Source organism: Inquilinus sp. CA228 (assembly GCF_052078665.1).
Lineage (GTDB): Bacteria > Pseudomonadota > Alphaproteobacteria > DSM-16000 > Inquilinaceae > Inquilinus.
Genome location: NZ_JBQJIK010000019.1, coordinates 1 through 54,213, shown reverse-complemented (window position 1 = coordinate 54,213; position 54,213 = coordinate 1). Strand labels below are relative to the sequence as shown.

The 54,213-nt window shown below is 69.2% G+C and carries 55 protein-coding genes, 1 tRNA gene and 1 pseudogene (1 of these 57 only partly in view); 15 read left to right on the top strand and 42 right to left on the bottom strand.

Features of this window, described 5'->3' with window-relative positions; genetic code table 11:
• Positions 1-31 carry the beginning of a LysR family transcriptional regulator gene (locus ACTOWL_RS11560; RefSeq protein WP_441321374.1) on the bottom strand. 812 nt of this gene lie to the left of the window's left edge, so 31 of the gene's 843 nt are visible here — the first part of the coding sequence; its start codon is at positions 29-31; its stop codon lies off the left edge, out of view.
• Positions 32-148: 117 nt separating this feature from the next.
• Here ACTOWL_RS11560 and ACTOWL_RS11555 point away from each other — a divergent pair, with 117 nt between their 5' ends.
• Both ACTOWL_RS11555 and ACTOWL_RS11550 read left to right on the top strand, forming a co-directional pair.
• Positions 149-529 carry a tautomerase family protein gene (locus ACTOWL_RS11555; RefSeq protein WP_441321373.1) on the top strand — a complete coding sequence of 127 codons (381 nt, stop codon included), beginning with the start codon at positions 149-151 and terminating at the stop codon, positions 527-529.
• A 66-nt stretch (positions 530-595) separates the two neighbouring features.
• Positions 596-2,083 carry an FAD-binding oxidoreductase gene (locus ACTOWL_RS11550; RefSeq protein ID WP_441321372.1) on the top strand — a complete coding sequence of 496 codons (1,488 nt, stop codon included), beginning with the start codon at positions 596-598 and terminating at the stop codon, positions 2,081-2,083.
• Positions 2,084-2,087: 4 nt separating this feature from the next.
• Here ACTOWL_RS11550 and gltB read toward each other — a convergent pair whose 3' ends face one another.
• Both gltB and ACTOWL_RS11540 read right to left on the bottom strand, forming a co-directional pair.
• Positions 2,088-6,659 (bottom strand): glutamate synthase large subunit, encoded by a 4,572-nt coding sequence (gene gltB / locus ACTOWL_RS11545; RefSeq protein ID WP_441321371.1) that lies wholly within the window; start codon positions 6,657-6,659, stop codon positions 2,088-2,090.
• Positions 6,660-6,682: 23 nt separating this feature from the next.
• Positions 6,683-8,125 (bottom strand): NAD(P)-dependent oxidoreductase, encoded by a 1,443-nt coding sequence (locus tag ACTOWL_RS11540; RefSeq protein WP_441321370.1) that lies wholly within the window; start codon positions 8,123-8,125, stop codon positions 6,683-6,685.
• Positions 8,126-8,469: 344 nt separating this feature from the next.
• On the opposite strand from ACTOWL_RS11540, the gene ACTOWL_RS11535 reads away from it, so the two are divergent.
• The 3 genes from ACTOWL_RS11535 to ACTOWL_RS11525 all read left to right on the top strand — a co-directional run bounded on the left by ACTOWL_RS11535 (position 8,470) and on the right by ACTOWL_RS11525 (position 11,480).
• Positions 8,470-8,778 (top strand): antibiotic biosynthesis monooxygenase family protein, encoded by a 309-nt coding sequence (locus ACTOWL_RS11535; protein ID WP_441321369.1) that lies wholly within the window; start codon positions 8,470-8,472, stop codon positions 8,776-8,778.
• A gap of 94 nt (positions 8,779-8,872) precedes the next feature.
• On the top strand, positions 8,873-10,405 hold the full coding sequence (locus tag ACTOWL_RS11530; protein WP_441321368.1) for a glycosyltransferase family 39 protein: 1,533 nt from the start codon (positions 8,873-8,875) through the stop codon (positions 10,403-10,405).
• Positions 10,406-10,472: 67 nt separating this feature from the next.
• A complete protein-coding gene (locus ACTOWL_RS11525; RefSeq protein WP_441321367.1) occupies positions 10,473-11,480 on the top strand; it encodes an alpha/beta hydrolase in 1,008 nt (335 codons plus the stop codon).
• Between the two features lie 4 nt (positions 11,481-11,484).
• Here ACTOWL_RS11525 and ACTOWL_RS11520 read toward each other — a convergent pair whose 3' ends face one another.
• Positions 11,485-12,447, bottom strand: a complete 963-nt coding sequence (locus ACTOWL_RS11520) for a complex I NDUFA9 subunit family protein (protein ID WP_441321366.1) — start codon at positions 12,445-12,447, stop codon at positions 11,485-11,487.
• 192 nt (positions 12,448-12,639) lie between these two features.
• On the opposite strand from ACTOWL_RS11520, the gene ACTOWL_RS11515 reads away from it, so the two are divergent.
• The 3 genes from ACTOWL_RS11515 to ACTOWL_RS11505 all read left to right on the top strand — a co-directional run bounded on the left by ACTOWL_RS11515 (position 12,640) and on the right by ACTOWL_RS11505 (position 13,420).
• Positions 12,640-12,715, top strand: a tRNA-Ala gene (locus ACTOWL_RS11515).
• 112 nt (positions 12,716-12,827) lie between these two features.
• Positions 12,828-13,124 (top strand): type II toxin-antitoxin system RelE/ParE family toxin, encoded by a 297-nt coding sequence (locus ACTOWL_RS11510; protein WP_441321365.1) that lies wholly within the window; start codon positions 12,828-12,830, stop codon positions 13,122-13,124.
• Entirely contained in the window at positions 13,121-13,420 is a 300-nt protein-coding gene (locus tag ACTOWL_RS11505; RefSeq protein ID WP_441321364.1) for an addiction module antidote protein, read from the top strand. The genes ACTOWL_RS11510 and ACTOWL_RS11505 overlap by 4 nt, the downstream gene beginning before the upstream one ends.
• A gap of 65 nt (positions 13,421-13,485) precedes the next feature.
• Here the strand turns inward: ACTOWL_RS11505 and ACTOWL_RS11500 are convergent, their stop codons facing one another.
• The 27 genes from ACTOWL_RS11500 to ACTOWL_RS11370 all read right to left on the bottom strand — a co-directional run bounded on the left by ACTOWL_RS11500 (position 13,486) and on the right by ACTOWL_RS11370 (position 34,823).
• Positions 13,486-13,650 (bottom strand): DUF1328 domain-containing protein, encoded by a 165-nt coding sequence (locus tag ACTOWL_RS11500; protein WP_218823471.1) that lies wholly within the window; start codon positions 13,648-13,650, stop codon positions 13,486-13,488.
• Positions 13,651-13,787: 137 nt separating this feature from the next.
• Positions 13,788-14,222, bottom strand: a complete 435-nt coding sequence (locus ACTOWL_RS11495; protein WP_441321363.1) for a CBS domain-containing protein — start codon at positions 14,220-14,222, stop codon at positions 13,788-13,790.
• 83 nt (positions 14,223-14,305) lie between these two features.
• A complete protein-coding gene (locus ACTOWL_RS11490; RefSeq protein ID WP_441321362.1) occupies positions 14,306-14,782 on the bottom strand; it encodes a GNAT family N-acetyltransferase in 477 nt (158 codons plus the stop codon).
• A gap of 54 nt (positions 14,783-14,836) precedes the next feature.
• On the bottom strand, positions 14,837-15,532 hold the full coding sequence (locus ACTOWL_RS11485) for an ABC transporter permease (RefSeq protein WP_441321361.1): 696 nt from the start codon (positions 15,530-15,532) through the stop codon (positions 14,837-14,839).
• Between the two features lie 2 nt (positions 15,533-15,534).
• Entirely contained in the window at positions 15,535-16,272 is a 738-nt protein-coding gene (locus ACTOWL_RS11480; protein WP_441321360.1) for an ABC transporter permease, read from the bottom strand.
• 55 nt (positions 16,273-16,327) lie between these two features.
• Complete coding sequence (locus ACTOWL_RS11475; protein ID WP_441321359.1) at positions 16,328-17,125, bottom strand: transporter substrate-binding domain-containing protein; 798 nt, start codon at positions 17,123-17,125, stop codon at positions 16,328-16,330.
• Between the two features lie 95 nt (positions 17,126-17,220).
• Positions 17,221-18,015: a transporter substrate-binding domain-containing protein gene (locus tag ACTOWL_RS11470; protein WP_441321358.1), complete on the bottom strand. Its 795-nt coding sequence runs from the start codon at positions 18,013-18,015 to the stop codon at positions 17,221-17,223.
• A gap of 103 nt (positions 18,016-18,118) precedes the next feature.
• Positions 18,119-18,856, bottom strand: a complete 738-nt coding sequence (locus tag ACTOWL_RS11465; protein WP_441321424.1) for an ABC transporter ATP-binding protein — start codon at positions 18,854-18,856, stop codon at positions 18,119-18,121.
• Positions 18,857-19,070: 214 nt separating this feature from the next.
• A complete protein-coding gene (gene ccmI / locus ACTOWL_RS11460) occupies positions 19,071-20,453 on the bottom strand; it encodes a c-type cytochrome biogenesis protein CcmI (RefSeq protein WP_441321357.1) in 1,383 nt (460 codons plus the stop codon).
• A complete protein-coding gene (locus ACTOWL_RS11455) occupies positions 20,450-20,917 on the bottom strand; it encodes a cytochrome c-type biogenesis protein (protein WP_441321356.1) in 468 nt (155 codons plus the stop codon). The genes ccmI and ACTOWL_RS11455 overlap by 4 nt, the downstream gene beginning before the upstream one ends.
• On the bottom strand, positions 20,914-21,450 hold the full coding sequence (locus ACTOWL_RS11450) for a DsbE family thiol:disulfide interchange protein (protein WP_441321355.1): 537 nt from the start codon (positions 21,448-21,450) through the stop codon (positions 20,914-20,916). Before ACTOWL_RS11450 ends, ACTOWL_RS11455 begins: the two co-directional genes overlap by 4 nt.
• 13 nt (positions 21,451-21,463) lie before the next feature.
• Positions 21,464-23,431, bottom strand: a complete 1,968-nt coding sequence (locus ACTOWL_RS11445; RefSeq protein WP_441321354.1) for a heme lyase CcmF/NrfE family subunit — start codon at positions 23,429-23,431, stop codon at positions 21,464-21,466.
• Positions 23,428-23,913, bottom strand: a complete 486-nt coding sequence (ccmE, locus tag ACTOWL_RS11440) for a cytochrome c maturation protein CcmE (protein ID WP_441321353.1) — start codon at positions 23,911-23,913, stop codon at positions 23,428-23,430. Before ccmE ends, ACTOWL_RS11445 begins: the two co-directional genes overlap by 4 nt.
• Positions 23,910-24,080: a heme exporter protein CcmD gene (ccmD, locus tag ACTOWL_RS11435; RefSeq protein WP_441321352.1), complete on the bottom strand. Its 171-nt coding sequence runs from the start codon at positions 24,078-24,080 to the stop codon at positions 23,910-23,912. Before ccmD ends, ccmE begins: the two co-directional genes overlap by 4 nt.
• Positions 24,077-24,853, bottom strand: a complete 777-nt coding sequence (locus ACTOWL_RS11430) for a heme ABC transporter permease (protein WP_441321351.1) — start codon at positions 24,851-24,853, stop codon at positions 24,077-24,079. The genes ccmD and ACTOWL_RS11430 overlap by 4 nt, the downstream gene beginning before the upstream one ends.
• A gap of 61 nt (positions 24,854-24,914) precedes the next feature.
• Entirely contained in the window at positions 24,915-25,319 is a 405-nt protein-coding gene (locus ACTOWL_RS11425) for an SET domain-containing protein (RefSeq protein WP_441321350.1), read from the bottom strand.
• A 122-nt stretch (positions 25,320-25,441) separates the two neighbouring features.
• Entirely contained in the window at positions 25,442-25,738 is a 297-nt protein-coding gene (locus tag ACTOWL_RS11420) for a type II toxin-antitoxin system RelE/ParE family toxin (RefSeq protein ID WP_441321349.1), read from the bottom strand.
• Entirely contained in the window at positions 25,725-26,024 is a 300-nt protein-coding gene (locus ACTOWL_RS11415) for a type II toxin-antitoxin system RelB/DinJ family antitoxin (protein ID WP_441321348.1), read from the bottom strand. Before ACTOWL_RS11415 ends, ACTOWL_RS11420 begins: the two co-directional genes overlap by 14 nt.
• A gap of 68 nt (positions 26,025-26,092) precedes the next feature.
• Entirely contained in the window at positions 26,093-26,758 is a 666-nt protein-coding gene (gene ccmB / locus ACTOWL_RS11410; RefSeq protein ID WP_441321347.1) for a heme exporter protein CcmB, read from the bottom strand.
• The gene (ccmA, locus tag ACTOWL_RS11405; protein WP_441321346.1) at positions 26,755-27,390 is read right to left on the bottom strand and encodes a heme ABC exporter ATP-binding protein CcmA; all 636 of its coding nucleotides are present in this window, start codon (positions 27,388-27,390) and stop codon (positions 26,755-26,757) included. The genes ccmB and ccmA overlap by 4 nt, the downstream gene beginning before the upstream one ends.
• A 112-nt stretch (positions 27,391-27,502) precedes the next feature.
• A complete protein-coding gene (locus ACTOWL_RS11400; RefSeq protein ID WP_441321345.1) occupies positions 27,503-28,885 on the bottom strand; it encodes a Ca2+-dependent phosphoinositide-specific phospholipase C in 1,383 nt (460 codons plus the stop codon).
• 201 nt (positions 28,886-29,086) lie between these two features.
• Entirely contained in the window at positions 29,087-30,559 is a 1,473-nt protein-coding gene (locus ACTOWL_RS11395) for a Ca2+-dependent phosphoinositide-specific phospholipase C (RefSeq protein WP_441321344.1), read from the bottom strand.
• 177 nt (positions 30,560-30,736) lie between these two features.
• On the bottom strand, positions 30,737-32,143 hold the full coding sequence (gene creD, locus ACTOWL_RS11390) for a cell envelope integrity protein CreD (protein WP_441321343.1): 1,407 nt from the start codon (positions 32,141-32,143) through the stop codon (positions 30,737-30,739).
• Positions 32,144-32,250: 107 nt separating this feature from the next.
• A complete protein-coding gene (locus tag ACTOWL_RS11385) occupies positions 32,251-32,661 on the bottom strand; it encodes a VOC family protein (protein ID WP_441321342.1) in 411 nt (136 codons plus the stop codon).
• Positions 32,658-33,164: a helix-turn-helix transcriptional regulator gene (locus ACTOWL_RS11380; RefSeq protein WP_441321341.1), complete on the bottom strand. Its 507-nt coding sequence runs from the start codon at positions 33,162-33,164 to the stop codon at positions 32,658-32,660. Before ACTOWL_RS11380 ends, ACTOWL_RS11385 begins: the two co-directional genes overlap by 4 nt.
• A gap of 54 nt (positions 33,165-33,218) precedes the next feature.
• Positions 33,219-33,641: a VOC family protein gene (locus ACTOWL_RS11375; RefSeq protein WP_441321340.1), complete on the bottom strand. Its 423-nt coding sequence runs from the start codon at positions 33,639-33,641 to the stop codon at positions 33,219-33,221.
• A 96-nt stretch (positions 33,642-33,737) separates the two neighbouring features.
• A complete protein-coding gene (locus ACTOWL_RS11370; RefSeq protein ID WP_441321339.1) occupies positions 33,738-34,823 on the bottom strand; it encodes an esterase-like activity of phytase family protein in 1,086 nt (361 codons plus the stop codon).
• Positions 34,824-34,917: 94 nt separating this feature from the next.
• Here ACTOWL_RS11370 and ACTOWL_RS11365 point away from each other — a divergent pair, with 94 nt between their 5' ends.
• The 3 genes from ACTOWL_RS11365 to ACTOWL_RS11355 all read left to right on the top strand — a co-directional run bounded on the left by ACTOWL_RS11365 (position 34,918) and on the right by ACTOWL_RS11355 (position 39,135).
• The gene (locus tag ACTOWL_RS11365) at positions 34,918-35,763 is read left to right on the top strand and encodes an alpha/beta fold hydrolase (RefSeq protein ID WP_441321338.1); all 846 of its coding nucleotides are present in this window, start codon (positions 34,918-34,920) and stop codon (positions 35,761-35,763) included.
• Positions 35,764-35,852: 89 nt separating this feature from the next.
• Positions 35,853-38,540: an aconitate hydratase AcnA gene (gene acnA / locus ACTOWL_RS11360; RefSeq protein ID WP_441321337.1), complete on the top strand. Its 2,688-nt coding sequence runs from the start codon at positions 35,853-35,855 to the stop codon at positions 38,538-38,540.
• A 247-nt stretch (positions 38,541-38,787) separates the two neighbouring features.
• The gene (locus ACTOWL_RS11355; protein ID WP_441321336.1) at positions 38,788-39,135 is read left to right on the top strand and encodes a MucR family transcriptional regulator; all 348 of its coding nucleotides are present in this window, start codon (positions 38,788-38,790) and stop codon (positions 39,133-39,135) included.
• Positions 39,136-39,220: 85 nt separating this feature from the next.
• Here the strand turns inward: ACTOWL_RS11355 and ACTOWL_RS11350 are convergent, their stop codons facing one another.
• Positions 39,221-39,427, bottom strand: coding sequence for a cold-shock protein (locus ACTOWL_RS11350; protein WP_138887178.1), 207 nt, complete (start codon positions 39,425-39,427; stop codon positions 39,221-39,223).
• Between the two features lie 286 nt (positions 39,428-39,713).
• Here ACTOWL_RS11350 and ACTOWL_RS11345 point away from each other — a divergent pair, with 286 nt between their 5' ends.
• Together ACTOWL_RS11345 and ACTOWL_RS11340 are read left to right on the top strand one after the other, a co-directional pair.
• Entirely contained in the window at positions 39,714-40,526 is an 813-nt protein-coding gene (locus tag ACTOWL_RS11345) for a molybdate ABC transporter substrate-binding protein (RefSeq protein WP_441321335.1), read from the top strand.
• Between the two features lie 339 nt (positions 40,527-40,865).
• Entirely contained in the window at positions 40,866-41,900 is a 1,035-nt protein-coding gene (locus ACTOWL_RS11340) for a calcium-binding protein (protein ID WP_441321334.1), read from the top strand.
• 72 nt (positions 41,901-41,972) lie between these two features.
• Here the strand turns inward: ACTOWL_RS11340 and yghU are convergent, their stop codons facing one another.
• The 9 genes from yghU to ACTOWL_RS11295 form a co-directional block, all read right to left on the bottom strand.
• Positions 41,973-42,848 (bottom strand): glutathione-dependent disulfide-bond oxidoreductase, encoded by an 876-nt coding sequence (yghU, locus tag ACTOWL_RS11335; RefSeq protein WP_441321333.1) that lies wholly within the window; start codon positions 42,846-42,848, stop codon positions 41,973-41,975.
• A 105-nt stretch (positions 42,849-42,953) separates the two neighbouring features.
• Entirely contained in the window at positions 42,954-43,511 is a 558-nt protein-coding gene (locus tag ACTOWL_RS11330; protein WP_441321332.1) for a hypothetical protein, read from the bottom strand.
• Complete coding sequence (locus tag ACTOWL_RS11325; protein WP_441321331.1) at positions 43,508-43,777, bottom strand: hypothetical protein; 270 nt, start codon at positions 43,775-43,777, stop codon at positions 43,508-43,510. The genes ACTOWL_RS11330 and ACTOWL_RS11325 overlap by 4 nt, the downstream gene beginning before the upstream one ends.
• Positions 43,774-43,989: a hypothetical protein gene (locus ACTOWL_RS11320; protein WP_441321330.1), complete on the bottom strand. Its 216-nt coding sequence runs from the start codon at positions 43,987-43,989 to the stop codon at positions 43,774-43,776. The genes ACTOWL_RS11325 and ACTOWL_RS11320 overlap by 4 nt, the downstream gene beginning before the upstream one ends.
• Before the next feature lie 25 nt (positions 43,990-44,014).
• Complete coding sequence (gene rlmN / locus ACTOWL_RS11315) at positions 44,015-45,166, bottom strand: 23S rRNA (adenine(2503)-C(2))-methyltransferase RlmN (protein WP_441321329.1); 1,152 nt, start codon at positions 45,164-45,166, stop codon at positions 44,015-44,017.
• Positions 45,167-45,258: 92 nt separating this feature from the next.
• A complete protein-coding gene (locus ACTOWL_RS11310) occupies positions 45,259-45,741 on the bottom strand; it encodes an invasion associated locus B family protein (protein WP_441321328.1) in 483 nt (160 codons plus the stop codon).
• A gap of 288 nt (positions 45,742-46,029) precedes the next feature.
• Complete coding sequence (locus ACTOWL_RS11305; protein WP_441321327.1) at positions 46,030-46,776, bottom strand: hypothetical protein; 747 nt, start codon at positions 46,774-46,776, stop codon at positions 46,030-46,032.
• Between the two features lie 135 nt (positions 46,777-46,911).
• Entirely contained in the window at positions 46,912-49,020 is a 2,109-nt protein-coding gene (locus ACTOWL_RS11300) for a calcium-binding protein (protein WP_441321326.1), read from the bottom strand.
• 521 nt (positions 49,021-49,541) lie between these two features.
• Positions 49,542-51,458, bottom strand: a complete 1,917-nt coding sequence (locus tag ACTOWL_RS11295; RefSeq protein WP_441321325.1) for a beta strand repeat-containing protein — start codon at positions 51,456-51,458, stop codon at positions 49,542-49,544.
• Between the two features lie 567 nt (positions 51,459-52,025).
• On the opposite strand from ACTOWL_RS11295, the gene ACTOWL_RS11290 reads away from it, so the two are divergent.
• The gene (locus ACTOWL_RS11290; protein ID WP_441321324.1) at positions 52,026-53,081 is read left to right on the top strand and encodes a LacI family DNA-binding transcriptional regulator; all 1,056 of its coding nucleotides are present in this window, start codon (positions 52,026-52,028) and stop codon (positions 53,079-53,081) included.
• Between the two features lie 46 nt (positions 53,082-53,127).
• Here ACTOWL_RS11290 and ACTOWL_RS11285 read toward each other — a convergent pair whose 3' ends face one another.
• Positions 53,128-53,610, bottom strand: coding sequence for an MmcB family DNA repair protein (locus ACTOWL_RS11285; RefSeq protein ID WP_441321323.1), 483 nt, complete (start codon positions 53,608-53,610; stop codon positions 53,128-53,130).
• A gap of 284 nt (positions 53,611-53,894) precedes the next feature.
• On the opposite strand from ACTOWL_RS11285, the pseudogene ACTOWL_RS11280 reads away from it, so the two are divergent.
• Positions 53,895-54,213 (top strand): annotated as a pseudogene (locus ACTOWL_RS11280) (hypothetical protein); the annotation flags it as partial.

Sequence of the window (54,213 nt, the reverse complement as noted above, 5' to 3'; positions counted from 1 at the left end):
TGTGGACGGCATCGAGATCGAGGGAGCGCATCGCTTCATCATTTCAGATCATCATCACTGATAGTGATATCGAGTTCATTCCGAAATGATCAAGCGGGAGCTATATCTGAGGCACCGCGGCCTCGCCGCCCGACCTTGGAGACATCCCATGCCCCTCGTCCGCATCTCGCTGCGCAAGGGCAAGCCGGCCGGCCACATCCAGGCCATCCGCGACGCCGCCTACCTGTCCCTGCACGAGACCTTCAATGTGCCGGAGAACGACCGCTTCATCCTGGTGCACGAGCATGACGACACCGGCTTCGACTTCGACCCGACCTATCCCGACATAGCTCGCACCAGCGACGTCGTGTTCATCCAGGCCACGGTCAGCAACACCCGGACTGTCGAGCAGAAGCAGGCGCTGTACCGCCGCCTCGCCGACCGGCTGGCCGAGAGCCCCGGCCTGCGCCGCGAGGATGTGTTCATCAACCTGGTCGAGGTGGCGAAGGAGAACTGGTCGTTCGGCAACGGTATCGCGCAATACGTCTGAGCTTCGCCATAATCCCACGCCCTTCCCGGTCATACTATCGCCGGCAGGGGACGGTGCGGGGGAAGCATGGCCAGGAGGGGATCGACGCGCCGGCGCGTGCTGGCGACCGGTGCCGTGGTGCTGGGCTCGGCGGCGCTGGGCGGTGTGGGCGGGGCCTGGCTGCAACGGCTGTCCGACGCGGCCGGGCTGCCGCCTCCCGCCCCGCCAAGGACGCTGCTGGACGATGCCAGCGGCCTGAACCCGACGCCGGTGCGCGGCGTCGCCTTCGCCGAGGCAAATCCTGACGCGGCGGCCAAGCGGCTGGCGCCGCTGCTGCAGCGGATCGCCGCCGGCGAGGAGCCGGGCCTGGCCGTGTCCGGCGCGCGCCATTCGATGGGCGGGCAGAGCCTGATGCGCGACGGCTGGGTGCTGGACGCGCTGCCGCTGAACGGCCTGACGATCGACGCTGAGGCCCGCACGATGCGGGTGGGCGGCGGGGCGCTGTGGCGCGACATCGTGCCGGCGCTGAACGCCGCCGGCTTCTCCCCCGCCGTGATGCAGTCGAACAACGACTTCAGCATCGGCGGCACGCTGAGCGTCAACGCCCATGGCTGGCACGCCAACAGCCCGCCGGCGGCGAGCACGGTGCGGCGGCTGCGGTTGCTGACCGCCGACGGCGCAGTGGTCGACTGCGGTCCGGGGGACGAGCTGTTCGGCCTGGCGCTGGGCGGCTACGGGCTGTTCGGGGTGATCCTGGAGGCCGAGATCGCGGTGCTGCCGAACGCGATGTATGTGCCGGAGTTCGCCGCCATGCCCACCCGGGACTACGCGGCGGCTTTCGCCGAGCGTGTGGTTGCGCCGGTCGAGATGGCCTATGGCCGGCTGTCGGTCGATCCGGGCAGCCTGTTCGAGGAGGCGGTGCTGGGCTGGTACGTGCCGGTGCCGGAGACCCGCGGCGCGGTGCTGCCCCTGCCCGACCTGACCCATGGCGGGATGCAGCGGCTGGTGTTCCGCAACGCCGCCGGCAGCGACACCGGCAAGGCGCTGCGCTGGTGGCTGGAGCGCGAGGCCGGGCCGTGGCTGGCGGAGCGGACCAGCCGCAACAGCCTGCTCAATGAGCCGGCGGCGGTGTTCGCCAACCGCGAGGCCGGGTCGACCGACATCCTGCACGAGTATTTCGCGCCGCGGGCCCGGCTGTGGGATTTCGCCCAGGCGGCCCGCGCGGTGATCCGGCGCGACGAGGGCAACCTGCTGAACGTCACGGTGCGCGACGTCCGCCGCGACGACCGCAGCGCCCTGGCCTATGCCCGCGAGGACGTGTTCGGCCTGGTCATGCTGTTCGTGCAGGAGAGATCCGCCGCCGGGGAGGAGCGGATGCAGCGCATGACCCGCGGCCTGATCGACGCCGCGATCGATACCGGCGGCACCTACTACCTGCCCTACCGGCTGCACGCGACCGGAGAGCAACTGCGCCGCGCCTACCCCGCCTGGGACGAGGTGATCGCGGCGCAGCGCCGGCACGACCCGAACGGCGTGTTCCGCAACGGGCTGTACCAGCGCTACGCCGTGGCCTGATCCCTTACTCCGCCGGGATCCGCAGCGCCTCGTCCTCGCCGTGGATCGGGTGCTGCAGCCGGGACACCATCTCCTTCGGCACCACCTGCCAGAACTTCGACCGCTCGATCGGCCAGTCGTGCAGGATCGAGGCGGCCCAGGCGCTCTGGGTCTCGCGCACATGCTCGGCGATCAGGGTGCGGAGCAGATCGTCGTAGTGCCGGGTCTCGACCCGCTGCCACAGCACGCTCTCCGGATTGGCCCGGCGGGCGAAGCTGCCGTCGGCGTCGTAGACGAAGGCCATGCCCCCGGTCATGCCGGCGGCGAAGTTGTCGCCGACCGGACCCAGGATCACGGCGGTGCCGCCGGTCATGTATTCGCAGCCATTCGAGCCGCAGCCCTCGACCACCACCGTGGCGCCGGAGTTGCGCACCGCGAAGCGCTCGCCCGCCTGGCCGGCGGCGAACAGCTTACCCGCGGTGGCGCCGTACAGCACCGTGTTGCCGATGATGGTGTTCTCGTTGGTCTTCAAGGTCGAGGCCGCGAAGGGCCGGACCACGATGGTGCCGCCGGACAGGCCCTTGCCGACATAGTCGTTGGCGTCGCCGAACACCTCGAGCTTCAGCCCCTGCACCGCCCAGGCGCCGAGCGACTGGCCGGCATTGCCGCGCAGCCGCACCGTCACATGGCCCGGCTGCAGCCCGGTCATGCCGAACTTGCGGGTGATCATCGAGGACATCCGCGTGCCCACCGCGCGGTGGGTGTTGCGGATCGAGTAGGTCAGCTGGGTCTTCTCGCCGAGCTCGAACAGCGGCCGGGCGTCGGCGATCATCTGCGCGTCCAGCGTGTCCGGCACCGGGTTGCGGCCCTCGAGCGTGCAGTACATCGCATGCTCGCCCGGATCGGCCTTGGCCAGCAGCGGGTTGAGGTCGAGGTCGTCGAGATGGGCGGCGCCGCGGCTGACCTCGCGCAGCAGCTCGGTGCGGCCGACGATCTCGTTGATCGAGCGGTAGCCGAGCTGGGCCAGGATCTCGCGCACCTCCTCGGCGATGAAGCTGAACAGGTTCACCACCTTCTCGGGCGTGCCGGAGAACCTTGCCCTGAGCTCCGGGTCCTGGGTGCAGACGCCGACCGGGCAGGTGTTGGAGTGGCACTGCCGGACCATGATGCAGCCCATGGCGATCAGGCTGGCGGTGCCGATGCCGAACTCCTCGGCGCCGAGGATCGCGGCGATCACCACGTCGCGCCCGGTCTTGATGCCGCCGTCGGTGCGCAGCCGGATGCGGTGGCGCAGCCGGTTCAGGGTCAGCACCTGATGCACCTCGGACAGGCCCATCTCCCAGGGCACGCCGGCGAATTTCAGCGAGGTCTGGGGCGAGGCGCCGGTGCCGCCGACATGGCCCGAGATCAGGATGATGTCGGCATTGGCCTTGGCCACGCCGGCGGCGATGGTGCCGATGCCGGTGCGGCTGACCAGCTTGACCGTGACCTTGGCGTCTGGGTTGATCTGTTTCAGGTCGTAGATCAGCTGCGCCAGATCCTCGATCGAGTAGATGTCGTGGTGCGGCGGCGGGCTGATCAACATCACGCCGGGGGTGGCGTGGCGCAGCTTGGCGATCTCGACCGTCACCTTGAAGCCGGGCAGCTGGCCGCCCTCGCCGGGCTTGGCGCCCTGGGCGACCTTGATCTCCAGCTCGCGCGCCTGGTTCAGGTATTCCGCGGTGACGCCGAAGCGGCCCGAGGCGACCTGCTTGATCGCGGAGTTCCAGTTGTCGCCGTTCTTGTCCGGCCGGAACCGGGCCGGGTCCTCGCCGCCCTCGCCCGAATCCGACTTGGCGCCGATCCGGTTCATGGCGACGTTCAGCGTGCCATGCGCCTCCGGCCCCAGCGCGCCGAGCGACATGCCGGGGGTGACGAAGCGCTTGCGGATCTCGGTGATGCTCTCGACCTCGTCGATCGACACCGACTGGCGCACCGGCACGAAGTCCAGCAGGTCGCGCAGCGCCACCGGCGACTGGCGCCGGATGAGGTCGGAGTATTTGCGGTACAGGGAATAGCTGTCGGTCGCCACCGCCTGCTGCAGCATGTGGATCATCTGGCCTTCCCAGGCGTGCCGCTCCTGCCCCTGGCGGTAGCGGTAGAAGCCGCCGATCGGCAGGGTGACCACGCTGCGGTTCCACGCCGCCTCGTGCATCTCGATCGCCTTCATCTGCAGCCCGGCCATGCCGATGCCGGAGATGCGGCTGGGCATGCCCGGGAAGTATTCGGCGACGAGCGAGCGCGACAGGCCGACCGCCTCGAAGTTGCAGCCGCCGCGGTAGGACGAGATCACCGAGATGCCCATCTTCGACATGATCTTGAGCAGCCCGTCGTCCACCGCCTGGCGGTAGCGCTTCATGCAGGCGTCGAGCGACAGGTCGCCGAACAGGCCGCGGCGCTGCCGGTCGGCGATCGCCTCCTGCGCCAGATAGGCGTTCACCGTGGTGGCGCCGACGCCGATCAGCACCGCGAAATGGTGCACGTCGACGCATTCCATCGAGCGCACGTTCAGCGAGGTGAAGGTGCGCAGCGACTGGCGGATCAGATGGGTGTGGACGGCGCCGGTGGCCAGGATCATCTGGATCGCCACCCGGTCCTGGCCGGCATGCTGGTCGGTCAGGACGATGTGGGTGGCGCCGCCGCGCACCGCGTCCTCGGCCTCGCGGCAGACCCGGCGCAGCGCGTCGCGCAGGGCGTGCTCGCCGCCGTTGTTGTCGAAGGTGCAGTCGATCTCCGCCGCGGTCGCGCCCATATAGGCGCGCATCGCCTCGTATTCGGCGTTGGTCAGCACCGGGCTGTCGAGCTGCAGCAGGTCGCACTGGCTGGCATCCTCGTCGAGGATGTTGCCGAGATTGCCCAGCCGGGTGCGCAGGCTCATCACCCGCCGCTCGCGCAGGCTGTCGATCGGCGGATTGGTGACCTGGCTGAAGTTCTGGCGGAAGAAGTGGTGCAGCGGCCGGTTCAGGTCGGACAGGATGGCGATCGGCGCGTCGTCGCCCATCGACCCCACCGCCTCCTTCGCCTCCTCCACCATCGGGTGCAGGATCAGCTCCAGGTCTTCCATGGTGATGTTCATGGCGACCTGGCGCCGGCGCAGCTCCTCGCGGCTCATCGCCGCCTCGGTGCCCTCGCCGCCGGCGCGGATCAGCCCGTCGATCACCTTGATCCGCTTGGTCCAGTCCTGGAACGGCTGGCGCGCGGCCAGCACCTCCTTGATCTCGCGGTCGTGGTAGAGGCGCCCCTCCTGCAGATCGACCGCCAGCATCTGGCCGGGCCCGAGCCGCCCCTTCTCGGCGATCCGGTTCTCGTCGAGCCGGACCATCCCGGCTTCGGATCCGGCGATCAGCAGCCCGTCATGGGTCAGGGTGTAGCGCATCGGCCGCAGGCCGTTGCGGTCCATGCCGCCCATCACCCAGCGACCGTCATACATGGCCAGCGCGGCCGGCCCGTCCCAGGCCTCCATCACCGCGTTGCAGTAGCTGACGAAGGCGCGGTGCGTCGGCGGGATGTCGGCGTCGGCCGGCGTCGCCTCCGGCACCAGCATGGCCTTGACCAGCGGCGCGTCGCGGCCGGCGCGGACCATCACCTCAAACACCGCGTCGAGCGCCGCGGAGTCCGAGCTGCCACCCTGGATCACCGGCTTGATGTCCTCGATCGCGTCGCCGAACACCGGGCTGGCCATGCGCGTCTCATGCGCGCGCATCCAGTTGGAGTTGCCCTTCAGCGTGTTGATCTCGCCGTTGTGGGCGAGCATGCGGAAGGGCTGGGCCAGGCGCCAGGTCGGGAAGGTGTTGGTCGAATAGCGCTGGTGATAGATCGCGAAGTTGGAGACGAAACGCTCGTCCAGCAGGTCCGGGTAGAAGTCGGTCAGCTGCGCCGCCAGGAACATGCCCTTGTAGATGATCGAGCGGCAGGACAGCGAGCACAGGTAGAAATCGGCGATGCCGGCGGCCTGCGCCGCCTTCTCGATCCGCCGCCGGATGATGTAGAGGTCGCGCTCGAACTGTTCCTCCGGCACCCCTTTGGGGTTGCCGATCATGATCTGCTCGATCTCCGGCCGGGCGGCGTTCGCCTTGTCGCCGATGATCGCCACGTTGATCGGCACCTGGCGCCAGCCGTAGATGTAGTAGCCGAAGTTGAGGATCTCGCCCTCGACCAGGCAGCGGCACTTCTCCTGCGCCTCCAGGTCGGTGCGCGGCAGGAAGGCCTGGCCGACCGCGATCACGCCCGCCATCGGGCGGTGGCCGACGCGCTCGACATGCTCGTGGAAGAACTGCTGCGGGATCTGGACATGGATGCCGGCGCCGTCGCCGGTCTTGCCGTCGGCGTCGACCGCGCCGCGGTGCCACACCGCCTTCAGCGCGTCGATGCCGGCCTGCACCACCTCGCGCCGCGGCTTGCCGTCGAGGGTGGCGATGAAGCCAACGCCGCAGGCATCGTGCTCCTCCGCCGGGTCGTAGGCATGGGCCGCGGTCAGCCGGGCGACATTGGCCTGGTATTCCTCGACGAAGCGCTGGCCGGCATTCTTCTCGCCAAGGCTCTTCTCAAACTGGCTCATGAGCTGGCTCCTTCCGGCTGGCGTCATTCCGCCGCGACCGCCAGTGCGGCGGCCTTGGCGACGAGGAAGCTGTCGATCGCGGCGGCGGCGTCGCGGCCGTCGCGGATGGCCCAGACGACGAGGCTGGCGCCGCGGACGATGTCGCCGGCGGCGAAGATGCCGTCGACCGCGGTCATCATGGTCTTGTGGTCGACCCGGACCGTGCCCCATTTGGTCACCGGCAGGCCCGGCGCGTCGAACAGGGTCGGCAGGTCCTCGGGATCGAAGCCCAGCGCCTTGACCACCAGGTCGGCCTCGATGGTGTGGGCCGAGCCCTCGATCACCACCGGGCTCTGCCGGCCGGTGGCATCGGCGACGCCGAGATGGATCGAATGGGCGCGCACGCCGCTGACAGCATCGTCGCCCAGGAACGCCTCCGGCGCCGCCTGCCAGACGAACTCGACGCCCTCCTCCTCGGCATTGTGCACCTCGCGCTGGCTGCCCGGCATGTTGGCTCGGTTGCGGCGGTACAGGCACTTCACCGAGACGGCGCCCTGGCGCACGGCGGTGCGGACGCAGTCCATCGCCGTGTCGCCGCCGCCGATCACCACCACCCGCTTGCCGGCGGCGTTAAGCGTGCCGTCGGCAAACTCGGGCACGTCGTCGCCGAGGCCGGTGCGGTTCGAGGCGGTGAGATAGTCGAGCGCGGCGACGATGCCCTTGAGGCCGGAGCCGGGAGCCTGGAAGTCGCGCGCCTTGTACACGCCGGTGGCGATCAGCACCGCGTCGTGGCGCGACCGCAGCTCCTGCAGCGTGGCGTCGCGGCCGACCTCGAAGTTCAGATGCAGGGTGATGCCGGCATCGGCCAGCCATTGCGCCCGGCGGGCGACGATCTCCTTCTCCAGCTTGAAGCTGGGGATGCCGTAGATCAGCAGGCCGCCGACCCGGTCGTAGCGGTCGTAGAGATGGATCTGGTAGCCGAGCCGGCGCAGCTGCTCGGCCGCGGCGATGCCGCCCGGGCCGGCGCCGATGATGCCGACCGACTGGCCGCGCTCGCGCAGCGGCGTGGGCGGCTTGACCCAGCCCTCGGCCCAGGCGGTGTCGGTGATGTACTTCTCGATCGAGCCGATGGTGACGGCGCCGTGGCCCGACTGCTCGATCACGCAGTTGCCCTCGCACAGCCGGTCCTGCGGGCAGATGCGGCCGCAGATCTCGGGCATGGAGTTGGTGGCCGAGGAGATCTCGTAGGCCTCCTCCAGCCGCCCCTCGGCGGTCAGCTTCAGCCAGTCCGGGATGTTGTTCTGCAGCGGGCAATGCACCTGGCAGAAGGGCACGCCGCATTGCGAGCAGCGCGACGACTGCTCCTCGGCCTTCTGCCGGACATAGGGGCCGTAGACCTCGAGCCAGTCCTGCCGGCGGATCTCGGCCGTCCGTTTCGCCGGCATCTCGCCTGCGGTCTTCACGAACTGCAGCATCTTCGTCGCCATGGGCGGCTCCTCGTCACGCGGAGTCGAACAAGCCCCCCCGCAGCGGCGGGGCTTCGCGGACATTTACGGATTTCGGCAGGCCCTGGCGAGCAGTTTTTCGCGATTAGGTCACATTTGTTGACTAATTTCGCGTTGTTAAGAGCGGTTCGCAGCTAGACAGGCGTTTCGGCACGATTATTTCAAGAAAATTATACCCGATTCGGAACTATCGGATAATCGTGTCGCCAGGGGCAGTCGCTATACGCCTCTTGTTCCACCCTCCTGGTTGCCAGCACTCAAAACCAGCCTTGACCTCAAGCCGGCTTGAACCTTTAGCAGGGTGGCTCCTTCATGCGGAGCCAACCATGACCAAACCCTATGTCTCGATCAGCGTGATCACGCCGAAGCCCGGCCAGTTCGAGGAGTTCATGGAGCTGCAGCTGGCCCAGCACCACCGGGTGCGCGGCCAGGTCCCCGGGCTGCGCGGCGGCCGGCTGTTCCGGTCGCTCGATGGCCGCAGCGTCGTGCTGGTGACCGCCTTCGAGACCGTCGAGGACGCCCAGCGCTTCCGCGAAAACCCGCTCCTCACCGAGCACATGGCGCGGATCCAGCCGCTGCTGGAGAGCGCCGTGCAGGGGGGCTACGAGACGGCCTATGAGGTGGGCACGGTCTGACCCCACCGGCCGGCGGCATACGAAGACGTAATTGGACGTCAGCTCCGGCCGGGCCTAACGGCACGGGCCGGTTCTCATTGCCGCCGCCCGCCCCATGTCGATCGCGCTCAGCACCCCGCTCCGCCGCTCCCGCAGCGACACCCTCCTGCTGCTGCTGGCGGCGCATGTCGTGCTGTGGACCGCCTTCTGCCTCCTTTACCTGGCGCCGTCCGATCTGCCGAACGACATGACCGAGGCCTTCTCCTGGGCGCAGGAGATGCCGCTGGGCACCTACAAGCACCCGCCCTTCTACGCCTGGGTGGTGCATGCCTGGTTCAGCCTGCTCCCGACCGCCGACTGGGCCTTCTACCTGCTGTCCTCGGTCAATGCCGCGATCGGCCTGGCCGCGGTCTGGACCATCGCCGGTCGATACCTGTGCGGCCCGGCCCGGCTGGCGGCGGTGCTGCTGCTGGAGACCCTGCCCTTCGCCACCATCCAGTCGCTGAACTTCAACGCCAATTCGGTGCTGCTGTCGCTGTGGCCGCTGGTGATGCAGCTGTTCCTGCGCGTCTTCGACCGGCGCGACCTGGCCAGCGCGGCGGCGCTGGGGCTGGTGGCCGCGGCGGCGATGCTGTCGAAATACTACAGCGGCATCATCCTGGTCTGCTGCCTGGCCGCGGCGCTGGCCCATCCTGACCGCCGCCGCTTCTTCGCCAGCCCCGCCCCCTACGTCGCGATCGCCGTGTTCGCCGCGGCGATGGCGCCGCATGTGCTGTGGCACCTCCACGCCGCCATCGGCCCGCTGCAGTACATGGCCAGCAAGAGCCACTCCGACGCGCTCCGGATCCTCGCCAAGGCCGGGCTGTTCGTCGCCGGCTGCTTCGCCGTGCACGCGCTGCTCGGCGCCGCCCTGGCCTGGCTGTGGCGGCGCGGCCGGACGGCGGCGCCGGAGGACCGGCCCGCGGTGCCCTCCACGGGCGACCGCCGGGCACTGGCGATCTTCGCCCTCGGCCCGTTACTGCTCACGGTCGCGATCGCCCTGGCCTTCAAGGTGAAGATCGTCACCCAGTTCGCCATCCCGATCTTCAGCCTGTCGCCGCTGGCCGCGATCGTCTGCCTGCGGCTGGCGGTCGACCGGGCGGCGCTGCGCCGGCTGGCGCTGCTGGCCGGAATCGGCGGCCTGCTGCTGCTGTCGGCGGCGCCGTTCGCCGGCGCCTGGACCCAGCGGCACGACATCGAGCATGCGGCCGAGCCGCGGCGAATCGTAGCCGAGCGGGTGACGGCGCTGTGGCGCCAGCAGGTCGGCACGAAGCTGGCGATCGTCGCCGGCAGCGAGAGCTACGCCCTGGGCGCCACCTTCTACAGCCCGGACCACCCGACCGACTTTACCGCCTTCGCCCCGGCCTATGCCCCCTGGATCGACGCCGACCGGCTGCGCCGCGGCGGCCTGGCCGTGATCTGCCTGACGGATGACGACTGGTGCCTGGGCGAGGCGGCGAAGTACCAGGGGCTCGACACCTGGCGCACCGAGTTCGGCCTTGCCAAGCGGATGCGCGGCGTGACCGGCCGGCCCTTCGACTTCGTCGTCGTCTTCGTCAAGCCGGGGCAGACGCTGCCGCTGGAGCCGATCCGGCTGCGCCCATTCTGAGCGCCGGAGGGCTGCGTCCCACCGAGACTCGGTCTAGGGTGGGACCACAACCCTAGGGAGCGAACGCATGCGCAAGAACCAGGCCGCCCCGCGCGGGCGGGTCGACAGCTTCACCATCGACAGCCAGGCGCTGCGGGGCAACCTGCTGGGCGACCCGCATGAGCGGCGCGTCGACCTCTACATCCCCCACGGACATGACGGGCGCGGCCTGCCGCTGCTGGTCGACCTGGTCGGCTTCACCGCCGGCGGGCCGGCCCACACCAACTGGAAGAATTTCGGCGAGAACGTGCCGGAGCGGGCCGACCGGCTGATCGCCGAGGGCAAGCTGCCGCCGGTGGCGATCGCCTTCCCGGACTGCTTCACCCGCCTCGGCGGCAACCAGTACATCAACTCCGCCGCCATGGGCCGGTGGGAGGATTTCCTGATCGACGAGATGCTGCCGGCGGTGGAGGCCCGGCTCGGCTGCGGCGGACCCGGCCGGCGCGGCGTGTTCGGCAAGAGCTCCGGCGGCTACGGCTCGATCATCCACGCCATGCGCCGGGCCGACACCTGGAGCGCGGCCGCGTGCCATTCCGGCGACATGGCCTTCGAGCTGGCCTATCTGCTGGAGATGCCGAACGTGCTGCGGGCGCTGGCCAAGCACGAGGGCTCGATCGAGCGCTTCATCACCTCGCTGGAGGAGGCGAAGAAGATCCAGGATGCCGACCTCCACATCCTGATGTGGCTGGCGATGGCCGCGACCTACGACCCGGACCCGTCGCAGTTCCTCGGCATCCGGCTGCCGGTCAACCCCGACACCTGCGAGCTGATCGAGGAGCGCTGGGCCAACTGGCTGGAATGGGACCCGGCGCTGCTCGCCGACCGGCACGCCGATGCGCTGAAGTCGCTGAAGGCGCTGTACATCGATTGCGGCGACATCGACCAGTTCAACCTGGTCTACGGCGCCCGCCGGCTGCACCGGTCGCTGGAGCGGCTGGGCGTAAAGCACCGCTACGAGGAGTTCGCGGACAACCACTCCTCGGTCGACTACCGGATGGACGAGAGCCTGCCCTTCCTGGCCCGGGCGCTGGGGTGATCGGTCAGGCGACCAAGCTGTTGCCGAAGCGGCCGCCGGGGCGGTAGCGGTCGAGATAGCTCGGCAGGATCAGCTCGGCCGGGGTCGGCTGGATGCCGAGATCGGCCAGCGTCCTGGCGCCGGCGCCGACGACGTTGTCGATCTTGAGCTGCACCACCTGGTCCGGAGTCAGCAGCGGCTTCGGCAGCAGGCTGAACAGCCGCGCCTCGAACGCCGCCACGCCCCAGGACAGCGAGACCAGGCGCTTCTTGCGGCCGGTCTGCTGCAGGGTCAGTTGCATCAGCTCGCGGAAGCTGTAGACCCGCGGGCCGCCGAGCTCATAGGTCTGGCCGGCGGTGCCGTCCTGCTCCAGGCAGGCGACCACCGCGGCGGCGACGTCCTGGACATAGACCGGCTGGAACTTCGTGGTGCCGCCGCCGAACAGCGGCAGGAACGGCGCGGTGCGGGCCAGGTTGGCGAACAGGTTGAAGAAGCCGTCCTCGGGCCCGAAGACGACGCTCGGCCGCAGGATCGAGGCACCCGGGAAGGCCGCGCGCACCGCCGCCTCGCCGGCCGCCTTGGTGCGGGCGTAGGAGGACGGGCTGTCGGCCGAGGCGCCGATCGCCGAGATCTGCACGAAACGGCTGGCGCCGGCCGCCGCCGCGGCACGGGCGACGCGGCCCGCGGCCTCGCCATGGATGGAGTCGAAGCGCTGCTTGCCGCGCTCGAACAGGATGCCGACCAGGTTGACCACGGCATCGGTGCCGGCCACGGCGGCGGCGACCGAGCCGTCGTCGCGGATGTCGGCGAAGACCGGCACGACCTGGCCGACCGCGCCTGCCGTCTTCAGCGGCAGGGCCCGGTCCGGATGGCGCGCGGCGACGATGATGCGCCAGCCGCGCTGGGCCAGCATCTGCGCCACGTAGCGGCCGACGAATCCGGTGCCGCCGAAAAGGGTGACCGTCTTTTGGCCGATGAAGTCCGTCATGGTCCCGCCTGCAAACCCGAGCCGGCCGCCACGGCTGCGGCCCGGCCCCCTTATATCCGAGCCGCCGGAGGTTTCAAACGACCGCCGCCGAAAAACGACCGGCGCCCGGATCAGGCGCTTGACAAGCCATGGTGCGGGCACGATATTCCGCGCCGTTCGCCGGGATGCCCAACCGCCCGGGTTCGAATTCGTGGGGCTGTAGCTCAGTTGGGAGAGCGTCTCGTTCGCAATGAGAAGGTCAGCGGTTCGATCCCGCTCAGCTCCACCATCTCTCTCCGGCGATAACATCACTCGACAGACCAGCGGCGGTTTTCGCCGCGACAGGGCTTGTCGTGCGCTGTGCGTCTTGTCGGACCGTAGCCCATAAGCTACAATACGCCATGCGCTCGATCGTCGAGACCGTTGAATTCTCCCGCTGGATCGACGCCCTCGAAGATCGCCGCGCTGTCGCTCGCATCGCCGTCCGGATCGATCGCTTGGCCGCCGGGCATGCCGGCGACGCCAAACCCGTCGGCGACGGCGTCAGCGAACTGCGGATCGACTATGGCCCAGGCTACCGGGTCTATTTCACCCAGCGGGGTAATGTGACGGTGATCCTGCTGTGCGGCGGCGACAAGAGCACACAGGCGAAGGACATCGCGCGGGCCAAGGCCCTGGCCAAGGAGCAACCGGAATGACCGCGACCCGCCCCTATGATTCCGCCCGCTATCTCGACACCCCGGAGGCCCAGGCGGAGTATCTGACTGCCGCCTTCGAGACCGGGGATCCTGGCTTCATCGCCGAGGCGATCGGCACCGTCGCTCGTGCCCGGGGCATGACCCAGATCGCCAAGGACGCCGGCCTTTCTCGCGAAAGCCTCTATCGCGCGCTCAGCAGCGGCGGAAATCCCGAGCTCGGCACCGTCATGCGGGTGCTGCAGGCAATGGGCCTGCGCCTGTCGGCAACGCCGGCGGACAAGACCGAAGCGGCCTGATGATCACGACAACGGCCGGACACCCGTCAGGGCGCCCGGCCGTCGATGCGTTGGCTCAGGAAGCGCTAGCCGCGCCTGACCAGGCCGGCCACGAGCATGATCACGAAGATCACGATCGCGACCCAGAACAGCAGCTTGGCGCCGGCCATCGCCGTGCCGGCGACGCCGCCGAAGCCGAGCAGGGCCGCGACCAGCGCGACGATCAGGAAGACCACGGCCCAGTGGAGCAGACTGCCGAACATGTCGGGCACCTCGTTCTTGTGAGCCGGCCGGCCGGTGGCGCCGGCACGGACGATCATTCCCAAGAACAGGGCCTGCCGCACGGCAGTTCCCGCTTCGCTGCGCCGGCCCCCGCCCCGGGGCCGCGTCAGCTGGTGGTGATGTATTCGCGCAGGCTCTCGGCCTCGCTCTCGATCTCGTCGAGCCGCGCCTTCACCACGTCGCCGATGCTGATCATGCCGCAGATCAGCCCCTGACCGTCCACCACCGGCAGGTGGCGGAAGCGGCGCTGGGTCATCATCCCCATCAGCTCGGACACCGTATCGTCGAGGCCGCAGGTGATGACGGTGCGGACCATGATGGTCGAGACCGGCTCGTCCAGCAGCGCCGGCCCCCGATCGGCCAGGCGGTGGACGACGTCGCGCTCGGACAGGATGCCGTCGATGTGGCGGCCGTCGCCGCTGACCAGGACGGCGCCGATGCGCTTGTCGCGCAGCAGCGTCACCACCTCGGCCAGCCGGAGGTCCGGCGCGACATGGATGACGGTATTCCCCTTCACATTCAGAATGCGGGCAACGTTCATGGCGATTCCCCGATTGTTCTGGTTTTAGGGGAAAGCATAACACGCCTGCGCCGGACCGCGACTCGGCAGTTTCCCGGCTTGTCCTAAAGGCCGGGCCGGTCCTTCGCCATCGCCAGCAGCGGGCCGCAGTCGTCGTCCAGCGGATGGAACCCCGCCCCTTCCAGGCAGCGGACGGCGCGGTGGTTCAAGCGGGCTGGCCGGGCCAGGATGCGCAAGGCCCGCCCGCCCTTCAGCAGCCGGTCGGTGTAGGCGCCGAGGAAAGCGGTGCCGAGGCCCTTGCCGACATAGCTGGGCTCGCCGATGAACAGGTCGATGCCGAAGCTGCCGGGCTCGGCGTCGCCGCCGGGCGCCGCCACGGCCGCGTCATAGGCCTGCAGATAGCCGATCTGCCGGCCCTGCCAGGCGACCAGCATCGGCTCGGCCCAATCCGACGCCATCAGCCGGCGGATCTCGCGGATCCCGGTGTCCGGATCGCCCCACCAGGCGCGGACATGCGGCATGGCGAGCCACAGGCGCAGGCGCGGCAGGTCGGCGGGGCGGAGCGGCGTGAAGGTGAACATCCGCGCCAGTCTAGCCGGGTTTCCCGGCCGCCCGACAGTGCCGGAGCGAGGCCGTCAGCTGCGCCGGCGCAGATGCGGGGTCAGCTTCCACTCCACCCCCCGGATGCCCTGCGCCACCACGAAGTTCATGGCGAGGTAGAGGATGCCGGCGGCCGTGAACACCTCGAACGGCGCGAAGGTGCGCGAGTTGATCTGCTTGGCGATGCCGGTGATCTCCATGATGGTGATGATCGAGGCCAGGGAGCTGGCCTTCACCATCAGGATGATCTCGTTGCCATAGGCCGGCAGCGCCTGGCGCACGGCGATCGGCACGGTGATCCGCCGGAACACCAGCGCCCGCGACATGCCACAGGCGCGCGCCGCCTCGATCTGGCCGAAGGGCACCGCCTGCAGGCCGCCGCGGATGATCTCGCTGGTGTAGGCCGCGGTGTTCATGGCGAAGGCGATCACGGCGCAGGGGAAGGCCTCGCGCAGCGGCCAGTTCCAGACGCCGAGCGCCTCCCACAGCGGGCGGAACTGGCCGAGGCCGAAATAGATCAGGAAGATCTGCACCAGCAGCGGCGTGCCGCGGAACACGAAGACGTAGCCGCGGGAGATGCGCGACAGGACGCCGCTGCCGGACGCCCGCATCAGCGCCAGCACCATCGCCATGACGACGCCGAGGGCGAGCGCCGGCACGATCAGCTGGATCGTCACCAGGGCGCCACCGAGCAGCCGGCCGAAGGTGTCGAGGATCAGGTCGAGATCCATGGTCAGCCCGCCCGCCGCACGCCGCGGTCGTAATGCGCCTCGGCCTTGCGGAACAGCTTGGTCGAGAAGGTGGTGATGACCAGGAACAGCACCGCCGCGGTGATGAAGAACGGGAACGGCTCGCGCGTCGACCGCGCCGCCACCTGGCTGATGCGCATCAGCTCGGTCACCCCGACGACGGAGACCAGCGCCGTGTCCTTCAGGATCAGCTGCCAGATGTTGCCCAGGCCAGGCAGCGCCAAGCGGATGGTCTGCGGCAGGATGATGCGGCGGAACACCATGAAGCCGTGCATGCCGAAGGCCCGGCCGGCCTCGATCTGGCCATGCGGGATGACCTGGATGGCGCCGCGCAGCACCTCGGTCGCATAGGCGCCGGAGATCAGCCCGACGGCGAAGACGCCGATCGCGAATTCGTTCAGCCGGAACGGCTCGGTGATGCCGAACGCGCCGAGGATGGCGTTGATCGCCCGCTCGTTGCCGAAGAACAGGAGATAGATGATCAGCAGCTCCGGCACGCCGCGGATGACGGTGGTGTAGATCTCCATCAGCCCGCGCAGCACGAAGCCGCCCCAGACCTTGAGGCAGGCGGCGATCAGCCCGACCGCGAGCCCGAAGATGTAGCTGGCGGTGGAGAGCAGCACGGTCATCACCGCGGCCCGGACGAACTCGTCCCCCCAGCCCTGGTCGCCCCAGGAGAAGAGCTGCGCCCAGTGGAGCAGTGAATCGATCAGTCCCTGCATGCCTTGCCGCTGCCTGAATGGGACGGGCGGCGGTCAGTCCGCCGCCCGAAGGTGCTTAGTTGCCGGGAGCCAGCGGGTCGTAGCCGAACCACTGCACCGACAGCTTGGCCAGCGACCCGTCGGCCTTCATCGAGTCGATGGCCTTGTCGAGCTTGGCCTTGAGCTCCTTGTCCTCCTGGCGCAGGCCGATGCCCACGCCCTGGCCGAACAGCGGGTTGTCCTTGCCGGTCAGGCCCGGCCCGAAATGGGCGAAGCCCTTGCCGGCGTCGCTCTTCAGGAAGGAATCCCAGGAGATGCTGTCGCCCAGCCCGCCGTCGATGCGGCCGTTGACCAGGTCGAAATTGAGCTCGTCGACGGTGTCGTAGAGCTTGATCTCGGAGTCCTTGAACTCGGCCTCGAGGAAGTTCTGGTGGGTGGTCGAGCGCTGCACGCCGATGGTCTTGCCCTTCAGCGCCGCCTTCACGTCGGCCAAGGTCTTGGTGTCCTTCAGCAGCCCGTCCTTGGCGCCGACGAACCAGGCCGGGGTGTCGGTGTAGGGCACCGAGAAGGCGATCTGCTTCAGGCGCTCCTCGGTGATCGACATGCCGTCCATGATGCCGTCATAGCGCTTGTTCATGAGCGCCGGGATCATGCCGTCCCAGTCCTGCTGCATGACCTCGCAGGTCATGTTGATGCGCTTGCACAGCTCGGTCACCAGGTCGACCTCGTAGCCGACGATCTTGCCGCTGGAATCGGTGTTGTTGAAGGGCGGGTAGGCGCCTTCCATGCCGACGCGGAACGTCTCCGCCGACGCCGTGCCGGCGGCCAGCGCCAGCGCCGCCGCCCCGACCAGGGACACCCAGATCTTGGTCATGATCTTTTCCGTTCTGGGACCCCCGGGGTCCCGGTTGGGGGCCGGGCGCCGGCACCGCATCCGCCGACGCCCGTTCTCCGCTGACTTGACCGCGATTACTTGACCGACGTGTCGAAGCCGAACCACTGCACCGACAGCTTGGCCAGCGTGCCGTCGGCATTCACCTCGTCCAGCGCCTTGTCCAGCTTCGCCTTCAGCGCCGTGTCCTCCTGGCGCAGGCCGATGCCGACGCCGAGGCCGAAGATCGGGTCGTCCTTGCCGGTCAGGCCCGGGCCGAAATGGTCGTAGCCCTTGCCCGCGTCGCTGGCCAGGAAGTCCTTCCAGCCGAGGCTGTCGGCCAGGCCGGCGTCGATGCGGCCGTTCTGCAGGTCGAGGTTGAGATCGTCCTGGGTGTCGTAGAGCCGCGCGTCGACGCCCGGCACCTTGGCCTCGAGGAAGTTCTGGTGGATGGTCGAGCGCTGCACGCCGACCGACTTGCCCTTGAGCGCGGCCTTGACGTCGTCCAGCGTCTTGGCGTCCTTCAGCACGCCGTCCTTGGCCCCGACGAACCAGGCCGGGGTGGTGCTGTAGGGCTTGGAGAAGGCGATCTGCTTCATCCGCTCTTCGGTGACCGACATGCCGGCCATGATCGCGTCGTAGCGCTTGTTCATGAGCGCCGGGATCATGCCGTCCCAATCCTGCTGGACGATCTCGCATTTCATCTGGGTGCGCTCGCACAGCGCATTGGCGAGGTCGATCTCGAAGCCGACCAGCTTGCCCGAAGCATCGGTGGCATTGTACGGCGGATAGGCGCCCTCGGTGCCGACCCGCAGCGTGTCCTGGGCCGAAGCCGTGCTGGCGGCCAGCACGAGGGCCGCGGCGGCGGCCAGCGACATCCAGCTCTTCATCATGAAGTCTCCCGTTCAGAACTGGGACCTTGCAGTCCCGGGTTGGATGGACCGATTTCCGCGAAATCGCCGCGCGCGGTCAAGCATCGCAGCGAAGCGGCGCCCATCAATGTTGCGCCTTGAGGAACTGGCGGATCCGCTCCGAACGCGGATTGTCGAACACTTCGGCCGGCGTCCCCTCCTCCTCCGTCCGCCCCTGATGCAGGAAGATCACCCGGCTCGACACCTCGCGGGCGAAGCGCATCTCATGGGTGACGAGCAGCATGGTGTTGCCCTCCTCCGCCAGCTGGCGGATCACCCGCAGCACCTCGCCGACCAGCTCGGGGTCGAGGGCCGAGGTCGGCTCGTCGAACAGCATCACCTTGGGCTGCATCGCCAGCGCCCGCGCGATCGCGGCGCGCTGCTGCTGGCCGCCGGACAGGTGGCTCGGATAGTGGTCGCGCTTGTCGGCGATGCCGACCTTGGCGAGCAGCGCCTCGGCGCGCTCCACCGCCTCCTGGCGCGGCACCTTCAGCACATGCACCGGCGCCTCGATCACGTTCTCAAGCACGGTCATGTGCGACCACAGGTTGAAGCTCTGGAACACCATGCCGAGCGAGGCGCGGATGCGGTCGACCTGCTTGCTGTCCTCGGGCTCGGCCTCGCCGGAGCGCAGCTTCTTCATCCGGATCAGCTCGCCATTGACCCAGACGCGGCCGTCATTGGGGATCTCGAGCAGGTTGATGCAGCGGAGCAGCGTGCTCTTGCCCGAGCCGGAGGAGCCGATGATCGAGATGACATCGCCCTGCCGGGCCCGCAGCGATACGCCCTTCAGCACTTCGAGCTTGCCGAACCGCTTATGCATGTCCTCGACGACGATCGCCCCGTCCGAGGGCGCCGCGGCGGCAGCAACAGAGACCACGATAAATGAGCCTCACCCGAGTTCTTGTTGCAGTCGAAACAAGCATTGTTTCCCGGTGCCGGTCAACCGCGGCCCGACGCCGCGTCGCTGCAACCGCGAAGACGAAGGTCCCGGGCCGGGTTTCATCCGCATTGTTGCGGCGATCCGGCCGGTTCGGTCATCCGGCGCCGGGGGCCGGCAGCTGGGACATGCGGCCCTCGATCGCCCGGCGCTCCTGGCTGCCCTCCTGGAACTGGTCGCGCATCCGGCTCCACAGCCGCCGCGCCTCCTCCGGCTGGCCCGCCTTCTGCGCGGCGACGCCGAGGAACCACAGGGCCTGCAGATCGTTCGGATTCGACGCCAGGATGCGCCGCAGCCCGGTCTCCAGCAGCGGCGGCACCTCCTCGCCCCGGCCGGCGGTCAGCAGGGCGTCGGCATAGGCGCGCAACAAGTCGGGGTTGTCCGGCGCCAGCGCCGCGGCCCGGGCATAGGCGTCGGCGGCGGCATCGGCGTCGCCCAGCACGCCACGGGCGCGGGCCAGGCGGACCCAGCCCTCGAGATCGTCCGGCGACTGCTCCAGCCGCGCCGCCAGGCCGTCGACCATGCCGCGGATCGCCTTGGCCTGCTCGTCCGGCGGCAGCGAGGCGATGGCGGCACCTGGGCCGTTCGCCGGCGGGGCGGCCCGCGCGGCGGGTGGCTGCGGCTCCGGTGTTACGGTCTTCGGGTCGAGGCCGAGGCGCTGCGCCGCCTCGGCGAGATGCTGGCGCACCGAGGGCAGCCAGGCCGCGTCGGCCGGGGAGTCCCGCACCAGCGCCTGCCACAGATCCAGCGCCGCCCGGTCGTCGCCGGCCTGGGCGTTGCCCAGCGCCAGGAAGTAGCGGGCGCGGACATCGCCGGGCCGCAGCGTCAGCGCCTGATCGAAGGCGGCACGCGCGGTCTCGGTGACCGCGCCGCCATTGGCGCCGACCAGGGCCTCGCCGTAGCGGCCGGTCAGCTCTGCATCGGCATTGCCCAAACCGATGGCGCGGCCATAGGCGTCGGCCGCCTTGGCGCTCTCGCCAAGCTGGCTCCAGCGCTGGCCGAGCTCGATCCAGCCCTCGCGGTCCTGCGGGCTGGCGGCCAGGCGCTGCTCCAGGGACTGCGCCTCGGCCATCGCGGACTGCACCGCCATGCGCTCGCCCGGGTCACGGCTGGCGAAGGGCTGCGACTTCAGGCCGGGCGTGCCTTCGACCAGGTAGATCGCCAGCGCCGCCACCGGCAGCAGCACGGCGAGGCCCAACGCGACGCGGCGCGGCGGCACGGTGACCGAGACCGCCGGCTTCGCCTCGCCGGCCGCGGCCAGCAGGCGGCGGCCGATCTCGGCCTTCGCCGCCTCGGCCTCGGCGGCGCCGATCTCGCCGGCGGCGCGCTCGCGCTCCAGCTCCTTCATCTGGTCGCGGTAGATCGCGGCATCGGCGCCGGACGAGCCCGATGCATCAGTCGCGAAGAGGCGGCGCAGCAGCAGGGCCACGGCGCCGCCGGTCATCACCGCTGCGACCACCCAGAACAGCCAGTCGGTCACGGCGCCGATTCCTCGTCCATCAGCCGGGCCAGGCGTTTGCTTTCCTCCGGCGAGAGCGGCGGCGCCTCGGCCGGGCGCCGGCGGCGGCGCAGGATCAGCAGGGCGATGGCGGCGAACAGCAGCACCACCGGGCCGAACCACAGCGCCAGCGTGCCGGCGCGGAGCGGCGGCCGCAGCAGCACATAGTCGCCGTAGCGGGCGGTGACGAAGTCCAGCACCTGGCCGTTGCTGTCGCCGGCGGTCAGCCGCTCGCGCACGATGCGGCGCAGGTCGCGGGCCAGATCGGCATTGGAATCATCGATCGACTGGTTCTGGCAGACCAGGCAGCGCAGCTCCTGCCCCAGCTCCCGCGCCCGTGCCTCCAGCGCCGGATCGGAGAGCTGCTCCTGCGGCTCGACCGCGTAGGTGGGGGCGGCAAGGGTGAGGGTCAGCAGCAGCGCCGCGAGGATGGCACGTCCCCTCACTTCGCCAGCTCCGTCAGCAGCGGCCGGATCTCGCGGTCGACGATGTCGGGGGTCAGCGGGCCGGGGTGGCGGTAGCGGATGCGGCCGGCCTTGTCGATCACGAAGGTCTCCGGCACGCCATAGACGCCGAGGTCGATCGCGGTGCGGCCCTCGGCATCGGCGCCGATCCGGCGATACGGGTCGCCGTTGCGCTTCAGCCAGGCCAGCACGTCCTCCGGCTTGTCCTTGTAGTTGATGGCCACGACCGGGATGCCGTCCTCGCGGCCGAGCTTGGTGATCACCGGATGCTCGGCCAGACAGGGCACGCACCAGCTGGCGAAGACGTTCAGCAGCATCGGCTGACTGCCGAAATCGGCATTGGCGAGCCCGTCCGACCGGCCCGGCAGCGCCGCCAGGTCGAAGGTGGGAAGAGGCTTGTCGATCAGGGCCGACGGCAGCGCTTGCGGGTCGCTGCCGGACAGGAGCTTGGTGCCGACCCCGACGGCGAGGGCGGCGAGCAGCAGCAGCGGCAGGAGGAACAGCAATCGGCGCATGATTTCGCGATCCTCAGGCCGGCGATCCGACGGCCGGCGCCGCCGCCCGCCGCGGCGCGCCGACGCGCAGCCGGCGGTCGCTGAGCGACAGCGCGCCGCCGAAGGCCATGACCAGGGCGCCGCCCCAGATCCACGGCACCAGCGGGTGGTGATAGAGCCGCAGGCTCCAGCGGCCGTCCGCCTGCTCCTCGCCCAGGGCGACATAGACGTCGCCGGCCAGGGTGGTGTGGATCGCGACCTCGCTGGTCGGCATCCGGGCCACCGGATAGAAGCGCTTCTCGGGCGCGAGGTCGGTGACGAAGGCGCCGTCGTGCAACAGTTGCAGGTCGCCCAGGCGGGTCTCGTAATTCGGCCCCTGCCGCAGTTGCACGCCGTCGAAGACGACCTCATAGCCGGCGGAGAGGTCGAGGCGGTCGCCGGGCTTGGCCAGCACCAGCTTCTCGGTCGACCAGTAGCTGGTGGCGATCATGCCGAGAAGGGCAATGCCGAGCCCGGCATGGGCGAGGGCGGCGCCCCAGGCGCTGCGCGGCAAGCCGACGGCGCGGGACAGGCTGTCGCGCAGCGGGATCCGGAACAGCCGCACCCGCTCCGCGATCTCGGTGGCGGCGCCGAGCACCACCCAGGCGCCGAAGGCGATGCCGAGCAGCGCCAGCACCGGCCCGCCGCCCTGCAGCCACAGCGCGGCCAGGGTGACGATCACGGTCCCGGCGGCAGCGAATTTCAGCCGGCCGAGCACGCCCGGCAGGTCGCCGCGCTTCCAGGCCATCAGCGGTGCGATCACCATGACCACCACCACCGGCGTCATCAGCGGCACGAAGGTGAGCTGGTAGAACGGCTTGCCGACCGAGACCGTCTTGTCGAGCAGCGGGTACAGCGTGCCGATGAACACCGTCACCGTGGCGGTGCAGATCAGCAGGTTGTTCAGCACCAGCGCCCCTTCCCGGCTGATCGGGGCGAAGACGCCGCCCAGCTTCAGCCGCGGCGCGCGGATGGCGTAGAGGGTGAAGGCGCCGCCGACGGTGAGCGCCAGCAGCAGCAGGATGAAGACGCCGCGCTCCGGGTCGACCGCGAAGGCGTGCACCGAGGTGATGATGCCGGAGCGCACCAGGAAGGTGCCGACCAGGCTGAGCCCGAAGGTGAGGATGGCGAGCAGGACGGTCCAGCTCTTCAGCGCGTCGCGCTTCTCGACCACCAGAGCGGAGTGCAAGAGCGCGGTGCCGGCCAGCCAGGGCATCAGCGAGGCGTTCTCGACCGGGTCCCAGAACCACCAGCCGCCCCAGCCGAGCTCGTAATAGGCCCAGTAGGAGCCGAGGGCGATGCCGACGGTCAGGAACGACCAGGCGGCCAGGGTCCAGGGCCGCACCCAGCGCGCCCAGGCGGGGTCGACCCGGCCCTCGAGCAGCGCCGCGACGGCGAAGGAGAAGGCCATCGAGAAGCCGACGTAGCCGAGATAGAGGAAGGGCGGGTGGAAGGCGAGGCCGGGGTCCTGCAGCAGCGGGTTCATGTCCTGGCCGTCGATCGGCGCCGGGTCGAGCCGCAGGAACGGGTTCGAGGTCAGGATGATGAAGGCCAGGAAGCCGACCCCGATCATGCCCTGCACCGCCAGCACCCGGGCCTTCAGCGTCGCCGGCAGGTTGCCGCCGAACAGCGCCACCGCGGCGCCGAACAGGGCCAGGATGAGGACCCAGAGCAGCATCGAGCCCTCATGGTTCCCCCAGACGCCGGTGACCTTGTAGAGCATCGGCTTGACGGAGAGGCTGTTGTTCGCGACCAGCGCCACCGAGAAATCGGAGACGACATAGGCCCAGGTCAGCGCCGCGAAGGCGATGCCGATGGCGGCCAGCTGCAGCGTCGCCGCCGGCTCGGCGATCGCCATCATCCCGGGATGGCGGCGGGCGGCGCCCCACAGCGGCAGGGTCGACTGCACCAGGGCGAGCAGCAGCGCCAGGACCAGGGCGTAGTGGCCGAGCTCGGGGATCATTGCGCGGCCACCGTGCCGGTCGGGAGGGCGGGCTTGCCGGAGCCGCCGGGCGCGCCCGGATGGCCGGCGTCGCGCAGGGCCTTGGCGACTTCGGGCGGCATGTATTTCTCGTCGTGCTTGGCCAGCAGCTCGTCGGCGACGAAGGTGCCGTCGGCCCCGACCCGGCCATGCGCCACCACGCCCTGCCCTTCGCGGAACAGGTCGGGGACGATGCCGCCGTAGCGCACCGGCACGTCATAGGCGGTGTCGGTCACGGTGAAGGTGATGGTCTGCCCGTCGGGCAGGCGCCGCAGCGAGCCGTCGACCACCAGGCCGCCGAGGCGGAAGCGCTGCCCTTCCGCCACCTTGCCGTCATGCAGCTCGGAAGGGCTGTAGAAGAACAGCAGGTTGTCCTGGAACGCGGTCAGGGCCAGGGCCGAGGCGGTGCAAAGGCCGAGGGCGGCGAGGCCCAGCAGCATCAGCCGGCGGCGCTTGCGGGTCATGCCCGCCGCCTCCGCCCGTTCAGCTGCTCCAGCGCCTCCAGGCTGCGCCGGCTGCTGCGCCGCCGCGCCAGGGTGGCGACGGTCAGCCCGACCAGCACCACCAAAGCGGCGCCATAGGCGGTCCAGACATAGAGGGCGTAGCCGCCCATCGCGAAGAACTCGGTCATCCGATCGGCTGCTCCAGCCCTGGCGCCTCGCCGCCCCCTCCACCACGATTGGCGGCGGCCATGGCAGTGGCCAGGCGCAGGGCGCGGATCCGGCGCTCGGCAATCTCGGTCTCGGTGCGCAGCAGCACCAGCCAGGCGAACAGCGCGGTGAAGGCGACCGCCATCAGCAGCAGCGGCACCAGCATCGACGAGTCCAGGGTGGAGCCGCCCAGCTTCATCACCGAGGCGGGCTGGTGCAGCGTGTTCCACCAGTCGACCGAGAACTTGATGATCGGCAGGTTGACGGCGCCGACCAGGGTCAGCACCGCGCCGGCCTTGAGGCCGCGCTGCGGGTCGTCGAAGGCCGAGACCAGCACGATGTAGCCGAGATAGATGAAGAACAGGATCAGCACGCTGGTCAGCCGCGCGTCCCAGACCCACCAGGTGCCCCACATCGGCTGGCCCCAGAGCGAGCCGGACAGCAGGCACAGCGCGGTGAAGCCGGCGCCGAGCGGCGCCGCGGCCTTGGTGTAGAGCTCCGCCACCGGGTGCTTCCACACCAGGCCGACGGCCGAGGCCACGGCCATGGTGGTGTAGACCATCATCGCCATCCAGGCCGAGGGCACGTGGATGTACATGATCCGCACCGTCTCGCCCTGCTGGTAGTCCGGCGGCGAATCGAACAAGGCGAGCCACAGCCCGGCGCCCAGCGTCAGCAGGGCGATGCCGAGGGCCCAGGGCCGCAGGGCGGTGCTCAGGCGCAGGAAGCGGGCCGGGTTGGCGAAGCGATGCATGGCGTGGCGTGGCGGTCGTTGGGTCCTACGATAGACAAAGCTGGGTCGAATGTCGGCCGGCTCAATTGCCGCGCCCCGCGGCAGGAGCGCCGGCTTGGATCAGGTCGCGCAGCTCCGGATGGAAGGCGCCGTAGTCGCAGGTCAGCTCCTCCCCCGCCGCGATGTCGCGCCGGGCGACGCAGACCTCGCCCACCGTCTCCAGCGTCGGGTCGTCGCTGTGGTTCATGAAGCGGGCATCGTCGAGGTTGAGCGACAGCCCGCCCGGCAGCTCCGGCGCCGGATAGGCATAGCGCTCGAGGAAGTCGCGCGCAGTCTCGGGCAGCGCGGCGACCTCGGCGTCCGGGATGAAGGCGTCGAACACCGGGTGCCAGCGCCAGACCTCGGTGCCGGCGGCGATCGGTTCGGCGGCGTGCAGGCCCAGTCCTTCGATCCGGCTGGGCCCGACGGTGGTGGGGACGAGAAGCATCGGCCGGGTTCCTTTTCCCACAGCATTACGCGAGGCCGGCCTCCGCGTCACCCCGGACGAAGGATCGACGGCGATATGACGTCATGCGGCAAGGGATGAGTATGGCCGATTGGCCGTCGCCCTCACCCAGCAGTCTCGTCCAGCGGCGGCCACTGCTGGGCCGCGTGTAGCACCCGAAGAACGAACACCGCGCGGCTATCCTCGGAGTAGACCACCACGTAGTTCTTCCGGACCACCATCTCCCTGGTCCCGGCAACGCGACCGCGGCGGTAGAGCTGCGGATGCATCGGCAGCTTCGCCACCTTGGCTTCGACGACGTCCTTCAGGCGTTGAGCAGCGTCCGGATTGTCGTCGGAGATGTAGTCGACGATCGCCAGCAGATCGGCGCGGGCAGCCTCCCGCCACTCAAGAACGGGCACGGCGCTTCCGGTCGATCAGCGCCTGGGCCTCGTCCATGACCTGCTGGTGCGGCACCGCCGGACGCGAGTCTGCCAGCGCCTCATGCACCTTCGCCCGGAACCAGGCGTCGTAGGCGTCGGGATCGGCGGTCAGGCCGGCCGGCAAGGCCCCCTCCTTGACGACACGGGTGAGAAGGATCCGCACGGCATCCGAGACCGTCAGGCCGAAGCCGGCGAGCGTCTCCGTGGCGGCAGCCTTGAGATCGTCGTCCACGCGGACATGCAGCATCGAGGTGTGGGCGGCCATCGGCGTCCTCCTGATTGGCGTCATATTGTATCTCGGTTGAGATACAATCAAGGCCGAGTTGGATCGGCCTAAGACTGCGCCTGGCGCAGCGCCGCCGCGGCGGCGATCGGCGCCAGGGGCAAGGCGGCGGCGAGGCAACCACCGAGCAGCAGCAGATGCGGCCGCGCGGTCAGACCGGTCGCCACCGCCTCCACCGCCGCGGCGCCGAAGATCAGCACCGGGACGAAGAGCGGCAGGATCAGGAGCGCCAGCAGAGCCCCGCCGCGGCGGGCGCCGAGGGTCAGGGCCGACCCGACCGCGCCGATCAGGCTGAGGCAGGGCGTGCCGAGCAGCAGCGACAGCGCCAGCACCGGCCAGGCCCCGGCCTGCAGCCCCAGCATCGCCGCCATCAGCGGCGACAGCAGGATCAACGGCAGGCCGGTCAGCAGCCAATGCGCCAGCGCCTTGGCCAGCACCACGGCCTCCAGCGGCAGCGGCGACAGCATCAGCAGGTCGAGCGACCCGTCCTCGTAGTCCTGGGCGAACAGGCGGTCGAGCGCCAGCAGCGTCGCCAGCAGCGCCGCGACCCAGACCACCCCGGCGGCGATCCGGCCGAGCAGCGCCAGCTCCGGCCCCACCCCGAGCGGGAACAGCACCACGGTGATGACGAAGAAGGCCAGAACGGCGGCGACGTCGCCGCCCGAGCGCAGGGCCAGGCGCAGGTCGCGCGACAGCAAGGCGAGGAAGGCGCTCACAGCGCCAGGTCCTCCGCCGCGTAATCCTGCAGCGCCAGGCCGCGGGCATCGCCGAGCGCCAGCGGCACATGCGTCGCCAGCATCACCAGCCCACCGGCGGCGCGATGCCGGGCGATCCGCCCCTCCAGCCGCGCCACCGAGGCGGCGTCGAGGCCGAGGGTCGGCTCGTCCAGCAGCCACAAAGCGGCGCGGCCGAGCTCCAGCCGCGCCAGGGCCAGGCGGCGGCGCTGGCCGGCGGAGAGGTAGCGGCCCGGCAGGTCGTCCAGCCCTTCGAGCCCGACCGCGGCGATGGCGGCGTCGACCGCCCCCTCCCCCGCCGCAATGCCGGCCATGGCGGCCCAAACGCGCAGCGCCTCGCGCACGGTCAGCGCCGGCTTCACCGCATCCTGGTGGCCGAGATAGGCGATCGAGCCGGGGGCGCCGGTCCAGTCGAGCCGCCCGGCGAAGGCCGGCACCAGCCCGGCCACCAGCCGCAGCAGGCTGGACTTGCCGCTGCCGTTCGGCCCGGTCAGCACCAGCACCTCGCCGCAGTCGAGCCGGAAGGACAGCCCGGCGAAGACCAGCCGCCCGCCGCGCAGGCAGGCCAGGCCGTCGGCAGTCAGACTCGGCTCGGGCATGGGCGGGGCGGTCATCCCCCCGCCAATAGCAGCCGGACGGCCCCAAACGGAAGGGGCAGGACCGCGGACGGCCCTGCCCCCTCGTGCCGCGCCGCCCCCCGACGGCATGGCGTCCCCCCGCAACGGATCAGTAATGCGGGTTGTTGGCGTTCGAGTTGCCGATGATGTCGAAGCGCTGGCTGGCACCGCCGGTGCAGTTGCGGATCTGCAGCCGGGTGCCGTTGGTGTTGTCGACCACGTCGGCGCAGCGGCCGTTCATGCCGATCAGGCGACCGTCCGGCTGCAGCTGCCACTTCTCGCTGGAGCCGCCGTCGCAGTCCCAGATGTGGAGCTTGTCGCCGTTGTTGCCGTTGCCGCCGTCGATGTCGAAGCAGTATTCGGCGTTGCCGACCGAGCGCAGCTGAGTCTCGTCGCTGGTGATCCATTGCTGCGGCACCGCGCCGGTGCAGCTGCGCTGGTTGAGGTCCGAGCCGTTGGCGTAGAGGCCGCTCTGGATCTCGACGCAATAGCCGCTGGAGGCGCTGCGCAGGCTGAAGCCGGTCCAGACCGAGCGGCGGACGCCGTTGACCGGCAGCTTTCCGGACCAAGTGTCGAGGCCCTCGCGGCTGATCATCGAGGAGCCCCAGCCGACCGCCAGATACATCTGCTGGAAGGCGTCGAACTGGTTCTCGTTGCTGGACCAGAGGTTGACGATCTGGCCGTTCTGCTGGGCGGTCAGCGTGTCCTTGTACCAGTACTGCACCGCCTCGTGGTTGCCGCAGACCACCCACTTGTTGGTGTTCGCGTCGTCGAAATCGTTGGCGTTGCCGTTCCAGTAGAAGTCGTTCGGCTCATGCGCCTCGGGGCAGACGAAGATCTGCGCCGCGCTGCCGAACTGGTTCACATACTCTTCCTGGGTGTCGTTCTTGTCGCCGATGGGGCCGCCCATCATCAGCACCAGCACCTTGCCGCGCAGCGCATCCACCGTCGGCCAGCCGGCGCGGTAGACGCCTTCGCGCAGCGAGGCGTAGCCGGTGAAGGCCCGCAGGGTCTCCGGCTTGTAGACCTTGGCCCCGAACTCGTTCGCGACCAGCGTGTTCAGCGCCGACATGTAGCTGGCGTCCCAGCCCCACAGGCCCAGGCTGGGCTTGAGGTCGAACTGCACCGTGATCGGCAGGTGGCCGGGATGCGCGTCGCTCCACGCCTTGATGTCGCGCAGGCAATCCTGCAGCAGGCCGCCGGCGCCGGCCTTGCAATTGTTGTCGGTGCTCGAATCGCCGGGATCGTGCTTCACCGGAAATCCGGTCTCGTCATAGATGTCGATCTCGACCACCTGGTTGCCGCGGTCCAGCACGTCGGTCAGCTTGGCGAAATGCGCCTTCTCATAGGTGTTGTGCGGCCGCGACCAGTAGGCCGCGTTGTAGGCGGTGGTCCCGGCCAGCGGCTGGCCCGCCGGCACGTCGGCCGACGCCCCGGCCGACAGCAGCAGGGCGGCCGCCACGATCGCCCCGGACAGAAGACCTCGTCCCATCGATTCCCCCTTCGTCAAAGCCCGGTTCCGGACCGGTGTGACGGCGATGCTAGGCGGCTTCCAAGACGGCCGCGTGACGATTTGAACACGTGTTCATGACGATCGAACAGAGCAAGCGCCCAGACGGAAAGGGCAGGGTCAACACGACCCTGCCCCCGAGCGCCGCGCCGGAAGGAGACGGAAACGGCGCGGCACCATCCCTCAGTAATACGGGTTGTTGGCGTTCACGCTGCTGCGGAGCCGGAAGCGCTGGCTGGCGCCGCCGGTGCAGTTGCGGATCTGCAGCCGCCGGCCAAGGGCGGTGTCCACCACATCGGCACAACGGCCGTTCATGCCGACCAGTCGACCATCGGGCTGCAACTGCCATTTCTCGCTGGAGCCGCCGTCGCAGTCCCAGATGTGCAGCTGGTCACCGTTGTTGCCGTCACCGCCGTTGATATCGAAGCAGTACTTGTCGTTGCCGACGGCCCGCAGCTGGGTCTCGTCGCTGTAGCGCCACTGCTGGCGCACCGCGTCCGAGCAGTTGAACTGGTTGAGGTCGGAGCCGTTGCCGTAGGAACCGCCCTGGACCTCGACGCAGTAGCCGGTCAGCTCGCTGGCGAGGACGAAACCGGTCGGGACCGATCGGCGGACGCCGTTGACCGGCAGCTTGCCGCCCCAGGTCTCCAGCGTCTCGCGGCTGATCATCGAGGCGCCCCAGCCGGCCGCCAGGTACATCTGGGAGTAGCCGTCGAACTGCGACGTGTTGCTGGACCACAGGTTGACCAACTGGCCGTTCTGCTGCGCGGTCAGGGTGTTCTTGTACCAGTACTTGTCGTTCTGCTGATTGCCGCAGACGACCCATTTGTTGGTGTTCGGATCGTCGAAATCGTTGGCGTTGCCGTTCCAATAGTAGTCGTGCGGATCATGCGATTCCGGACAGACGAAGATGTGGGCGCCGGCGCCGAACTGGTTGACGTACTCTTCCTGGGTGTCGTTCTTGTCGCCGAGCGGCCCGCCCATCATCAGTACGATGACGCGGCCGCGCAGGGCATCGATGGTGGGCCAGCCGGCGCGGTAGACGCCCTCGCGCAGCGAGGCGTAGCCGGTGAAGGCCCGCAGCGCCTCCGGCTGGTAGACCTTGGCCCCGAGTTGCTGGGCGACCGTGGAGTCGAGAGCGGCCTTGGACGCCGCATCCCAGCCCCAGAACCCGAGATCGCCGGGCTTGAGATCGAGCTGGACCGTGATCGGCAGGTGGCCGGGATGCGCGTCGCTCCAGGCCCGGATGTCGGTCAGGCAGTCCCGCAGCCAGCCGCCGGCACCGCCCCGGCAGTTGTTCTGGCTGATCGAATCGCCAGGGTTGTGCTTCACCGGCAGGCCGGAATCGCCATAGATGTCGAGCTCGACCACCTGGTTGCCGCGGTCCAGCACATCGGTCAGCCGGGCGAAATGCGTCCGGTCATAGGTGTTGTGCGGCCGCGACCAGTAGGCGGCGTTGTAGCGCGTCGTGCCGGACACCGCCTGGCCGTTCGGCACCGCAGGCAGCGGCGCCGGCGGGGTGATGATCATCCCCGGCGGCCGGGGATTCGGATTCAAGCCCGGGCCGATCGGAATCAGGCCCTGGGCCACGGCCGGCACCATGGCCGACAGCAGCAGGGCGGCGACCGCCCCGACAATCAGACCTCCTCGTCTCATCGGATCCCCCTCCAGATGTTCGATCCGGCCGGAGCGGCCGGCACGGGAATGCTAGGGGACGTTCGGAGACGGCCGGATGACGGTTTGAACACGTGTTCATGACGATTTGGGACACGTGTTCACTGGAGGTGGGAATGAAAGGTGGGAGGGCCGCCGGATCGCGGCCCTCCCTGTCGGTCACACGACCGGGGGCTCGCTGCGGGCAGCCTCGGCGGCCGTCGGAGCGGCGGCGTACCAGTCGATCCGGCGGGTCACATACATCACCCCGCTGAGCGCCAGGAACAGGCCGAGCGAGCCGAGCAGCAGGGCCAGGTCCTCGAGTTGCATCAGGGCGTAGAGGGCGCCGTACAGGATCGCCAGCAGCGCGCCCAGCACCAGGCTGCGCTTCCAGGTGCCGAGCACCGGCCGGCAGTACAGCACGATCTGCGCCACCACCGCGGCGGCGCCCAGGCCATAGGCCGTGGCGAAGCCGATCTGCTCGGCGAAGGACAGCAGCAGCAGGTAGAACAGGCACAGCGACAGCCCGACCAGCCCGTATTGGAAGACGTGGATGCGCAGCCGAGCCACCGCCTCGAACAGGAAGAACAGGGTGAAGGTGAAGACGATGAACAGCATGCCGTATTTGGCCGAGCGCTCGGTCTGCTGATAGGCGTTGATCGGCTGGAAGAAGCGCACGCCGAAGGCGGAGCCGGACACCGCGGAGAGGTAGTCCCCCTCCCCACCGACCCAGGCCTGGGGATAGCCGCGGCCGAAATAGGACAGCTCCCACGCCGCGGTGAAGCCCTGCGGGCCGATGCTGGAGCGCACCGGCAGGAAGGCGCCGTCGAAGCTGGGGTCCGGCCAGTTCGAGCTGGCGGTCACCCGGGTGGAGCGGCCGAGCGGCAGGAAGTCGAGGCGCTGGCTGCCGTTCAGCCGCAGCGTGGTGGCGAAGGGGATGGCCGACTGCGCCGAAGCCGCCGACAGCTCCGGCAGGCGCAGGGTCATGCCGGCGCCGAAGCGCTGGCCCAGCTCGCCCGGCGCGCCGGGCTGGAACGGCAGGTCGCGCCCGCCCCAGCGCAGCGACACGCCCTCGCGGATGCTGCGCGGGTCGGCCACACCGACATAGAGGTAGGCCGAAGACCAGTCGATCGTCGCCTGCGGCCCGGCCAGGGACGCGGCATCGCCGATCAGGAACTGCCCGGACAGGGCGAGGTCGACGGTGTAGACCACGGCCTCGAACAGGCCGCGCCTGCGCGTCTCCGGCGCCGCCGTGGCCTCGACCTCGTAGCGGTCGGGCAGGATGAGGAGCTGGCGTTCCAGCGGCGGCAGCGGCGTGCCGTCGGCGCGCGGGTCGGACGGCACCCGGAACGGCACCACCAGGATCGGCCCGATGACGCGCTGCGGCCCGCCCCAGCTGCTGCCGATCTCATCCACCACCGACCGGTAGCGCTCCTCGCGCTCGCCGATCACGTCATAGACCAGGAAGACCGGCAGCAGGAAGGCGACGGTCAGGAAGACGATGGCCAGGACCTTCAGCGCCGGCGATCCGGCGCGAAGGCGGCGGGCGGGCCAGGCGGCGGCCGGCGGGACGGAGTCGATGCTCATGGCGGGCCTCGCTCATGGATGCGAAGCCCGCAGCGTCGGGGCCGCCGATGGCCGCTTCGTGGCGACGCGGCGGAAAGCTGGGGGCGCGCAGCGGCGCCCCCCGGATCTCACCTGGCCTGGACCAGCTTCCAGCCATTCCCCGACGGATCGCGGAAGCTGGCGTCCACGCCGCCGTAGCGCTCAATGGGCTCCTGGGTGAACTCCACCCCGCGGGTGAGCATCCGGTCATAGGCGGCGCGGCAGTCGTCGACGATGAGCACGAGCGGCGGCATGGCGCCCATCGCCACGATCTCGCGCAGGGCCTGGACGGTCGTCGCGTCGACCGTCGGCGACTGCGGCGAGAACAGGCCGAGCTGGAAGGAGGGCTGGTCCGGGTGCTGCACCGTGAGCCAGCGATAGTCGCCGTTCTGCGCGTCGGTCTCGACGCGGAATCCGAGCTTCTCGACATAGAACTGAAGGGCCTCGTCCTGATCGCGGACGTACAGACCAACCAACCCGACACCCTGACTCTGCCTCATGGGACCTCCGTTTCCTGGAATGCGGCCACCCTATCGTCTGCCTCCTGCCGCCGCTTCTCCGAAACTGCGATTGTGAGGTCGGGCCGGTGGGCGGCGCTGAGGAAGCAGCCCGGCACCCGGTCGCGCTGGTGCGGGGCGGCCTTCTCGCGGGCCCGGAGCTCGCCCGGGCTCTCGCCGATGATGTCGCGGAAGGTGCGACCGAAGGTGCCCAGGCTGTTCCAGCCGGTCTCGAACGCGATCTCGGTGATCGGCAGATCCGTGTCGCGGAGCAGCGCCTTGGCCCGCTCGATCCGGCGCGTCAGCAGGTAGCGATGCGGCGGGACGCCGAAGGCCTCCTTGAACGACCGCGCGAAATGGGCCTCGGAGACGCCGCTGACGCGCGCCAGCCGCGGCACGGGCCAGTCCTCATGCGAGGCAGCATCCATCCGGTCCTTCGCGCGCAGCAGGCGGCGCAGCAGCGCGGGGTCCCGGCCCCTGGTTGATCTCGACGCCGTGTCGGCCATGGTGCATTCCCCTTCCGGCGGGAAGGTGCACCATCGGGCCGCGGGATCAAACCCCTAGTAGTTCGAACGCAGCCCTGGCGTCGCCAGCTCGATGGCGTGGCCGTCGGGGTCACGGAAATACAGGCTGCGGCCGCCGCGCCGCCAATGGGTCTCGCCGGCCAGCGGGACGCCCTCGCGCTCCAGCCGGGCCCGCCAGGCCGGCAGGTCCTCCGAGGGAACGGCGAAGGCCATGTGCAGCCGCCCCTGCCCTTCATGGCCGGGGATGGTGCCCTCGTCGTCGACCATGCCGTCCGAGGTCAGGCCGTGGCGGAACAACAGCAGCGCGCCCTGGCGCCCGGCATCCAGCGCCGCCAGCCGCGACGAGCGGGACAGCAGCTCCAGGCCCAGCACCCGCTGGTAGAACTCGGCCGAGCGGTCGACGTCCTCGACATAGAGGCAGGTCTCGGCCAGCCCGTTGATCCGCGGTGTCGTGTCCATCCCTCGGCTCCTCCGTTTCGGAAGGCCAAGGTGAGGCGGCGGCCGGCGTCTGTCCAATCGCGGTTTCTCACCCGCGGATGAGCGCGACTCATGCGCTCAGTCGGGCCGTAGCTCGAACACCAGCGCCTTGGTCACCTGCACCGGGTTGAAGTTGTCGTCGGACAGCACGACCAGGCTGCGATGGCCGTTGGCGAGGTCCGGACCCCAGCCCATCGCCTCGAAATTGTCGAGGGTGACGCCGAGCGTGCCGAAATCCAGCAGCAGCGTCTTCTGCATGGCGAGCCAGCTGCCGTCGAGCAGCGAATCGAGCCCGGAGACGTCGGTGGCCAGGGTCGGGTCGGCCCGGTACAGCCGGATCGAGTTGCCGCGGCCTTGGGCGTAGGCGCGCTCCAGCACCAGCAAGGTGCCGTCGCCGGCGGGCAGGATCTCCGACACGCCGTTGTCGGCCGAGCCGCCGGGGATCGGCGCCATCGGGATCGGGTCGGTGATGTAGACATGCTCCGGCCCCGGTGCGCCGGTTTCGGCATCGAAGCTGGCGATCCGCACCGGGCTGCCCTGGGCCAGCGAGGCGATCGGCCCGTCCTGGACCAGGGCGCTTTCCATGGAGACGAACAGCGTCCGCCCGTCGGGCGCGAGCGCCAGCCCCTCGAACGCCAGATTGTCCCGCGGGCCGAGGTTCTTGTCTTCGGAGACGCGGTAGCGCTGCGGCAGGTCGAAGCCGCGCTGCCAGCGCCCGTCCGGAGCGGCGACGCGGATCGCCGGGTCGATACCGGCCTTCACCCCGCCCTCGCTGCTCCAGTACAGCAGCCCGCTGGCGGGGTCGCGGCGGATCGCCTCCGGGTCGACGCTCTTCGGCGCGAAGCCGTTGCCGGCCGCGTCGCGCAGCGTGGTCACGCCGGTCACGGCGACGCCGCGCACCGCGCCGGAATCGTAGTCGATCGACAGCGTGTAGAACCGGGCCGGCGCCTTCTCCGACCGGTCATCGCTGAGGGCGATCCACTGCCGGGCGGCCGGATCCCAGTCCAGCCCGGACAGGCCGCCGACGATCGTGCCCTGATAGTCCATTCCCTTCGGCAGCGCCGCCTCGCCGATCAGTCGCAGCTGCCCGATCCCCTCCGCCTGCACCGGCACCGCGGCACAGGCCAGCAGCACGCCGAGCATGGCAAACCCGATCCTGCCCATATCCGTTCTCCCCCGACATTTGCGCGCCCCTGTTGACCACGGCGGTGCGACAACGGCATGACGAGCGTGTGTTGGCTTGATGACGGAGCGGCGGATGGACAACCCGGCGGCCACCCCGGCGAACGATTCCGCCGCGCTGCGGCGCAGCGACGGCTTCGTCCGCGTCGACGGGCACCGCCTGTACTGGCAGCGCCTCGATCCGCCCGGCAGCGCCGGGCGCCTCCCCATCCTTCTTCTACATGAAGGGCTGGGCTCCGTCGCGCAATGGACGCGGCGCGGCGTCGACGTCGTCGCCTGGCTGGCCGCCGCCACCGGCCATCCGGTGCTGGCGCATGACCGGCTGGGCTTCGGCCGGTCCGACCCGCTGCCGGCGCCGCGCGGCGCCGACTATCTCTACCAGGAAGGGCGCGAGGTGCTGCCGCGGGTGCTGGACGCACTCGGGATCGACCGCGCCGGGCTGGTCGGGCACAGCGACGGCGGCAGCATCGCCCTGATCTTCGCCGCGGCCCATCCCGGCCGCACCGCCTGGGCGGTGACCGAGGCGGCGCATGTCATCGTCGAGGACGAGACCCTGGCCGGCATCGCCGCCGCTCATGCCGCCTTCCACGCCCCGGACTCCAAGCTGCGCGCCGTGCTGGTTCGCTACCACGGCGACAAGACCGAATTCACCTTCGCCAACTGGGCCGAGCTGTGGCCGACCCCCGGATTCCGCAGCTTCGACATGCGCGAGGCGCTGCCCTCGATCCGCTGCCCGGTGCTGGCGCTCCAGGGGGCGGAGGACGAATACGGCACGCCGGCCCAGCTCGACGCCATAAAGGCAGGGGTTTCCGGGCCTTGCGTGACTTGGCTGGTGCCGGATTGCCGGCACGCGCCGCATTTCGAGGCCACCGATCGGGTGCTGCCGCGGATCGCCGATTTCGCAGTTGCGAACGGTTCTTAACCCGTTGCATTTGAACGGCTTGCACGGACGCGCTACATGAAGGCCGCACAGCCCATTCGCGACCAGCCTTCGACCGAAGGAGCCCTTCCGTGACCTTCACCGGACATGACACGCTCAAGACCCGCCGTCAGCTGACGGTCGACGGGAAGAGCTATGATTATTTCAGCCTCGAGGCCGCCCAAGCCCAGCTCGGCGACGTCGCCCGCCTGCCCTTCTCGCTGAAGGTGCTGCTGGAGAACCTGCTGCGCTTCGAGGATGACCGATCGGTCACGGTCGATGACGTCAAGGCGATGGCGCAGTGGCTGAAGGACCGCCGGTCCGACCGCGAGATCGCCTACCGCCCGGCCCGCGTGCTGATGCAGGACTTCACCGGCGTGCCGGCGGTGGTGGACCTCGCGGCGATGCGCCAGGCGATGGTCGCGCTGGGCGGCGACCCGCAGCGGATCAACCCGCTCTCGGCCGTCGACCTCGTGATCGACCACTCGGTCATGGTCGACGCCTTCGGCACCCCGAACGCCTTCCAGCAGAATGTCGACCTGGAGTTCGAGCGCAACCACGAGCGCTACGCCTTCCTGCGCTGGGGCCAGACTGCCTTCGACAATTTCCGCGTCGTGCCGCCTGGCACCGGCATCTGCCACCAGGTCAACCTGGAGTACCTGGCCCAGACCGTGTGGGTGGAGAAGGACCGCAACACCGGCAACCAGGTCGCCTATCCCGACACGCTGGTCGGCACCGACAGCCACACCACCATGGTCAACGGCCTGGCCGTGCTGGGCTGGGGCGTCGGCGGCATCGAGGCCGAGGCGGCGATGCTGGGCCAGCCGGTGTCGATGCTGATCCCCGAGGTGATCGGCTTCAAGATCACCGGCAAGCTGCGCGAGGGCATGACCGCCACCGACCTGGTGCTGACGGTCACCCAGATGCTGCGCAAGAAGGGCGTGGTCGGCAAGTTCGTCGAATTCTACGGCGAAGGCCTGGACCACATGTCGCTGGCCGATCGTGCCACGATCGGCAACATGGCGCCGGAATACGGCGCCACCTGCGGCTTCTTCCCGATCGATGCCGAGACGCTGCGCTATCTCGAATTCTCCGGCCGCGACCCGCACCGGGTGCGGCTGGTCGAGGCCTATGCCAAGGCCCAGGGCATGTGGCGCGATGCCAATTCGCCGGAGCCGGTCTACACCGACAGCCTGTCGCTCGACCTCGGCGACGTCGAGCCGTCGCTGGCCGGCCCGAAGCGGCCGCAGGACCGGGTCGCCCTGTCCCAGGCCGCCGTCGCCTTCAACAAGCTGCTGGCCGATGCCGGCACCGCCGCGAACCCGACCAAGGTCGATGGCATGGACCACAGCCTCGACCAGGGCGACGTGGTGATCGCGGCGATCACCAGCTGCACCAACACCTCGAACCCGTCGGTGATGGTCGCGGCCGGCCTGGTCGCCCGCAAGGCGCGGGAGAAGGGCCTGACCCGCAAGCCCTGGGTCAAGACCTCGCTCGCCCCCGGCAGCCAGGTGGTGACGGAGTACCTGACCGCGGCCGGCCTGAACGTCGACCTCGACGCCATCGGCTTCAACACCGTCGGCTATGGCTGCACCACCTGCATCGGCAATTCCGGGCCGCTGCCGGACGAGATCGCCGCCGCGGTCGAGAAGGGCAACTTGAACGTCTCGGCGGTGCTCTCCGGCAACCGCAACTTCGAGGGCCGCATCAGCCCGCATGTGCGGTCGAACTACCTGGCCTCGCCGCCGCTGGTGGTGGCCTACGCCCTGCTCGGCTCGATCGCCAAGGACATCACCACGGAATCCCTGGGCACCGGCAGCGACGGCCAGCCGGTCTATCTCAAGGACATCTGGCCGACCGGTCGCGAGATCGCCGAGACGATCGCGCAGTGCCTGACGCCGGAGATGTTCCGCAGCCGCTACGCCAATGTGTTCGAGGGCCCGCAGGAGTGGCGGAGCATCGAGACGGCGGAGAGCGAGACCTACAACTGGAACCCTGGGTCGACCTACGTCCAGTACCCGCCCTTCTTCACCGGCATGAAGAAGGAGCCGGAGCCGCTGACCGATGTGCGTGGCGCCCGCCTGCTGGCCGTGCTGGCCGACAGCGTCACCACCGACCACATCTCCCCGGCCGGATCGATCAAGAAGGACAGCCCGGCGGGCGACTACCTGCTGGAGCACCAGGTCCGTCCGCTCGACTTCAACAGCTACGGCGCCCGACGCGGCAACCATGAAGTGATGATGCGCGGCACCTTCGCCAACATCCGCATCAAGAACGAGCTGGTGCCGGGCGTCGAGGGCGGTTTCACCAAGCACCAGCCCTCGGGCGAGATGCTGCCGATCTACGACGCCTCGATGCGCTACCAGGCCGAGGGCGTGCCGCTGGTGATCATCGCCGGCAAGGAGTACGGCACCGGCTCCAGCCGCGACTGGGCGGCGAAGGGCACCCGCCTGCTCGGCGTCAAGGCGGTGGTGGCGGAGAGCTTCGAGCGCATCCACCGCTCGAACCTGGTCGGCATGGGCGTGCTGCCGCTGCAGTTCACCGGCGGCACCACCCGAGCGGATCTGAAGCTCGACGGCACCGAGCATTTCGACATCCTCGGCATCGCCGAGGGGCTGAAGCCGCGCCAGGAGATGGTGCTGACCATCACCCGGGCCGACGGCAGCCGCCAGGACGTGACCCTGCTCAGCCGCATCGATACGCTGGACGAGCTGGAATACTTCAAGAACGGCGGCATCCTGCAGTATGTGCTGCGCAGCATGGTGAAGGACGCGGCCTAAGCCGCTTTACTGCCTGAACCTTTGGAAGAGCCCGGCGCGAGCCGGGCTTTTCTGCTTCTCAGGGCCGGCATGACGGCGGCAGCGACGATCCGGCGCAGCTGGTGACTATGAGGGAACCGATCCGCCGCTCGATCCTTGATGGGCGGTGGCGACGGTGAGGCCGGGACTCGTTTCCGGCGGAATAGGCGTCGCCATCCGGACGTCCTGGGAAGGTCACCGGGTAGCGCAACAGCAACGAGGGGGCCGGATGCCCATCAATGAGATCGGCGCGGCGGCGCTGTCGACGCCGAACCAGGTTCTCGAAGTCACCGCGGCGATCGTGGCCGCGCATCTGCGCGGGACCGAGACCAAAGCCGCGCATGTGCCGGACATCATCCGGCAGGTCTATGATGCCCTGACCGAGCTGGTCGAGGGCTCCGGGGCGGAGCAGGCGCCTCGTCCCGTGGCCGATGCAGCCCCCCGCCGCGAGATCGCCGAACCGCCGGTGGGTGCCGCCGCGCTGCCCTGGCGCGAGACCACGGCCCTGCGCGGTATGCGCGCCGGCACTCGGATCGGCGAGACCCCGCGCGAGCGCTTCCGCTCACGGTCGCGCTGACGCGGGATCGCCGCAGCATTCCGAACAAAAAGGGCGGCATCCGTCTCGGATGCCGCCCTTTTGTTTCAGCCGTCGATGCGGACCGTCAGGAGACCTGCAGGTTCGCCGCCGACTCCCGGCCGTCACGGCCTCGCGCCAGCTCGAACGTGACCTGCTGCCCTTCGTTCAGGGACCGCAGCCCGGCCGCTTCCACCGCCGAGATATGGACGAACACGTCCTTGCCGCCGTTGTCCGGCTGAATGAACCCGAAGCCCTTGGTGGTGTTGAACCACTTCACGGTACCAGTCGCCATACGTCTACACTCCATAGGCGGCCGAAGCCGCCGTCGTTCACGGCCGAATGAGGTCCCGGCCGGTCGGCCAAGTGAGCCGAAGCCAGTCACATAGGCAGCCTTTTAGCCGTCGCCTAGTCACCCGATGCGGATTCGACCGAAACTTGCGCGCGCGAGCCGTGCGGCGGCTCAAGCCGCAACCGGTTGGAATATCGACATATGTGGTTCGGCACGTTCATCGACGTATTCATTTGAATACGTCGAGACGGGTCGCTAGCTTCCGGCGCGAATGGTGACGGAGGATTCCATGCGCCGGCTGACCGCTGCCCTGATCCTATGCGCGCTGCTGGCGGGGCCCGCCGCGGCGGCGGATCCGGCCGTGACCCTGTACGGCGCCGGCAGCCTGCGCGGCGCCATGCTGCGGATCGTCGAGGCCTTTCACGAGTCCGGCGGCGCCGAGGTTACGGCGAGCTTCGGCCCCTCCGGCACGATGCGGGAGAAGATCGAGGCCGGCGACAAGGTCGACATCTTCACTTCGGCCGACACCGGCCATCCCCAAAGGCTGAACCAGGAGGGGCTGGGCGGACCGCTGGTGGTCTTTGCCCGCAACCGGCTGTGCGCCATCGCCGCGCCGAAGGTCGGGCTGACCGCGGACAATGTGCTGGACCGCGCCCTCGACCCGGCGGTCAGGCTCGGCACCTCGACGCCGAAGAGCGACCCGTCCGGCGACTACACCTGGGCGATGTTCCGCAAGGCCGAGGCGATCCGCCCGGGCGCCTTTGCCGCGCTGGACAGGAAGGCGCTGCAACTGGTCGGCGCGCCCGACAGCGCGCTGAAGCTGGGCCTGCCCGAGGACGCCAACGCCGCCGCCTGGCTGATCGAGCACGACAAGGCCGACATGTTCCTCGGCTACTGCACCAGCGGCAAGGCGGCGCAGGCGGCGAGACCCGATCTCGTGGTGGTGCCGCTGCCGAAGGGGCTGGCGGTCGGCGCCGCCTACGGGCTGACGGTGCTGAAGGACGCCCCGTCGGAGGCCTATCGCCTGGCGCTGTTCATCCTGTCCCCGGCCGGCCAGGCGATCCTGGCGGAATCAGGTTTCGACGCGCCAACGATTCCCTGAACCTTCGCCCTCGCCGATTCTGGTTTCGGATTCGACTCGCCGAACCTTCGGCGGCTGATCTCAAGATTCACCTGTGACAAATTTGAATCTCCGGATAGGAGATTCTCAGAGACCAATTTTTTGGGCAGATTCCATTTCGAATCTCTCAACAGCAAGCCTGCTGCGGCATATGGATTTTGAAACGATCATTCACAAAATATCAATGACCTTATCGTTTGATTTCACACTGAACTCTGCGTGTAGACACAGAGGAAATCTTGTGATGATTCATGCAACGGTCATGATTTTGAGTATTATGCCTATGGGCATAAGGTTTCCAGCATACAGGAGTAATCAATCATGCCAAATCTGATCGTGGGAGGACTGGGCGACGACATCCTTGTCGGCGGCACAGGTGACGATCTGATCATCGATCCCTGGGGCAATGACCGGATCAACGGCGACCTGGGCAACGACACCATCCTGGCCGGCGTGGGCAACGATGTCGCCAAGGGCGGCAGCGGTGACGACAATGTCGACGGCGGCTCCGGCAACGACATCGTCCGCGGTGACGCCGGCAACGACACCCTCACGGGCAATCTCGGCGACGACACCGTCCGTGGCGGCGCCGGGGTCGACCACATCAACGGCGACCAGGGCAACGACTACGTCTATGGCGAAGACGGTGACGACTTCGTCTTCGGCGGCCAGAACATCGACCATGTCTATGGCGGCGCCGGCAACGACCACGTCTTCGGCAGCGAGGGCAACGACGCCGTCTATGGCGGCATCGGCAACGACGTCCTCGCCGGCGACAACGGCCGCGACACGGCGCGCACCGATGTCGGCGAAGGCAACGACAAGCTCTATGGGGATTCCGGCAACGACACCCTCATCAGCGGTGACGGCAGGGACTATCTCACCGGCGGCGCCGGCGACGACACCTTCCTGTTCCGCTTCCACGACCCGAAGTTCGGCTCGATCCAGGGCTACAGCAGCATCACCGACTTCGATGCGGCGCAGGACAAGTTCTCCTTCGACGCGGTCGGCATCGGTACCGACGGCGCCGGCGCGAACTTCGTCAACAACGCCAGCGGCGGGTCGGGCAGCGCGGTGGACAGCTTCTACAGCGGTGCCGCGTCGGGCGCCGATGGCGAGCATGCGGTCGTGATCACCGACCAGGGCTTCGCCTCCGGCTCGGCCGCCGCCAGCGCGATCACCGGCGAGACCGCCGGCGACATCATCGCCTACTACGACAGCAAGACCGGCACGGCGAACCTGGCCTATGTCACCTCGGCCAACCACGCCGACACCTTCGCCCACCTGACGGATGTCCACAGCGTGGCCGATCTGGCGGCGCTGGGGCTGACCCAGTCGGACTTCACCTTCGTCTGATCTGGCGTCTGATCCGGACGTCCGGACAGAATCGCGCCCCGCTGCCTGCAGCGGGGCGCTTCTTTCTAGCGGCTAGCCCTGGGCCGCGAGCTTGTCCTGGGTCCGGGTCTCGAAGTCGCCGGCGTCGTGGCGCTCGTGCAGCTGCTCCGACGGCTCGCCGAACAGGCGGTTGACGATGCGGCCGCGCTTCACCGCCGGCCGGGCGTCGATCGCCTTGGCCCAACGCTGCACGTGCTGGTAGCTCTGCACGTCGAGGAACTCGGCCGCGCCATAGGCCCGGCCCAGGGCCAGGCCGCCGAACCAGGGCCAGTTCGCCATGTCGGCGATGGTGTATTGGTCGCCGGCGACGTATTCGGTCTCCGCCAGGCGCCGGTCGAGCACGTCGAGCAGGCGCTTGGCCTCCATGGCGTAGCGGTTGATGGCGTATTCGATCTTGGTCGGGGCGTAGGCGTAGAAATGGCCGAAGCCGCCGCCGAGGAAGGGCGCACTGCCCATCTGCCAGAACAGCCAGGACAGGGTTTCGGCGCGGGCCGGGCCGGAGGCCGGCAGGAAGGCCCCGAACTTCTCGGCGAGATGCACCAGGATGGCGCCGGATTCGAAGATCCGGATCGGGGTCGGGCCGCTGCGGTCGACCAGCGCCGGGATCTTGGAGTTCGGGTTGATCTCGACGAAGCCGCTGCCGAACTGGTCGCCGTCGCCGATCCGGATCGGCCAAGCGTCGTATTCGGCGCCGCTATGGCCGGCGGCCAGCAGCTCCTCGAACATGATCGTGACCTTCTGGCCGTTCGGCGTCGCCAGCGAATGGAGCTGGAACGGATGGCGGCCGACCGGCAGCGCCTTGTCATGCGTCGCCCCGGCGATCGGGCGGTTGATGTTGGCGAACTGGCCGCCGCTCGCCGTGTCCCAGGTCCAGACCTTCGGCGGCACGTATTCGGAGGAGTTGCTCATGCTCTTGGCTCCCGGTGGGGCTGAGAGGGGAATCGCGGCGTTCGACAGAGCCTCGACCCTAGACCTCGATCGCCGTGGAATGAAGCGATTCCGTTGCCATCGCGTTCATGGTCTGGGTTTGTTCCGTTCGCAGGGCGACGGCGGCGCCCGGTCGGCGGCGGTGTAGCGCAGCAGCAGGCGCTGCAGCCGGCCGCGGCTGCCATCGGCGGAGAAGTCGACCGCGGTCAGCGCCACCTGGGCCGAGGGGAAGCGCCACAGCCGGGTCACCAGGCCGGATTGGACGACGCAGCTCTCGGCCGGCGGCCCCAGCCGGGCGTACAGGTCGTTGACGAAGGATTGCAGCTCGTCCGGGCCGGGGATCGGCGAGCGCCGTTCGAACAGGATCTGGACCAGCCGGTCGTCCTGGCGCGCCAGCTCCGGCACCAGGTCGAAGGCGATGCCGCCGACCACCACGCTCTGCACCATGCGCTCGGCATAGAGCGGCCCGAAATCCCAGGGCGGCGACAGCGGCACGGCCTGCGGCAGGGCGGATTCGACCTGCTGCGCGGTCATGCCCCAGGTCAGGTTCTCCCAGCCGCGGATGTCGGTCTCCGCGGCACGGGCGGGAAATGCGAGGAGACTCCAGGCCAGGGCCGGCGCGAGAGCCAGGCCGAGGCCCCTCATCCCCGATGCACGATGTGCGGCCGCGGCCCGTCGAGGCGCGGCCAGCGGATGAAGGCGATGGCCCAGATCACGACCACCGCGACCGGAGGCACCAGCAGCAGGATCGACCACAGCGGCGTCACCCGCGCCTTGACCAGGGCATAGGCGGCGAAGCTCATCAGCATCACGATGTAGATGCCGATGACGAGGTTGGTGCCCCAATGCGGCAGCATCGTCATCCAGCCCGGGCCGTAGATCGTCGACAGGACCTCGAGGATGTCGCTCACCGCTTGCCCTCCGCCGCGGCGATCGCCGGCCAGCGCCGGAACAGCAGCACCGCGAAGACCAGCACGATGCCGATGCTCGGGGCCAGGGCCAGCAGGGCCCAAGCCCGCGACAGGCCGGCCCGCTTCAGGATCAGCACGAAGGCCGGCAGCGTGAGCAGCGACAGCAGCAGGTTCTTGCCGGCCGGGCTGTAGATGAATTCGACGAGGGTCATGGCTTGAGCGGACGCCCCCCGGGGATCAGTGCGCGGCGGTCGCCGCCGGGGCGGCAGCGCGGGCCGAGGCGCGCTGGCGCACGCTGTCCGACTTCAGCTGGCCGCAGGCGGCCAGGATGTCGCTGCCGCGCGGCGTCCGGATCGGGCTGGCGTAGCCGGCCTCCATCAGGATGTCGGCGAAGCGCTCGATCGCCTCCGGCGTCGAGCATTCGAACGGCGCGCCCGGCCAGGGGTTGAAGGGGATCAGGTTCATCTTCGCCGGGATGCCCTTGAGGATGCGCACCAGCTGGCGGGCATCGGCCGGGGTGTCGTTGACGTCCTTCAGCATCACATATTCGAAGGTGATGCGGCGGGCGTTGTTGACGCCGGGATACTCGCGGCAGGCGTCCAGCAGCTCCTTGACCGGGTACTTCTTGTTGATCGGCACGATCTGGTCGCGCAGCTCGTCCGTCACCGCATGCAGCGACACCGCCAGGTTGACGCCCAGCTCCTCGCCGCAGCGCTTCATCATCGGCACCACGCCGGCGGTCGACAGGGTGATGCGGCGGCGCGAGAGGGCGATGCCCTCCGGGTCCATCACCAGCTTCAGCGCGCGCTTGACGTTCTCGAAATTGAACAGCGGCTCGCCCATGCCCATCATGACGATGTTGGTGAGCTGGCGGTCGTCCCCTTCCCGCCCCCAGTCTTCCAGGATGTCGCGGGCCAGCATGACCTGGCTGACGATCTCCGACGCCTCGAGGTTGCGCACCAAGCGCTGGGTGCCGGTGTGGCAGAACTTGCAGGTCAGGGTGCAGCCGACCTGGGAGGAGACACAGAGCGTGCCGCGATCCTCCTCCGGGATGTGCACCGATTCGATCTCCCGCCCGTCTGCCATCCGGGCCAGCCACTTGCGGGTGCCGTCGAAGGATTGCTGCTGCCGCACCACCTGCAGCCGGTCGAGGACGAAGCCGTCCGCCAGCTTGGCGCGCAGGCCCTTGGCCATGTCGCTCATCGCCTGGAAGTCGGTGGCGCCGCGCTTGTACATCCAGCCGAACAGCTGGCGCGCGCGGAACGCCGGCTCGCCCATGCCGGCCAGCGTCTCCGCCAGCTCGGCACGGTCGAGCCCGACCAGGTTGATGCGGCCGTCGGCGCGGGGCGCGGGCGGCGCGAAGGTGGTGGCGTGCGTTTCGATACTCATGGGACCTCCGGCGGACCCTGAAAGCCGGGCTTTCAAATGGCGACGGCCCCTCCCGTTGGGAAGGGGCCGCGGGATTGTAAAGGGAAGTGCGGTCAGGCGCCGCAGGCTTTGTTGATCTCGCCCAGCGCCGCCGAGATGCCGGCGAGGGAGAAGGTGTAGTTGGTGCCGGTGCCGCGCGAGGAGGTGGCCTTGACCGTCAGGGTCGAGCCGGCCTTCATCGCGTTGACCAGCGCGTCGTCCGCCGCGGCGTCGCGCGACCAGGCGGTGTTGCCGTCGGTGAACAGCTGGAAGTTCCTGCCGCCGATCGTGGCGGTGACGTCGGCGCCCTGTTTCAGCGTGTAGCCGACCTGCAGGCTAACCACGTTCTTCTGCTTCTCCGCCGGCCGGTTGGTGACCAGGATGAAGACGTCGCCATGGCGGACATTGGCGGGCTCGGACTTGGTCGGCTTGCTGGCGATGTAGCAGGCCTTGCCGCCGTTCTCGCTGAACTGGAAGGCGTGCCAGTCGCGGCTGGAGGAGATGTACTGCACGTTCTGCGCCGAGGCCGTGCCGGGCAGGGCGACACCGGCTGCCATGGCGAGACCGACCACGGCGCCGAGGACAAATTTGCGAGGACGGGTTCTCAGCATAGTGCCACTCTGATTCGGGGTTGCAAGGCTGGACGACGCGGCCCGATGCGACCCCACGACATACATGGATTTGCGCGCGACGGGAACCACCCGAACGCATACCGCGTTGTTAATCGCGCATCCTACCCGCTGGCGGCCGCGCGCGGACTCCTCCCCACCCACTCCCGCAAGAGGAGGGGGAGAGTGAAGGCTGCGCGGCTGGTGATCGGCAGGGATGGCCGGCCACGGCAGCGCTCAGCCGCTGCCGTCGGGCTTGAGCTCCCAGGGCGGGCGGTCGATCCGCTGCTTGAGCTTGCTGTCCCACCAGTAGGGCGCGCCGTCCGGCTTGCCGTCCTTGGCGTTCTGGAGAATGCAGTACCGCCACCATTCGGGATTGTACGGCGGGGCGGGCAGCGGCTCGTCTTGCGCCTTCCGCGTCCGGCCGCCATCCGGCCGCGCCGGCTCATCCGGCAGGATGATCTTCGGGTCGATGCCGATGTCGCGGCAGAGGCGGAGGACGATCTCCTCGATCGGGTGCCCGGCCAGGGCGAGGACGGCGTCGATCTCGGTCTCGAACAGCCGCTTCCACATCGCGCTCGAATACAGCCCGACGCCCGACGGCGGCATCCGGGGCGTGGCCTTGATGGCGCCGATGACGGCACCGGCCACCTGCCGCCGCCGCCGGTCCTTCGCCTCGGCCCGGGCCCTGGCACCGGCCTCGGTTCTGTCCGCCATCTCCTGCCGCTCGCGGGCGAGATGGGCCTTGAGCGCCAGGGTGTGGCGGACGCCGCGGGCGACGCGGTCGAGCGAGAGCTCGAGGTCCCGGACCGTGGCGGCGTCGCCGGCCTTGATCGCGGCAAGGGAGGCGGCATGCATGGCCTCGGCGCGCTCCATCGCCATCTCGGCCAGCCGGTCGAGCATGCGCGCCGCCTGCTCGGCATCGGCCCGATCGGGGGCCGGTGCGGCTGGCTGCGGGGTGGAGACGAAGTGCGCTTTCTTCATAGAACATATCATGAACAAAAATCGCAGGCGAGCGCAATGAACATTGTGTTAACCGGCGAATTCTCAGGGAATCCGCGGCGTTCCGAGAGCGATGGAACAACGGCCCGGACGCGCAGCGCGCCCGGGCCGAGGACATCAGAGCACGAAATCCGCCGCGGTCAGGGCGTGGTGGGAGTAGACCGTGATGATCGAGTCCGGGCTCTTGTCGCCCGTGGTGTCGAGATAGACACCCAGGCGGCCGAAGCCGAAATCGACCACCCGCAGCTCGCCCGCAACGCCGGTGAAGCCGCCGGTGCCGAAGATGAAGGCGCCGCCCGAGCCGTTGGCGTCGATCGCCGACAGGTCGATCCTGTCGCCGGTGGCGAAGTCCGCGATCGTGTCCTTGCCCGACGCGGCCACGGTGCTGTCGGCGATGCTGTTGTAGACGAAGGTGTCGGTGCCGGCGCCGCCCTTCAGGAAATCGGCCCCGGCCGCGCCGGCGATCACGTCGTTGCCGGCGCCGCCCCAGAGGGTGTTGTTGCCGGCGTTGCCGCCGAGATTGTCGGCGAAGTCGGATCCGATGACCTGCTCGATCCCGGTCAGCGTGTCGCCCTCGGCGTCGCCGCCGAAGCCCGTGCCGGCCGGGAGGCTGATGGTCACAGCCTCGGCCGAACCGAAATAGGCGGCGGTGTCGATGCCCGCGCCGCCTGTGATGGCGTCGGCCCCGGCGCCGCCCACGATGAAGTCGTTGCCATCACCGCCGTCGACCTGGTCGATGCCGGCACCGGCGGTGACGGCGTCGTTGCCGGCCTCGCCGAAGATGGCGTCGTTGCCGGTGCCGGCATCGATCGAATCCGCGCCGACGCCGCCATGGATGGTGTCGACGCCATCGCCGCCGACGAGCCGGTCGTTGCCGTCGCCGCCGGAGAGATTGTCGTCGCCCGCCTCGCCCGAGAGGCTGTCGTCGCCGCCATTGCCCGCGAGGATATCGTTGCCGAGCTCGCCGCCGATGATGTTGCGGGCGTCGTTGCCGGTCAGCTGGTCGTCATGGCTGGAGCCGTAGAGGTTCTCGATGCTGGTCAGGACATCGCCCGCGGCGTCGCCGCCGGAGGTCGCGCCGGTCAGCAGGTTGACCGACACCGCCGCCGTCGAGCCCTGGTAATTGGCGAAGTCCGAGCCGTCGCCGCCGTTGAGAGCGTCGCCCGCGGCCCCGCCGCGGAGCGTGTCGCCGCCGTCGCCGCCGCTCAGCGCATTGGCACCGGCGGCGCCGTACAGGTGATCGGCGAAGGCCGAACCGACGAGGTTCTCGATTTCGGTCAGAGTGTCGCCCTGGGCGTCGCCGCCCGCGCCGGTGCCGAGGGCCAGGCTGACGGTCACCCCGGCCGCCGAGCCCCCATAGCCCGCCGTGTCGGTGTCCGCGCCGCCGCGGAGGTCGTCGCCCCCCGCACCGCCTTCGAGCGTGTCGTTGGCGTTGCCGCCGAAGAGGTTGTCGTCCCCCGCGCCGCCGCGGAGCGCGTCGTCGCCACTGGCGCCGCTCAGCAAATTGGCGCCGGCGTCGCCCGTCAGGATGTCGTTGAAGGACGAGCCGTTGACGTTCTCGATGCCCGTCAGCGTGTCGCCCTGGGAGTCGCCGCCCGTGCCGGTGCCGAGGGCCAGGTTGACGGTCACGCCGACCGCCGAGAACTCGTAAAAGACCTCGTCGATGCCCGCGCCGCCGTCGATGGCGTCGGCGCCGCCCTCGCCGCTGATCAGGTCGTCGGCGTTGCCGCCCTGGAGGAGGTCGTCCCCCGCGCCGCCGCGAAGCAGGTCGCTGCCGTCGCCGCCGGCCAGCCAATTGGGGCCGGCGTCCCCGGTCAAGGCGTCGCCGAAGGCCGAGCCGGCGAGGTTCTCGATGAACTCCAGCGTGTCGCCCTGGGCATCGCCGCCCACGCCGGTGCCGGTGGCCAGGTTGACGGCCACTCCGGCCGCCGAGAATTGGTAAAAGGCCATGTCGATGCCCAGGCCGCCGTTGAGTTCGTCGGCGCCGCTATAGCCATTGATCAGGTCGTCGCCGCTGCCGCCCTGGAGGACGTCGTCCCCCTCGTTGCCGAGGAGCGTGTCGATGCCGTCGCCGCCCTGCAGCAGATCGTCGCCGCCGAAGCCGACCAAGGTATCATTGCCGCCCCGGCCGTCGATGATGTCGACGCCATCGGGGTTGGCTGGATCGCCCGGATTGGAGCCGCCCAATTCGTCGTCGCCGTTCCCGCCGTTCAAGAACTGCGTCATCACAGCCTCCTGGACCGGTCGCGCGGTCGATCTGGTTCGGTGCTGTCCGGAATGGTCACCGTCCCGGTCTCCATCGTCGTCCCATCGGGTGCTGCCATTCCTCCGGGCACCCCCGGCGGCTCCTCACGACAATGGCCGCAGTCCAGATGTCATATCCGCTGACGACAGATCGTGTTTTGCCTGCAATCTCAAAGCGACATGCAAGTCGTCTCAATATCTCCGATCATTCTTCCCCAATGCCCGCAATCAGAGTGGAAGCAACGCGGACTGCACCCCTGGGGTGTGCCTGGATTGCATCCCTGGACTGAGGCAGAAGAATTGGGATGACATGGGCGAACGGCGGCTGAATGCCCGACAAGCCCATGACTCCCATCCGCAGTCTTCCGGCATCGCTGAAGCAGGCGGCGATGACCTTGAGCAGCACCCCGCAAGGCGCCACCACCGTCGACCGGCTCTGCCTGCTCAGTCGCGCGCCGGCCATGACAAGGCCGGGCACCTTACGGCGCCCGGCCCAGAGAGTGTTACAGCACGAAATCCGCTGCCGTCAGGGCGTGGTCGGCATAGACGGTGATGATCGCATCCACGGTCTTGTCGCCGGTGGTCTCGAGATAGACGCCCTGGCGGCCGTCGCCGAAATCCACCACCCGCAGCTGCCCGGCGCCGGCAGTGAAGTTGCCGGTGCCGAAGGTGAAGGCGGTGTCGCCATTGGCCTCGTTGCCGTCGGCGTCGATGCCGGAAAGGTCGATCTTGTCGCCGGCCGCGAAGTCCGAGATCACGTCCTTGCCGGCCGGCGCCACCGTGCTGTCGCCGATCGCGGTGTAGACGAAGCTGTCGTTGCCGGCGCCGCCCTTGAGCGTGTCGGCCCCGGCCCCGCCGGTGAGGACATCGTCGCCGGCGCCGCCCCAGAGGCCGTTGTTACCGCCGTCGCCGCTCAGCGTGTCATTGGCGTTGGATCCGATCAGCTGCTCGATGCCGGTCAGGGTGTCGCCCTGGGCGTCGCCGCCGGTGCCGGTGCCGACGGCGAGGTCGACCGTCACCCCGGCCCGGCTGGCGGTGTAGGACGCGACGTCGATGCCGGCGCCGCCGGTCAGGGCATCGGCCCCGGCCGCACCCTGGAGCTTGTCGTCGCCGTCGCCGCCATCGATCTGGTCGTCGCCAGTGCCGCCCCACAGCGAGTCGATGCCGGCCCCGCCGGAGACGATGTCGTCCTCGCTGCCGGCGTCGATGGAATCGGTGCCGGCGCCGCCGTTGATGGTGTCGGCCCCGGCGCCGCCATGCAGGATGTTGGCGGCGTCGCTGCCGGTGAGCTGGTCCGCATTGCCGGAACCGATGAGGTTCTCGATCCCGGTCAGCGTGTCGCCCGCAGCGTCGCCGCCGGAGGCGGTGGCGGCCTGCAGGTTGACCGTGACCCCGGCCGCCGAGTCCCCATAGCCCGCCGTGTCGGTGCCGGCGCCGCCGATCAGGGTGTCGGCGCCGCCGGCGCCCCTCATGCCGTCATCGCCGTCACTGCCGTTGATGACATTGGCGCCGGCGCTGCCGACCAGGCTGTCGTTGAAGGTGGTGCCGGTGACGTTCTCGATGCTGGTCAGGGTGTCGCCCACGGCCTGGCCGCCGGTGGCACCGGTCGCCAGGTTGATGGACACGGCTTCGAACTGACCTTCGAGAGTGTAGTCGACGGTGTCGTTGCCGTTGCCGCCGTTCAGGGCATCGGCGCCATAGTCCGCACCGGGCCCGGCGCCGCTGCCCCCGGTCAGGACATCGTCGCCGTCCCCGCCGTTGAGCGTGTCGTTGGCGAGGAAGCCATGGAGCCGATTCGCCCCGGCGTCTCCTGTCAGCGTGTCGTTGAATTGGGAGCCGACCAAATTCTCGATGCCGGTGAACGTGTCGCCCGCGGCGCCGCCGCCGACGGCGCCGGTCGCCAGGTTGACCGTGACGGCGGCGTCGTCGTCGTAGCGGATCTGGTCGATGCCGGCGCCGCCGGTGAGGGCATCGGCGCCGGCGCCCCCGATCAGGACGTCGTCGCCGTCGCCGCCGACCAGGTCATCGGCGCCTTCATTGCCGGTGAGGCTGTTCGCGCCGGCGTCGCCGGTCAGCGTGTCGGCCTCGGCGGTGCCGATGACGTTCTCGATCCCGGTGAAGGTGTCGCCGGCCGCGTTGCCGCCGCTGCCGAGGCCGGTCGCAAGGTTGACCGTGACCCCCCCGGTCGAGGTCTCGGGCGAAAAGTCGACAGTGTCGATCCCGGCTCCGCCGTCGACGGCATCGGATCCTTGACCGCCGGTCAGGATATCATTGCCATCATCGCCGAAGACCGAGTCATTCCCGGCTCCGGCCCAGATGGTGTCGTTCCCGGCCAGACCATGAATCGTGTCGGCGTCAGCGGTGCCGCCGTTGACACCCGTGAGATCGTCGTTGCCTGCGGTGCCGTTGATAACAGCCATTGTTCCCTCCTAGGGCGCAAATCCCAAACCAAGGATGTATTAAGAAAAGTTCTGTTTCAGGAAAGTTGCCAGAAGAATCTAATGAGTCCTAATGATTCAGTTTAAATAAAATTATGACCGACATAGAAAATAAATACCGAAAATCTCAATGAAATATGATTTCAAGCCCTGGGTTTCATTGTTTCTAGCTGTTATAAATAGGAATTTGATCGGATATATTCTCAACGTCTCCCGCCAAATGCTTCGATTCTGCTGGGCAACGATCCGCGACATCGGCACACGCGATCGGTGCGATGCGGCGCATCCCTTTGGAGCCGGCGTGCCTGGACAGCCCGGCGGAGCCAGGCGGCACAAGTCGGCAATCGATTGCCGGATAGTGGCAACGTTACCGCGCTTTGCAACAGCTTTTTCCCGGGTCTAATGGAATGGCTTTCGCTCCGGCGTATCGGCCCCCGGTTGCTCGCGACGGCACGTCGCCGCGGGACGGCATGGCCGGCGGCAAAACGGGAAAGATCGCGCAGGATCATGGGCAGGCGGCCCCGGGACAGTCAGACGTTCGGACCGATCATGCGCGATGTCGCGCGGCTAGCCGGCGTCGCGACCTCGACGGTCAGCCGCGCCCTGGCCAATCCCGGCCGGGTCAACGAGACGACGCGCTGCCGGATCGTCGCGGCGGTCGAGCAGCTCGGCTACGTCCCCAACGCCGCCGCCCGGAACCTGCGGGTCGGCACGTCCAACATCGTCATGGCCATCCTGTCGGAGCCGGCGATCGCCAACGGCGCCTCGCAGATCGTCCCCGAGGTGCTGCAGAGCGTCGCCTCCACCCTCTCGGACAACGGCTTCAGCCTGCTGATCGCCGGCCGCAACCGATCGGCGGCGGCGGAACGGCACATTCCCGACCTGGCGGTCGGCGGCATCGTCCGCGGCGCCATCCTGATCGGCGCCGCGGAGCTGCCGCCGCATGGCCAGCGGTCGCTCGCCAATGCCGGCATCCCGATCGTGTCGGTGCTGCAGGACCGCAGCGCCGCCGGGATCCCGAGCGTGATCGCCGACGACCGCAAGGCCATGCGCGCGGCGGTGCTGCACCTGATCGGCCTGGGCCACCGGTCGTTCTTCTATATCGCCGGGCCGGACGGCAGCTATCACGAGGCCGAGCGGTTCGGCGGGCTGGCCGAGGCGCTGGCGGCGGCCGGCCTGCCCGACCGGGCGGTGGTCCGGCACGGCGGCGGCCATGCGTTCCAGGACGGCTTCCCGAGCGGCGTCGACGCCGCCCGGGCCTATCTGGCGCTGACGCCGCGCCCGACCGCGGCGGCCGCCTGCTGGGACGACGCCGCGATCGCCTTCATGAGCACGGTGCGGTCGCAGGGCCTGGCCGTGCCCCGCGACCTGTCCGTCCTGGGCTTCGACGGCGTCCCGGTCGGCGCCTTCTGCGAGCCGCCCTTGGCCACGCTGCGGCAGCCGACGGCGCGCCTCGGGGCCAAGGCCGCGGAGATCCTGCTGCAGCTGCTGGACGGCGACGCCGCAGATCCGCCGCTCAAGACGACGCTGCCGAACCAGCTGCTGCTGCGGGCCAGCACGGCCGCCCCGAAGCGCGCCGGCCGCAAGGTCGCCAAGTCGCTTTGACGGGGCCGGCCATGGCCCTGCCGCATCGCAGACATCGTTCGCAGGGTCAGATCGCCCCGGTGCCGCGCCAGCCGACCAGCGCGCCCTCGTCCTCCAAGAGGTGCAGGCGCTGGGCCGCGACCCGGCCGAACTCCAGCACCAGCGCCTTGCGCCGGGGCGGCGGCAGGCGGTGTTCCGGCGGCGGCCGCAGCAGCACCGCGTCGAAGCCGTCGGCGACGATCAGGCCGCAATCCGGGCCGATCAGCTCCTGCGGGAAATCCTCCGGCACGGCGAAGCAGAAGCGGTCGCAATAGGCGGCGTAGTTCGGCCATTTCCGGTCGCCGCGGAAATCGGCGATCGAGACCTTGACCTCGACCAGGGTGATGCCGCCCGCCCCGTCGAGCGCCAGGATGTCGGCGCGGCGGCCGTCGGGCAGCCCGAACTCCGGCAGGCTGGCCTGGCCGGCGGCGGCGAACCAGCGGCGGACCCCGCGCGTGACCTGCGCCGTCTGCAGCCGGGCCAGGGAGTCCAGGTTGCTTCTTTGTTCCATGCGGGGCCATCCTAGACTCCGTCGGGGCCAATCGCCAAGGGAGAAGGATCGGTCTTGAAATAGTCAGAATTTTGCCATGCCCCTCCCTGAATCTGTCGGGACAATGGGTGTTACCTATGACACAGTTACAAAAGCCGGAATGATTTATTCAATTACGGGTCCTTCGGGGGATTCAGTTCGCTTTCCGGTAGCGGGGCGATCTGCTTCTCGATCAGTATACGCCGGTATATAAAGTCGGCTTCGGGCGGTGGCGCCTGGGGGCGCCGACGAGGGGAAAAAAGATTATGGCGAAGACCGAATCGACACCGCCGAGCGCCGCCCGCCAGGCCATGAGGTCGGTCAGGCCCTGGTTCCTGGTGGCGGCGGGATTCAGCTTCGTCCTCAACCTCCTGGTGATGGTGTCGCCGCTCTATTCGTACCAGCTGTTCGACCGGGTGCTGGGCAGCGCCCATGTCGAGACGCTGGTGTTCCTGACGCTGGTCGCCGGCTTCGCCTTCATCATCCTGGGCTGGCTCGACGGTCTGCGCTCGGCCCTGCTGGCCCGGATCGGCACCCGGTTCGAGCGCCAGCTCGCCGGCACGCTGGTCGAGACCGGGGTGAACG

What these genes read in the sequence shown, in the direction of transcription:
- ACTOWL_RS11290 (WP_441321324.1), top strand. Translation starts at nt 52,026, where the DNA reads ATGCGCGATGTCGCGCGGCTAGCCGGCGTCGCGACCTCGACGGTCAGC.
- ACTOWL_RS11495 (WP_441321363.1), bottom strand. Translation starts at nt 14,222, where the DNA reads ATGAACGTTGCCCGCATTCTGAATGTGAAGGGGAATACCGTCATCCAT.
- ACTOWL_RS11450 (WP_441321355.1), bottom strand. Translation starts at nt 21,450, where the DNA reads ATGCGCCGATTGCTGTTCCTCCTGCCGCTGCTGCTGCTCGCCGCCCTC.
- ACTOWL_RS11345 (WP_441321335.1), top strand. Translation starts at nt 39,714, where the DNA reads ATGCGCCGGCTGACCGCTGCCCTGATCCTATGCGCGCTGCTGGCGGGG.
- ACTOWL_RS11385 (WP_441321342.1), bottom strand. Translation starts at nt 32,661, where the DNA reads ATGAGGCAGAGTCAGGGTGTCGGGTTGGTTGGTCTGTACGTCCGCGAT.
- rlmN (WP_441321329.1), bottom strand. Translation starts at nt 45,166, where the DNA reads ATGAGTATCGAAACGCACGCCACCACCTTCGCGCCGCCCGCGCCCCGC.
- ACTOWL_RS11310 (WP_441321328.1), bottom strand. Translation starts at nt 45,741, where the DNA reads ATGGCAGCCGGTGTCGCCCTGCCCGGCACGGCCTCGGCGCAGAACGTG.
- ccmA (WP_441321346.1), bottom strand. Translation starts at nt 27,390, where the DNA reads ATGACCGCCCCGCCCATGCCCGAGCCGAGTCTGACTGCCGACGGCCTG.
- ccmD (WP_441321352.1), bottom strand. Translation starts at nt 24,080, where the DNA reads ATGACCGAGTTCTTCGCGATGGGCGGCTACGCCCTCTATGTCTGGACC.
- ACTOWL_RS11470 (WP_441321358.1), bottom strand. Translation starts at nt 18,015, where the DNA reads ATGATGAAGAGCTGGATGTCGCTGGCCGCCGCCGCGGCCCTCGTGCTG.
- ACTOWL_RS11445 (WP_441321354.1), bottom strand. Translation starts at nt 23,431, where the DNA reads ATGATCCCCGAGCTCGGCCACTACGCCCTGGTCCTGGCGCTGCTGCTC.
- ccmE (WP_441321353.1), bottom strand. Translation starts at nt 23,913, where the DNA reads ATGACCCGCAAGCGCCGCCGGCTGATGCTGCTGGGCCTCGCCGCCCTC.
- ACTOWL_RS11465 (WP_441321424.1), bottom strand. Translation starts at nt 18,856, where the DNA reads ATGCATAAGCGGTTCGGCAAGCTCGAAGTGCTGAAGGGCGTATCGCTG.
- ACTOWL_RS11490 (WP_441321362.1), bottom strand. Translation starts at nt 14,782, where the DNA reads ATGTTCACCTTCACGCCGCTCCGCCCCGCCGACCTGCCGCGCCTGCGC.
- ACTOWL_RS11550 (WP_441321372.1), top strand. Translation starts at nt 596, where the DNA reads ATGGCCAGGAGGGGATCGACGCGCCGGCGCGTGCTGGCGACCGGTGCC.
- creD (WP_441321343.1), bottom strand. Translation starts at nt 32,143, where the DNA reads ATGAGCATCGACTCCGTCCCGCCGGCCGCCGCCTGGCCCGCCCGCCGC.
- gltB (WP_441321371.1), bottom strand. Translation starts at nt 6,659, where the DNA reads ATGAGCCAGTTTGAGAAGAGCCTTGGCGAGAAGAATGCCGGCCAGCGC.
- ACTOWL_RS11285 (WP_441321323.1), bottom strand. Translation starts at nt 53,610, where the DNA reads ATGGAACAAAGAAGCAACCTGGACTCCCTGGCCCGGCTGCAGACGGCG.
- ACTOWL_RS11355 (WP_441321336.1), top strand. Translation starts at nt 38,788, where the DNA reads ATGCCCATCAATGAGATCGGCGCGGCGGCGCTGTCGACGCCGAACCAG.
- ACTOWL_RS11530 (WP_441321368.1), top strand. Translation starts at nt 8,873, where the DNA reads ATGTCGATCGCGCTCAGCACCCCGCTCCGCCGCTCCCGCAGCGACACC.
- ACTOWL_RS11415 (WP_441321348.1), bottom strand. Translation starts at nt 26,024, where the DNA reads ATGGCCGCCCACACCTCGATGCTGCATGTCCGCGTGGACGACGATCTC.
- ACTOWL_RS11370 (WP_441321339.1), bottom strand. Translation starts at nt 34,823, where the DNA reads ATGGGCAGGATCGGGTTTGCCATGCTCGGCGTGCTGCTGGCCTGTGCC.
- ACTOWL_RS11330 (WP_441321332.1), bottom strand. Translation starts at nt 43,511, where the DNA reads ATGAGGGGCCTCGGCCTGGCTCTCGCGCCGGCCCTGGCCTGGAGTCTC.
- ACTOWL_RS11300 (WP_441321326.1), bottom strand. Translation starts at nt 49,020, where the DNA reads ATGACGCAGTTCTTGAACGGCGGGAACGGCGACGACGAATTGGGCGGC.
- ACTOWL_RS11505 (WP_441321364.1), top strand. Translation starts at nt 13,121, where the DNA reads ATGACCGCGACCCGCCCCTATGATTCCGCCCGCTATCTCGACACCCCG.
- ACTOWL_RS11520 (WP_441321366.1), bottom strand. Translation starts at nt 12,447, where the DNA reads ATGACGGACTTCATCGGCCAAAAGACGGTCACCCTTTTCGGCGGCACC.
- ACTOWL_RS11480 (WP_441321360.1), bottom strand. Translation starts at nt 16,272, where the DNA reads ATGCAGGGACTGATCGATTCACTGCTCCACTGGGCGCAGCTCTTCTCC.
- ACTOWL_RS11475 (WP_441321359.1), bottom strand. Translation starts at nt 17,125, where the DNA reads ATGACCAAGATCTGGGTGTCCCTGGTCGGGGCGGCGGCGCTGGCGCTG.
- ACTOWL_RS11535 (WP_441321369.1), top strand. Translation starts at nt 8,470, where the DNA reads ATGACCAAACCCTATGTCTCGATCAGCGTGATCACGCCGAAGCCCGGC.
- ACTOWL_RS11540 (WP_441321370.1), bottom strand. Translation starts at nt 8,125, where the DNA reads ATGGCGACGAAGATGCTGCAGTTCGTGAAGACCGCAGGCGAGATGCCG.
- yghU (WP_441321333.1), bottom strand. Translation starts at nt 42,848, where the DNA reads ATGAGCAACTCCTCCGAATACGTGCCGCCGAAGGTCTGGACCTGGGAC.
- ACTOWL_RS11485 (WP_441321361.1), bottom strand. Translation starts at nt 15,532, where the DNA reads ATGGATCTCGACCTGATCCTCGACACCTTCGGCCGGCTGCTCGGTGGC.
- ACTOWL_RS11395 (WP_441321344.1), bottom strand. Translation starts at nt 30,559, where the DNA reads ATGAGACGAGGAGGTCTGATTGTCGGGGCGGTCGCCGCCCTGCTGCTG.
- ACTOWL_RS11305 (WP_441321327.1), bottom strand. Translation starts at nt 46,776, where the DNA reads ATGAAGAAAGCGCACTTCGTCTCCACCCCGCAGCCAGCCGCACCGGCC.
- ACTOWL_RS11375 (WP_441321340.1), bottom strand. Translation starts at nt 33,641, where the DNA reads ATGGACACGACACCGCGGATCAACGGGCTGGCCGAGACCTGCCTCTAT.
- ACTOWL_RS11340 (WP_441321334.1), top strand. Translation starts at nt 40,866, where the DNA reads ATGCCAAATCTGATCGTGGGAGGACTGGGCGACGACATCCTTGTCGGC.
- ACTOWL_RS11320 (WP_441321330.1), bottom strand. Translation starts at nt 43,989, where the DNA reads ATGACCCTCGTCGAATTCATCTACAGCCCGGCCGGCAAGAACCTGCTG.
- ACTOWL_RS11400 (WP_441321345.1), bottom strand. Translation starts at nt 28,885, where the DNA reads ATGGGACGAGGTCTTCTGTCCGGGGCGATCGTGGCGGCCGCCCTGCTG.
- ACTOWL_RS11295 (WP_441321325.1), bottom strand. Translation starts at nt 51,458, where the DNA reads ATGGCTGTTATCAACGGCACCGCAGGCAACGACGATCTCACGGGTGTC.
- ACTOWL_RS11380 (WP_441321341.1), bottom strand. Translation starts at nt 33,164, where the DNA reads ATGGCCGACACGGCGTCGAGATCAACCAGGGGCCGGGACCCCGCGCTG.
- ACTOWL_RS11425 (WP_441321350.1), bottom strand. Translation starts at nt 25,319, where the DNA reads ATGCTTCTCGTCCCCACCACCGTCGGGCCCAGCCGGATCGAAGGACTG.
- ACTOWL_RS11555 (WP_441321373.1), top strand. Translation starts at nt 149, where the DNA reads ATGCCCCTCGTCCGCATCTCGCTGCGCAAGGGCAAGCCGGCCGGCCAC.
- ACTOWL_RS11510 (WP_441321365.1), top strand. Translation starts at nt 12,828, where the DNA reads ATGCGCTCGATCGTCGAGACCGTTGAATTCTCCCGCTGGATCGACGCC.
- ACTOWL_RS11365 (WP_441321338.1), top strand. Translation starts at nt 34,918, where the DNA reads ATGGACAACCCGGCGGCCACCCCGGCGAACGATTCCGCCGCGCTGCGG.
- ACTOWL_RS11430 (WP_441321351.1), bottom strand. Translation starts at nt 24,853, where the DNA reads ATGCATCGCTTCGCCAACCCGGCCCGCTTCCTGCGCCTGAGCACCGCC.
- ACTOWL_RS11525 (WP_441321367.1), top strand. Translation starts at nt 10,473, where the DNA reads ATGCGCAAGAACCAGGCCGCCCCGCGCGGGCGGGTCGACAGCTTCACC.
- ACTOWL_RS11350 (WP_138887178.1), bottom strand. Translation starts at nt 39,427, where the DNA reads ATGGCGACTGGTACCGTGAAGTGGTTCAACACCACCAAGGGCTTCGGG.